At 63.9% G+C, this 54348-nt stretch carries 61 protein-coding genes and 1 pseudogene (1 of these 62 only partly in view); 28 read left to right on the top strand and 34 right to left on the bottom strand.

What is annotated here, in order from left to right; all coding sequences use genetic code 11:
• The 3 genes in view from ACQ4W7_RS27370 to ACQ4W7_RS27360 are tightly spaced (at most 16 nt apart) and all read left to right on the top strand, a layout consistent with a single transcriptional unit that may run on beyond the window.
• Positions 1-393, top strand: partial view of a branched-chain amino acid ABC transporter permease gene (locus ACQ4W7_RS27370; RefSeq protein ID WP_436534810.1) — the 3' portion only. Its footprint begins 576 nt before the window's first position; the window shows 393 of its 969 coding nt (coding positions 577-969); the start codon falls outside the window, past its left edge; it ends in the stop codon at positions 391-393.
• Positions 386-1099 carry an ABC transporter ATP-binding protein gene (locus tag ACQ4W7_RS27365; protein ID WP_436534808.1) on the top strand — a complete coding sequence of 238 codons (714 nt, stop codon included), beginning with the start codon at positions 386-388 and terminating at the stop codon, positions 1097-1099. Before ACQ4W7_RS27370 ends, ACQ4W7_RS27365 begins: the two co-directional genes overlap by 8 nt.
• 16 nt (positions 1100-1115) lie before the next feature.
• Positions 1116-1817, top strand: coding sequence for an ABC transporter ATP-binding protein (locus ACQ4W7_RS27360; protein ID WP_436534838.1), 702 nt, complete (start codon positions 1116-1118; stop codon positions 1815-1817).
• 39 nt (positions 1818-1856) lie between these two features.
• On the opposite strand, the gene ACQ4W7_RS27355 is transcribed toward ACQ4W7_RS27360, so the two are convergent.
• Positions 1857-2855, bottom strand: a complete 999-nt coding sequence (locus ACQ4W7_RS27355) for an HDOD domain-containing protein (protein WP_426073099.1) — start codon at positions 2853-2855, stop codon at positions 1857-1859.
• A 161-nt stretch (positions 2856-3016) separates the two neighbouring features.
• On the opposite strand from ACQ4W7_RS27355, the gene ACQ4W7_RS27350 reads away from it, so the two are divergent.
• Entirely contained in the window at positions 3017-3601 is a 585-nt protein-coding gene (locus tag ACQ4W7_RS27350) for a DinB family protein (RefSeq protein ID WP_436534806.1), read from the top strand.
• Between the two features lie 13 nt (positions 3602-3614).
• Here the strand turns inward: ACQ4W7_RS27350 and ACQ4W7_RS27345 are convergent, their stop codons facing one another.
• Complete coding sequence (locus tag ACQ4W7_RS27345) at positions 3615-4007, bottom strand: VOC family protein (protein WP_436534804.1); 393 nt, start codon at positions 4005-4007, stop codon at positions 3615-3617.
• A gap of 255 nt (positions 4008-4262) precedes the next feature.
• Here ACQ4W7_RS27345 and ACQ4W7_RS27340 point away from each other — a divergent pair, with 255 nt between their 5' ends.
• From ACQ4W7_RS27340 to fghA, 4 genes are all read left to right on the top strand, one after another.
• Positions 4263-5837 carry an oleate hydratase gene (locus tag ACQ4W7_RS27340; protein ID WP_436534802.1) on the top strand — a complete coding sequence of 525 codons (1575 nt, stop codon included), beginning with the start codon at positions 4263-4265 and terminating at the stop codon, positions 5835-5837.
• Between the two features lie 159 nt (positions 5838-5996).
• Positions 5997-6668 (top strand): signal peptidase I, encoded by a 672-nt coding sequence (gene lepB / locus ACQ4W7_RS27335; RefSeq protein ID WP_426073103.1) that lies wholly within the window; start codon positions 5997-5999, stop codon positions 6666-6668.
• A 47-nt stretch (positions 6669-6715) separates the two neighbouring features.
• Positions 6716-7579, top strand: coding sequence for an NAD-dependent protein deacetylase (locus ACQ4W7_RS27330; protein ID WP_436534800.1), 864 nt, complete (start codon positions 6716-6718; stop codon positions 7577-7579).
• Positions 7580-7635: 56 nt separating this feature from the next.
• Positions 7636-8505: an S-formylglutathione hydrolase gene (gene fghA, locus ACQ4W7_RS27325; RefSeq protein ID WP_436534798.1), complete on the top strand. Its 870-nt coding sequence runs from the start codon at positions 7636-7638 to the stop codon at positions 8503-8505.
• An 18-nt stretch (positions 8506-8523) separates the two neighbouring features.
• Here fghA and ACQ4W7_RS27320 read toward each other — a convergent pair whose 3' ends face one another.
• The 4 genes from ACQ4W7_RS27320 to ACQ4W7_RS27305 form a co-directional block, all read right to left on the bottom strand.
• A complete protein-coding gene (locus tag ACQ4W7_RS27320; RefSeq protein ID WP_426073106.1) occupies positions 8524-9189 on the bottom strand; it encodes a dienelactone hydrolase family protein in 666 nt (221 codons plus the stop codon).
• A 177-nt stretch (positions 9190-9366) separates the two neighbouring features.
• The gene (locus ACQ4W7_RS27315) at positions 9367-11688 is read right to left on the bottom strand and encodes a xanthine dehydrogenase family protein molybdopterin-binding subunit (protein ID WP_436534796.1); all 2322 of its coding nucleotides are present in this window, start codon (positions 11686-11688) and stop codon (positions 9367-9369) included.
• On the bottom strand, positions 11681-12148 hold the full coding sequence (locus ACQ4W7_RS27310) for a (2Fe-2S)-binding protein (RefSeq protein ID WP_426073108.1): 468 nt from the start codon (positions 12146-12148) through the stop codon (positions 11681-11683). The genes ACQ4W7_RS27315 and ACQ4W7_RS27310 overlap by 8 nt, the downstream gene beginning before the upstream one ends.
• A gap of 58 nt (positions 12149-12206) precedes the next feature.
• A complete protein-coding gene (locus tag ACQ4W7_RS27305) occupies positions 12207-13505 on the bottom strand; it encodes a cytochrome c (RefSeq protein WP_426073109.1) in 1299 nt (432 codons plus the stop codon).
• A gap of 205 nt (positions 13506-13710) precedes the next feature.
• On the opposite strand from ACQ4W7_RS27305, the gene ACQ4W7_RS27300 reads away from it, so the two are divergent.
• From ACQ4W7_RS27300 to ACQ4W7_RS27270, 7 genes are all read left to right on the top strand, one after another.
• A complete protein-coding gene (locus ACQ4W7_RS27300; RefSeq protein WP_426073110.1) occupies positions 13711-15363 on the top strand; it encodes a Na+/H+ antiporter in 1653 nt (550 codons plus the stop codon).
• 194 nt (positions 15364-15557) lie between these two features.
• Positions 15558-16136, top strand: coding sequence for a regulatory sequestration protein YfiR (gene yfiR, locus ACQ4W7_RS27295; RefSeq protein WP_436534794.1), 579 nt, complete (start codon positions 15558-15560; stop codon positions 16134-16136).
• An 8-nt stretch (positions 16137-16144) separates the two neighbouring features.
• The gene (gene dgcN / locus ACQ4W7_RS27290; RefSeq protein WP_426073112.1) at positions 16145-17404 is read left to right on the top strand and encodes a diguanylate cyclase DgcN/YfiN; all 1260 of its coding nucleotides are present in this window, start codon (positions 16145-16147) and stop codon (positions 17402-17404) included.
• Between the two features lie 17 nt (positions 17405-17421).
• Positions 17422-17925: an outer membrane lipoprotein YfiB gene (gene yfiB / locus ACQ4W7_RS27285; RefSeq protein WP_436509184.1), complete on the top strand. Its 504-nt coding sequence runs from the start codon at positions 17422-17424 to the stop codon at positions 17923-17925.
• Positions 17926-17957: 32 nt separating this feature from the next.
• Positions 17958-18428 carry a gluconokinase gene (locus ACQ4W7_RS27280; protein ID WP_426073148.1) on the top strand — a complete coding sequence of 157 codons (471 nt, stop codon included), beginning with the start codon at positions 17958-17960 and terminating at the stop codon, positions 18426-18428.
• Positions 18429-18495: 67 nt separating this feature from the next.
• Positions 18496-18813 carry a DUF3144 domain-containing protein gene (locus ACQ4W7_RS27275; protein WP_436534792.1) on the top strand — a complete coding sequence of 106 codons (318 nt, stop codon included), beginning with the start codon at positions 18496-18498 and terminating at the stop codon, positions 18811-18813.
• A complete protein-coding gene (locus ACQ4W7_RS27270) occupies positions 18813-19754 on the top strand; it encodes an acyl-CoA desaturase (RefSeq protein WP_436534790.1) in 942 nt (313 codons plus the stop codon). Before ACQ4W7_RS27275 ends, ACQ4W7_RS27270 begins: the two co-directional genes overlap by 1 nt.
• On the opposite strand, the gene ACQ4W7_RS27265 is transcribed toward ACQ4W7_RS27270, so the two are convergent.
• The 5 genes from ACQ4W7_RS27265 to ACQ4W7_RS27245 all read right to left on the bottom strand — a co-directional run bounded on the left by ACQ4W7_RS27265 (position 19727) and on the right by ACQ4W7_RS27245 (position 24436).
• Complete coding sequence (locus ACQ4W7_RS27265; protein ID WP_426073116.1) at positions 19727-20269, bottom strand: gamma carbonic anhydrase family protein; 543 nt, start codon at positions 20267-20269, stop codon at positions 19727-19729. The two genes, ACQ4W7_RS27270 and ACQ4W7_RS27265, sit on opposite strands and share 28 nt — an antisense overlap.
• 37 nt (positions 20270-20306) lie before the next feature.
• The gene (locus ACQ4W7_RS27260) at positions 20307-20522 is read right to left on the bottom strand and encodes a hypothetical protein (protein WP_436534836.1); all 216 of its coding nucleotides are present in this window, start codon (positions 20520-20522) and stop codon (positions 20307-20309) included.
• Positions 20523-20692: 170 nt separating this feature from the next.
• Entirely contained in the window at positions 20693-21871 is a 1179-nt protein-coding gene (locus ACQ4W7_RS27255; protein ID WP_436534834.1) for a benzoate/H(+) symporter BenE family transporter, read from the bottom strand.
• A gap of 124 nt (positions 21872-21995) precedes the next feature.
• On the bottom strand, positions 21996-23471 hold the full coding sequence (pdxR, locus tag ACQ4W7_RS27250; protein ID WP_436534788.1) for a MocR-like pyridoxine biosynthesis transcription factor PdxR: 1476 nt from the start codon (positions 23469-23471) through the stop codon (positions 21996-21998).
• Positions 23468-24436 (bottom strand): hypothetical protein, encoded by a 969-nt coding sequence (locus ACQ4W7_RS27245; RefSeq protein WP_436534786.1) that lies wholly within the window; start codon positions 24434-24436, stop codon positions 23468-23470. Before ACQ4W7_RS27245 ends, pdxR (ACQ4W7_RS27250) begins: the two co-directional genes overlap by 4 nt.
• A 150-nt stretch (positions 24437-24586) precedes the next feature.
• Between ACQ4W7_RS27245 and ACQ4W7_RS27240 the strand changes: the two genes are divergently transcribed.
• Positions 24587-25042: an META domain-containing protein gene (locus ACQ4W7_RS27240; protein ID WP_436534784.1), complete on the top strand. Its 456-nt coding sequence runs from the start codon at positions 24587-24589 to the stop codon at positions 25040-25042.
• Between the two features lie 55 nt (positions 25043-25097).
• Positions 25098-25838 carry an HAD-IA family hydrolase gene (locus ACQ4W7_RS27235; protein ID WP_436534782.1) on the top strand — a complete coding sequence of 247 codons (741 nt, stop codon included), beginning with the start codon at positions 25098-25100 and terminating at the stop codon, positions 25836-25838.
• Here the strand turns inward: ACQ4W7_RS27235 and ACQ4W7_RS27230 are convergent.
• The 5 genes from ACQ4W7_RS27230 to ssuE are packed head-to-tail and all read right to left on the bottom strand — an operon-like array spanning position 25780 to position 30308.
• Positions 25780-26625 carry an ATP-binding cassette domain-containing protein gene (locus ACQ4W7_RS27230; RefSeq protein ID WP_436534780.1) on the bottom strand — a complete coding sequence of 282 codons (846 nt, stop codon included), beginning with the start codon at positions 26623-26625 and terminating at the stop codon, positions 25780-25782. The genes ACQ4W7_RS27235 and ACQ4W7_RS27230 overlap by 59 nt on opposite strands.
• Before the next feature lie 25 nt (positions 26626-26650).
• On the bottom strand, positions 26651-27451 hold the full coding sequence (gene ssuC, locus ACQ4W7_RS27225; protein ID WP_436534778.1) for an aliphatic sulfonate ABC transporter permease SsuC: 801 nt from the start codon (positions 27449-27451) through the stop codon (positions 26651-26653).
• A 1-nt stretch (position 27452) separates the two neighbouring features.
• The gene (gene ssuD, locus ACQ4W7_RS27220; protein WP_436534776.1) at positions 27453-28613 is read right to left on the bottom strand and encodes an FMNH2-dependent alkanesulfonate monooxygenase; all 1161 of its coding nucleotides are present in this window, start codon (positions 28611-28613) and stop codon (positions 27453-27455) included.
• A gap of 33 nt (positions 28614-28646) precedes the next feature.
• Complete coding sequence (locus ACQ4W7_RS27215) at positions 28647-29657, bottom strand: sulfonate ABC transporter substrate-binding protein (RefSeq protein ID WP_436534774.1); 1011 nt, start codon at positions 29655-29657, stop codon at positions 28647-28649.
• Positions 29658-29681: 24 nt separating this feature from the next.
• Positions 29682-30308 carry an NADPH-dependent FMN reductase gene (gene ssuE / locus ACQ4W7_RS27210; protein WP_436534772.1) on the bottom strand — a complete coding sequence of 209 codons (627 nt, stop codon included), beginning with the start codon at positions 30306-30308 and terminating at the stop codon, positions 29682-29684.
• Between the two features lie 262 nt (positions 30309-30570).
• Here ssuE and ACQ4W7_RS27205 point away from each other — a divergent pair, with 262 nt between their 5' ends.
• The 6 genes from ACQ4W7_RS27205 to ACQ4W7_RS27180 all read left to right on the top strand — a co-directional run bounded on the left by ACQ4W7_RS27205 (position 30571) and on the right by ACQ4W7_RS27180 (position 35778).
• Entirely contained in the window at positions 30571-31785 is a 1215-nt protein-coding gene (locus ACQ4W7_RS27205) for an acyl-CoA dehydrogenase family protein (RefSeq protein ID WP_436534770.1), read from the top strand.
• Between the two features lie 21 nt (positions 31786-31806).
• Positions 31807-32646 (top strand): MetQ/NlpA family ABC transporter substrate-binding protein, encoded by an 840-nt coding sequence (locus ACQ4W7_RS27200; RefSeq protein WP_436534768.1) that lies wholly within the window; start codon positions 31807-31809, stop codon positions 32644-32646.
• A 3-nt stretch (positions 32647-32649) separates the two neighbouring features.
• Positions 32650-34047 carry an LLM class flavin-dependent oxidoreductase gene (locus ACQ4W7_RS27195; protein ID WP_436534766.1) on the top strand — a complete coding sequence of 466 codons (1398 nt, stop codon included), beginning with the start codon at positions 32650-32652 and terminating at the stop codon, positions 34045-34047.
• Positions 34048-34112: 65 nt separating this feature from the next.
• On the top strand, positions 34113-34247 hold the full coding sequence (locus tag ACQ4W7_RS27190) for a hypothetical protein (RefSeq protein ID WP_426073129.1): 135 nt from the start codon (positions 34113-34115) through the stop codon (positions 34245-34247).
• A 75-nt stretch (positions 34248-34322) separates the two neighbouring features.
• Positions 34323-35213, top strand: coding sequence for a subclass B3 metallo-beta-lactamase (gene bla / locus ACQ4W7_RS27185; protein WP_436534764.1), 891 nt, complete (start codon positions 34323-34325; stop codon positions 35211-35213).
• 85 nt (positions 35214-35298) lie between these two features.
• On the top strand, positions 35299-35778 hold the full coding sequence (locus ACQ4W7_RS27180; protein ID WP_436534762.1) for an META domain-containing protein: 480 nt from the start codon (positions 35299-35301) through the stop codon (positions 35776-35778).
• An 85-nt stretch (positions 35779-35863) separates the two neighbouring features.
• On the opposite strand, the gene epsC is transcribed toward ACQ4W7_RS27180, so the two are convergent.
• Positions 35864-36802, bottom strand: a complete 939-nt coding sequence (gene epsC / locus ACQ4W7_RS27175) for a serine O-acetyltransferase EpsC (RefSeq protein WP_436534760.1) — start codon at positions 36800-36802, stop codon at positions 35864-35866.
• A gap of 187 nt (positions 36803-36989) precedes the next feature.
• On the opposite strand from epsC, the gene ACQ4W7_RS27170 reads away from it, so the two are divergent.
• Positions 36990-38165 (top strand): multidrug effflux MFS transporter, encoded by a 1176-nt coding sequence (locus tag ACQ4W7_RS27170; RefSeq protein ID WP_436534758.1) that lies wholly within the window; start codon positions 36990-36992, stop codon positions 38163-38165.
• A gap of 54 nt (positions 38166-38219) precedes the next feature.
• Here the strand turns inward: ACQ4W7_RS27170 and ACQ4W7_RS27165 are convergent, their stop codons facing one another.
• Both ACQ4W7_RS27165 and ACQ4W7_RS27160 read right to left on the bottom strand, forming a co-directional pair.
• Entirely contained in the window at positions 38220-38531 is a 312-nt protein-coding gene (locus ACQ4W7_RS27165) for a hypothetical protein (protein WP_426073136.1), read from the bottom strand.
• Positions 38532-38611: 80 nt separating this feature from the next.
• Complete coding sequence (locus ACQ4W7_RS27160) at positions 38612-39052, bottom strand: carboxymuconolactone decarboxylase family protein (RefSeq protein WP_436534756.1); 441 nt, start codon at positions 39050-39052, stop codon at positions 38612-38614.
• Positions 39053-39156: 104 nt separating this feature from the next.
• Between ACQ4W7_RS27160 and pdxR (ACQ4W7_RS27155) the strand changes: the two genes are divergently transcribed.
• Complete coding sequence (gene pdxR / locus ACQ4W7_RS27155; RefSeq protein ID WP_436534754.1) at positions 39157-40641, top strand: MocR-like pyridoxine biosynthesis transcription factor PdxR; 1485 nt, start codon at positions 39157-39159, stop codon at positions 40639-40641.
• On the opposite strand, the gene ACQ4W7_RS27150 is transcribed toward pdxR (ACQ4W7_RS27155), so the two are convergent.
• From ACQ4W7_RS27150 to trxC, 5 genes are all read right to left on the bottom strand, one after another.
• Complete coding sequence (locus tag ACQ4W7_RS27150) at positions 40619-41203, bottom strand: DUF1287 domain-containing protein (protein ID WP_436534752.1); 585 nt, start codon at positions 41201-41203, stop codon at positions 40619-40621. The genes pdxR (ACQ4W7_RS27155) and ACQ4W7_RS27150 overlap by 23 nt on opposite strands.
• A 62-nt stretch (positions 41204-41265) precedes the next feature.
• Complete coding sequence (locus tag ACQ4W7_RS27145; protein ID WP_436534750.1) at positions 41266-41601, bottom strand: DUF6616 family protein; 336 nt, start codon at positions 41599-41601, stop codon at positions 41266-41268.
• 24 nt (positions 41602-41625) lie between these two features.
• Positions 41626-42360 carry a HEAT repeat domain-containing protein gene (locus ACQ4W7_RS27140; protein WP_436534748.1) on the bottom strand — a complete coding sequence of 245 codons (735 nt, stop codon included), beginning with the start codon at positions 42358-42360 and terminating at the stop codon, positions 41626-41628.
• Positions 42361-42368: 8 nt separating this feature from the next.
• Positions 42369-42890, bottom strand: coding sequence for a MarR family winged helix-turn-helix transcriptional regulator (locus ACQ4W7_RS27135; RefSeq protein WP_436534832.1), 522 nt, complete (start codon positions 42888-42890; stop codon positions 42369-42371).
• A 70-nt stretch (positions 42891-42960) separates the two neighbouring features.
• Positions 42961-43413 carry a thioredoxin TrxC gene (trxC, locus tag ACQ4W7_RS27130; RefSeq protein WP_436534746.1) on the bottom strand — a complete coding sequence of 151 codons (453 nt, stop codon included), beginning with the start codon at positions 43411-43413 and terminating at the stop codon, positions 42961-42963.
• 147 nt (positions 43414-43560) lie between these two features.
• Between trxC and ACQ4W7_RS27125 the strand changes: the two genes are divergently transcribed.
• Complete coding sequence (locus tag ACQ4W7_RS27125; RefSeq protein WP_436534744.1) at positions 43561-45003, top strand: coniferyl aldehyde dehydrogenase; 1443 nt, start codon at positions 43561-43563, stop codon at positions 45001-45003.
• Between the two features lie 4 nt (positions 45004-45007).
• Here ACQ4W7_RS27125 and ACQ4W7_RS27120 read toward each other — a convergent pair whose 3' ends face one another.
• Positions 45008-45613, bottom strand: a complete 606-nt coding sequence (locus ACQ4W7_RS27120) for a LysE/ArgO family amino acid transporter (protein WP_426074932.1) — start codon at positions 45611-45613, stop codon at positions 45008-45010.
• Between the two features lie 202 nt (positions 45614-45815).
• Between ACQ4W7_RS27120 and ACQ4W7_RS27115 the strand changes: the two genes are divergently transcribed.
• Positions 45816-46706 carry a LysR family transcriptional regulator ArgP gene (locus ACQ4W7_RS27115; RefSeq protein ID WP_426074931.1) on the top strand — a complete coding sequence of 297 codons (891 nt, stop codon included), beginning with the start codon at positions 45816-45818 and terminating at the stop codon, positions 46704-46706.
• Positions 46707-46811: 105 nt separating this feature from the next.
• Complete coding sequence (locus tag ACQ4W7_RS27110; protein WP_436534741.1) at positions 46812-47846, top strand: alpha/beta hydrolase; 1035 nt, start codon at positions 46812-46814, stop codon at positions 47844-47846.
• A gap of 117 nt (positions 47847-47963) precedes the next feature.
• Here ACQ4W7_RS27110 and ACQ4W7_RS27105 read toward each other — a convergent pair whose 3' ends face one another.
• From ACQ4W7_RS27105 to ACQ4W7_RS27065, 9 genes and pseudogenes are all read right to left on the bottom strand, one after another.
• Positions 47964-48602: a phasin family protein gene (locus tag ACQ4W7_RS27105; protein ID WP_426074929.1), complete on the bottom strand. Its 639-nt coding sequence runs from the start codon at positions 48600-48602 to the stop codon at positions 47964-47966.
• 274 nt (positions 48603-48876) lie between these two features.
• A complete protein-coding gene (locus ACQ4W7_RS27100) occupies positions 48877-49212 on the bottom strand; it encodes a hypothetical protein (RefSeq protein WP_436534739.1) in 336 nt (111 codons plus the stop codon).
• A gap of 27 nt (positions 49213-49239) precedes the next feature.
• Positions 49240-49611: a VOC family protein gene (locus ACQ4W7_RS27095; protein ID WP_436534737.1), complete on the bottom strand. Its 372-nt coding sequence runs from the start codon at positions 49609-49611 to the stop codon at positions 49240-49242.
• Between the two features lie 78 nt (positions 49612-49689).
• The gene (locus ACQ4W7_RS27090; RefSeq protein WP_436534735.1) at positions 49690-50295 is read right to left on the bottom strand and encodes a pyridoxamine 5'-phosphate oxidase family protein; all 606 of its coding nucleotides are present in this window, start codon (positions 50293-50295) and stop codon (positions 49690-49692) included.
• Positions 50296-50306: 11 nt separating this feature from the next.
• Complete coding sequence (locus tag ACQ4W7_RS27085; RefSeq protein WP_436534733.1) at positions 50307-51578, bottom strand: YncE family protein; 1272 nt, start codon at positions 51576-51578, stop codon at positions 50307-50309.
• A gap of 90 nt (positions 51579-51668) precedes the next feature.
• On the bottom strand, positions 51669-52559 hold the full coding sequence (locus ACQ4W7_RS27080) for a creatininase family protein (protein WP_436534830.1): 891 nt from the start codon (positions 52557-52559) through the stop codon (positions 51669-51671).
• A gap of 153 nt (positions 52560-52712) precedes the next feature.
• The gene (locus ACQ4W7_RS27075) at positions 52713-53180 is read right to left on the bottom strand and encodes an SRPBCC family protein (RefSeq protein ID WP_426074924.1); all 468 of its coding nucleotides are present in this window, start codon (positions 53178-53180) and stop codon (positions 52713-52715) included.
• A 157-nt stretch (positions 53181-53337) separates the two neighbouring features.
• Positions 53338-53516, bottom strand: a pseudogene (locus ACQ4W7_RS27070) (IS5/IS1182 family transposase); the annotation flags it as partial.
• A 294-nt stretch (positions 53517-53810) separates the two neighbouring features.
• Entirely contained in the window at positions 53811-54113 is a 303-nt protein-coding gene (locus ACQ4W7_RS27065) for an HNH endonuclease (protein ID WP_436534732.1), read from the bottom strand.
• Positions 54114-54348 lie beyond the last annotated feature (235 nt).

Here is a 54348-nt window from a genome sequence, read left to right as displayed (position 1 = left end):
AGCGAAGACGCCACGCGCGTCGTCGGCGTCAACAGCACCTTGCTGAAAGGCGCGATGCTGCTCGTGTCGGCCTTCATGGCGGGCCTGTTCGGCGCCTTCAACGCCCACTACATCAACTTCCTGGAACCGGACTACGCCTTCAACAGCCTGTGGGTGACCTTGCCCATCGTGGCGGCCATCTTCGGCGGCTACCGCACGATACTCGGCCCCGTGCTGGGCGCCGTGGTGGTCTACCTGGTGGACCAGCTGATCTTCAAGTCGCTGATTCCCACGGGCCACCAACTGGTGCTGGGCGTGCTGCTGGTGGCGATGATCGTCTTCAGTCCGAGCGGCTTGCTGCCGCTGCTGCACAAACTGGTCAAGGGCAAAGCGAAGGAGAAACAACATGCTTGAACTCGATAATGTCTGCGTGCGCTTCGGCGGCCTGACGGCCGTCGATTCCGTCACCCTGCACGTGGGCAGCCACGACGTGCTCGGCCTGGTGGGCGCAAATGGCGCCGGCAAGACTACGCTGTTCAATGCGATTTCCGGCCTGGTGCGCCCCACCAGTGGCCGCATCCGCTTCGAGGGGCGCGACATCATGGCCACGCCCATGTACCAGCGCGCCCGCCTGGGATTGGGACGCACCTTCCAGATTCCGCAGCCCATGCATGAGTTGACGGTGCGCGAAAACCTCATCGTGGCGCAGCGCTTCGGCACCGGCAAGGTGGACCAACGCAAGATCGATGAAATCCTCGATTTCACGAGCTTGGCGGACAAGGCCGGGCGCGACGCGGCCAGCGAACTGGCGCTGACGGAACTGAAAGCGCTGGAAGTGGCCAAGGCGCTGGCCATCAATCCGAAGCTGCTGCTGCTCGATGAAGTGCTGGCTGGCCTGGAAACAAACGGCAAGCGCTGTTTCATGGGCATGCTGAAGGACTTGCATGCTGCCTTCGGCGTGGGCATCGTCATGATCGAGCACGACATCGAGACCATCAGCAATCTGTGCCAGCGCGTGGCCGTGCTCAATTTTGGCCAGCTGATCGCAGACGGCACGCCGGACGCCGTCTTCCGCGATGCGGCCGTCATCGAGAGCTATACGGGAGCCGTTCATGCTTGAAACCATGCCTGAAACGATGCTTAAGATAGAGAATCTGCGCGCCGGCTATGGCGCCATCAATGTGCTGTGGGATGTGTCGCTGTCCATCCAGAAGGGCAAGCTGACCACCATCATCGGCCCGAACGGGGCCGGCAAGACGACCCTGCTGCGCGCCATCATGGGCTTGCTGCCCGTGGGCGCGGGCAGCATCGCGCTCGATGGCGTGGGCATCAATGGCACGCCCACCTGGAAGATGAGCGACGCGAGGGTCACCATGATCCCCGAAGGACGCATGACGTTTCGCGACATGAGCGTGGAAGAAAACCTGATCATGGGCGCCTTCCCGAAAGAGCACCGCAGCCACATGCCGAAGCGCCTGGCCGAAGCTTACGCCATGTTCCCGCGCCTGCACGAACGGCGCAAGCAACTGGCCGGATCGCTGTCTGGCGGCGAGGCGCAGATGCTGGCGATGGCGCGCGGCTTGATGTCCGACCCGTCGCTGCTGATCGTCGACGAGCCTTCGCTGGGTCTGGCGCCAATGGTGGTCAACGAGCTGTTCGAGATCCTCGCGCGCCTGAACGACGGCCGGCGCACCATCATCCTGGTCGAGCAGAACACGGCGCGCGCCGTGGGCGTGGCTGATCACGTCTACCTGATGCAAAGCGGCAAAGTGGCGCTGTCGCAGGCGGCCATTGATGTCGACCTCGAGCACCTGCACGAACTCTATTTTGCGCGCTGAACAATTTGCTCTGCGCGAGGTTTGACCGGCCTGCGGCCGTCAATCCTCGTCGTCGGCCAGTTTGTCAAACGCCAGCAGGGCACTCTTGCCGAGTCCTGCCGTCACGAAAGGATCGTCGGCAGGAAAGCGGCCGGTATCGACCAGCATGCGCAGCTTGCTCAAGCGCTCGCCCAGCGCCAGCGCTTGCGCCTGCGGATCGGCATCGGCATCGGCGTGGGTATCGACGCCGGCATGCTCGATCGCGCGGGTCACGGACGCGGGAAACTCCCATAATTCGGCGATCCGTACCGACAAGATACGCGCTTGCGCAAACACCTGTGCAATGAAGGCGTCCGATTGCGGAAACGCATCGGGCGCATGCATCTGGTCGATCAGCCGGAACGCCACCACCAGACCGACATTGGCCATCAATCCCGCGAGATAGGCATCGAAGGCGTTGGCCTGCATTGCCGGCGCGACCAGGTTGGCCGCCAGCGCGCATTTCTCGGACTGGCGCCAGATCAGCGGCGCCGTGCGCACGGTCAGCCCGCCGCTTTGCATGCTGACGATGGGGCGGAAGGCGACGCGGGCGAGCAGCATGCGCATGCCGTTTTGCCCGAGCAGCATGACGGCGCCTTCCATGTTGTTGATCGACGGGCTGGCGTTGTAGCGCGAATGGTAGCAGGGCCGGTTCGCTTCGCGGTAGACCTCGGCGACCAGCAAGACGTCCTGGGCCAGTTGGCGCGACAGCTCGGCCGCGCTCATATTTTCATTTTGCAAGGTACGCATCAACTGCGGAATGATGGCCGGAATGCGCGGCACCAGCGCGGCGCCAGCGATCGGTTCGCGGGCCAGGCGCGTCAATTCGTCCAGAATCTGCTGTTCGGCCTGCTCGGTAGCCTGCGCCGAACCGGCGGCCGCCAGCCAGCGGTAGTAGATGGCATCGATTTCGGCGATGCTGGCTGGCTGCCGTGTCATCTCGGGCGCTGCCGCTGCCGTGACTGGCGCAGCCTTGTTTTTTTCGTCGCCGCCGTTCAGTAATTTTCCTATCCAACCCATTTTGCTATCCAAACCTTATATGCATCACTATCGCGACATCCGCTGCACAATTTTACTTGATGACAGCAGTACTGGTGCGGCGGGCATGGCCGGCTTGGTCCACCTGCCGCAAAGTGCTACAGTGGCGCTCTCACAGCTTTCCCTGCCTTGCAAGGTACATCATGAACAATCTGCTGGCCCGTTACGTCACCGGCCAGGCGTATAACAACGCCTGGGCCAACCACCGTTTGCTGAAGGCTTGCGGGCAGCTGACCCAGGCCGAGTTCCAGGCCACGCGCGTCAGCTTTTTCCCCACCATCCAGTTCACCCTGAACCACATCCTCACCTGCGACTGGTTTTATCTCGACGCGCTCGAACGCGAGCTGCGCGGCGAAGCGCCCCATCCAGATTGCTACGTCTTTTTTGAACAGGATGAACCATTTACCGACTGCGCCGCGCTGCACGCGGCGCAGCGCGCCTCGGACCTGCGCCTGATCGCCCATTGCCGCAGCCTGTGCGATGCGGACCTGACGCGGCCCGTGACGATCTTGCGCGACACGCCGCAAGTCGACACGCGCCTGCGCCTGCTGGCGCATTTGTTCCAGCACCAGATCCATCACCGGGGGCAAGTGCACGCCATGCTGGCCGGCACGCGCATCGCGCCGCCCCAGCTCGACGAGTTCTATTGTGCCGGCGAAGCGGGCGAGCGGGCACAGGATTTTCTGGAACTGGGCTGGACGGAAGATGACGTAGGGGGACAGCGCTAAGTCATTCTCCGAGTTATTCCTCGGCGTGGCAGCAGACGCACAGTTTGTTGCCGTCGAGGTCGCGGAAGTAGGCGCCATAGTAATGGGCGTGGTAATGGGGGCGCAAGCCGGGCGGCCCTTCACACACAGCGCCCAGCGCCAGCACGGCCTGGTGGCAGCGGTCCACCTGCGCGCGGCTGGCCGCCAGCCAGGCCGTCATCTGCCCATTGCCGGGAGTCGCCGGCAAGCCGTCATGCGGCGCCGTCAGCACGAACAGGGGGCGCGGTGCATCCTTTGCCATCCAGCCCGCCCAGGGTTGGGCCGGATCATGAAATTTCTCGATCAAATCGAGTTCTCCCATCAGGGTCGTGTAGAAAGCGTAGGCGCGGGGAAAGTCGTTGGTGCCGAGGCAAATATGGGACAGCATGCTGCTCCTTCATGAATTCAAGCATGTGCGGCGAAATGCGCCAGCTGATTATAATGGCGCATCGCTTTTCGACACGATCCCATGCCAGACCGTGACCGCCTCGGGGCGGTTTGGCAGCTGACAAAAACCGAACGATCGCTCTATTTATCGGCCACTCCTCCCCGGGCATTGTAAAATAGGCAAATATGACACGGCATCGGCCGTGCCGCTTGCCGGCCTTTCGCGCACGCGAAGGCACTCACACTCGGGAAAAACATGCGCAATACAGACAAAAAAGCCTATCTGGTCGGCGGCGGTATCGGCTCGCTGGCCGCAGCCGCCTTCATGATACGCGACGGCGGCATGCAAGGCAGCAACATCACCATCTTCGAAGCAGCGCCCGTGACCGGGGGCAGCCTCGATGGCGGCGGCAATGCCGAGGATGGCTACACCTTGCGCGGCGGGCGCATGCTGACCACCGATAATTACGAGTGCACCTGGGACTTATTCAAGAGCATCCCTTCGCTCGAGCATGCGGGCCAGAGCGTCTACGATGAAACCATCGCCTTCAACGCACAGCACATTCCCCACTCGCGCGCGCGCCTTGTCGACCGCAACCGCTTCAAGGTCGATGTCAGCAGCATGGGCTTTTCCATGCAGGACAGGCTGGAACTGCTGAAGCTGACGGAAGCGGACGAAGACACGCTGGGCAGCAGCGCCATCACGGACTGGCTCTCGCCCGAATTCTTCGACACCAAGTTCTGGTATATGTGGGCCACCACGTTTGCCTTCCAGCCCTGGCATAGCGCCGTCGAATTCAAGCGCTACCTGCACCGTTTCATGATGGAGTTTTCGCGTATCGAAACCCTGGCGGGCGTCAAGCGCACCGTCTACAACCAGTACGATTCGCTGGTGCGCCCGCTGGTCGCGTGGCTGCAGGAGCAAGGCGTGAACATCATCATGGAGTGCACGGTGACCGATATCGAGGTGCAAGAATCCGAAGGCCGCCTGAGCGCCACCGCCCTGCACTGCCAGCGGCGCGGCCTGGCCGACGTGATCCCCGTGGCGGCCGGCGACCTGGTGTTTTTCCAGAATGCTTCAATGACGGATGCGGCCAGCTATGGCAGCCTGCACAGCGCGCCGGCCAAGCGCACGAAAAACGACAGCCAGGGCTGGCGCCTGTGGGAAAAGCTGGCCGAGGGCCGCCCGGAGCTGGGCCGTCCAGCCGCCTTCAACAGCAGCATCCCCGAATCCTACTGGGCCTCGTACACGGTCACCTTGAAGGACAGCGCCTTCTTCGACAGGATGGAGCAATTCACGGGCAACAGCGCGGGCACGGGCGGCCTCGTCACCTTCAAGGATAGCAACTGGTTCATGTCCATCGTGCTGGCGCACCAGCCCCATTTCGCCGGCCAACCCCAGGGCGTGCAAGTATTCTGGGGCTATTCGCTGCACCCCGACCGCATTGGCAACTTCGTCGCCAAGCCCATGTCCGAATGCAGCGGCGAAGAGATCCTGCGCGAGCTGTGCGGCCACCTGAACTTCGACCTCGACATCATGGCCACGGGCAACTGCATTCCCTGCCGCATGCCCTACATCACCAGTATGTTCATGCCCCGCGCGAAGAGCGACCGCCCCCTGCCCGTGCCGGCCAACTCCGTCAACCTGGCCTTCGTCAGCCAGTTCGTGGAGCTTGCCGACGATGTCGTTTTCACCGTGGAATACTCGGTGCGCGCAGCGCAGACGGCCGTCTATCAGTTGCTCGGCGTGCAGCGTGCAGTGCCGGCCATCCACGCGCACGACAAGTCGCTCAAGGTCAAGCTGGATGCCATCATCAAGGCCTTCAAATAGCCTCGTTGCTGACGCTTGCACGCAACAAAGGCCGCGCTGCCGCTCGTGCAGGCACCTGATTTAAGACTGGCTTCAGCCTCGCCGTGCATCGTGATAGGGCGCCAGCAACACTGGCGCCTCCCTTCACACTCACGGGCACGGCCCAGCGAAAGAGCCAACATGAAAACATGGATGCGCGCCAACAAAGGTTTTTTGATGTTTCTCTTGCTGTTCGGCGTATTCCGCACGGCTGTGGCAGACTGGAATCCGATACCCTCGGCGTCCATGCGCCCCAACTTGCTCGAAGGCGACGTGGTCTTCGTCAACCGCCTCGCCTTCAACCTCAAAGTGCCGCTCACCGATATCGTGCTGCAGCGCCTGGGCGACCCGCAGCGGGGTGACATCGTCACCTTTTCTTCGCCGAAAGATGGCACGCGATTGATCAAGCGCATCATCGCCCTGCCCGGCGACAAGGTGGAAATGCGCAATGAAGAGCTGGTCATCAATGGCCAGCCCGCCCGGTACACGGCGCTCGATACAGCGCCTGAAACCATCGCCCACGTGGGCCAGCTGACGGCGCAGCGCATCAGCGAACGCAACGCGACCGAACAGCACCGCATCCAGGTTTTGCCGCAAATCGCGGGCGCAGCGCGCAGCTTTGCCCCCGTGACGGTACCGGCCGATCACTTCATGATGCTGGGCGATAACCGCGACAACAGCGCCGACTCGCGCTATTTCGGCTTCGTGCCACGCGCATTGTTGATCGGCAAGGCCGAGCGCATCCTCGTCTCGGCCAACATCCAGGAGCATTGGCAGCCGCGACTGCAGCGTTTCGGCATGAAGCTGGAGTAAACATCCCCTTGCAACGGCGCCGTGCTTTTCGGTTAGCATGGCGCATCATGCAAAACTTTCCCTCCGCCAGCCAGCAGAGCGCCAGCGACGATCCCGCCCTGGAGCAGCTGGCGCAGTTCCTGCAGCGCCATCCCGACGTGCTGCTGCTGACGGGCGCCGGCATCAGCACGGCGTCCGGCATTCCCGCTTACCGCGACGCGTACGGCGTGCGGCGTGGCAACGCGCCCGTGCAAGGCCCCGATTTTCGCCGCCAGGAAGCCGTGCGCCGCCGCTATTGGGCGCGCAGCATGGTGGGCTGGCCCAGCCTCGCGCGCGCCACGCCGAATCCCGGTCACCTGGCCATCGCGCATTTGGCGCAACGCCAGCAGATCGGCGGCTTGGTCACGCAAAACGTCGATGGCCTGCATCAGCAGGCAGGCAGCGCGAGCGTCACGGAGTTGCACGGCAGCATACATGGCGTGGTGTGCCTCGATTGCCAGGCCCGCCATACGCGCCGCTTGATCCAGGATCAGCTTGAACGCGACAATCCGCAGATGCTGGGCGCCACGGCCACGCCGGCACCAGATGGCGACGCCTTGCTGGAACCGTCGCAGCTGGCCAGCTTCCACCTGCCCGTCTGTCCCCGCTGCGGCGGCACCCTGCAGCCCGCCGTGGTGTTTTTCGGCGATGGCGTGCCCGCCGCCTGCGCGGCCGAGGCCGAAAGCAAGATGCACGCCGCCAGTGCCCTGCTGGTGGTGGGCTCGTCCGTCATGGTGTATTCCAGCTTTCGCCTGTGCCGCATGGCGGCCGAGACCGGCAAGCCCGTGGCCGCCATCAACTTGGGCAAGACGCGCGCCGACCATTTGCTGGCATTCAAGACCGATACGCCGGCACAGGACATCTTGCCTGCATTAGCGGCCATGCTGGGCTGACCCCGCGTCAGCGGTGCGCCACTCTCGCTATACTGTGGAATTGACAAGGAGAATTCATGCTGGAACTGTTAAGTGAACACGCCTGTTTTGGTGGCGTACAACGCTTTTATCGCCACGACGCGCACGCCATCGGCTTGCCCATGCGTTTCTCGGCCTTCATTCCGGACACGGCGCCAGGCAGCGTGGTCACCACCAAACGCCCCGCCCTGTTTTACCTGGCGGGCCTGACGTGCACGGAAGAAACATTCATGATCAAGGGCGGCGCGCAGCGCGTGGCGGCCGAAGAAGGCTTGATTCTGATCGCGCCCGATACCAGCCCCCGTGGCGCCAACATCGCGGGTGAGACGGATGCCTGGGATTTCGGCGCCGGCGCCGGCTTTTACGTGGATGCCACCGAGGCGCCCTGGCGCAGCCATTACCGCATGTACAGCTACATCCTGGAACTACGCGCCCTGCTGGAACAGGAACTGGTGATCGATGCGCAACGCACGGGGGTTTTCGGCCACTCGATGGGCGGCCATGGCGCGCTGGTGCTGGCCTTGCGCAACCCTGAACTGTTCCGCTGCGTCTCCGCCTTTGCTCCCATTGCCGCACCGAGCCAGTGTCCGTGGGGCAAGAAAGCGTTTACGGGCTACCTGGGCAGCGATGCAGCCAGCTGGCAGCAGTACGACGCCAGCGCGCTGATGCGTGGCCTGCAGGGCCAGCCGGCACTATTTCCCGAAGGCATCTTGATCGACCAGGGCCTGGCCGACAAATTCCTGCCCGAGCAACTGCACCCCGATGTGTTCGAAGCGGCGTGCCGCGACGCCGGCCAGCCATTGCGCTTGCGCCGCCATGCCGGTTATGACCATGGCTATTACTTCATCGCCAGCTTCATGGAAGAGCATGTGCGCTTCCATGCGAAAAACTTGCGCGCCATTGCCTGACGCCCTTGCCTGATTGCGCTATTGCGCCGTGCTGGTATGCCCGTTGAAATGGCGCATATACCAGTCCGTGGCCAGCAGGGCCGCCTGGTGCCGCGTGTCGGGGCCGCCAGGCGCGGCGATCTGTTCCAGTTGCTTGTCGCAGCGCAAGGTGGCGAAGGCCATGCGGTTCAGGCCAGCCACATCGGGGTCGCGCCCGCCTACGATCAGCAAGGATGGCACGCGCACGTTTTCCAGCGCCGCCTTGCCCGCCATTTCCACCTGACCATCGCAGACGGCCAGCGCGGCGATTTCTGCGCTGCGCCAGGCCGCCAATTGCATCACCACCGCCGCGCTGGTGCCATAACCATACAGGCCGCAGGGCAAGCGCCGCGTGGAAGCATCCATTTGCAGCCAGCCCAGGGCCTTTTCCAGCTGACGCGCCAGCAGCACGATATCGCTGCGCACGAAATAGGCATGGCCATTGCTGCCACCGCCAGGCTCGACACCGCCCTGGTCGAAACGCAGGGTGGCGATGCCCGCTCGCAGAAAATCCTGCGAGGTGGCATGGCTGGAGGCGCCCAGATAGTCGCTGTCGGCGCCCGCGCCATGGGCAAACAGGACGATGCCCACCGGTCGCTCGGGCATTTCAAGCACGCCATCCATCTGAATTTCATCGGCCGTGATGCTGACAAATTGTTCTTGCATGGTTGCCTCCGCAATCGAGCTGGGATCAAGCTAAAGCTGAAGTCAAGCAGTGCGCTGATTTTACGCTGATCTTGCCGGGCCGGGCACAAGCTGCATGCTCAGGGCGGCTAAGCTCAGTGTAGCAGCCCGCGGCCATTCCTGCGCAGCCGTTCGCGCATCGCCACCAGCAAGGCAAGACTACACGGCGCCGTGCCGGTCCAGCCCCTTCAGCACGGCTTCCGGGCGGATCGGCAAATGCCGCACGCGCGAGGCCACGGCGGCAAAGATAGCGTTGCCGATGGCGGGCGCCACGGCCGTGGTGGGCGGCTCGCCCATGCCCGTCGCCGCGTGCGTGCTGGCAACAAATTCTATATCGAGCTCGGGCACGTCGGCCATGCGCAGCGGTGTGTAGGTATTCAGGTTGGTATCCTTCACTTCGCCATTCAGGAAAGCCGTGCCTTCATGCAAGGCCATGCTCACGCCCCACAGGGCGCCCCCTTCCGCCTGCGCCAGCGCGCCATCGGGATCGACGATGCTGCCCGCGTCGATCACCATGAACAGCTTTTCGACTTTCACCATGCAAGTGCTGCGGTCTACCTTGACGCGGGCGATGCAGGCCGTCCAGGTGGGCATGTCGCGCTCCTGGCCGAACGTGGCGGCGATGCCCAGGCCCGTGTCGGGCGGCATGGCCGTGCCCCAGCCGGCCTTGTCCGCCACCCGCCGCAGCACGTGGGCCAGGCGCGCGGCGCCGCCGACGGCGTTCGGCGCGCTGCCCGCGTTGCGCCCCATGCCCTGCAGCAGCGCCAAACGAAAAGCCAGCGGATCGACCTTGGCAGCCTGCGCCGCCTCGTCCATGAAACTTTCCACGGCCCAATTCGTCCAGCCCGGCCCCACCGAGCGCAGCCAGCCGGGGCGAAAACTGCTGTTGGCCAGGTCGTTCGACACGGCCCGCACGCGCTGCGCGCCCACCGTGTACCAGTGATCGGCGCCGGCGATGGCGAACGGGTCATACGGATGGCCCTGCTTATCCTTGGCGAGGAAGGCGGGAATCATGACTTGCGTGGGCCAGCCCGCGCTGGCTTCGTGCACCATCGCCGAGACCTTGCCTTCGTCGTCGAACGCCATGCGCACATGTTGCACGGACGGCGAACGTGGCGAATCGAAACGGGCATCGTCGGGCCGCGTGCAAATCATCTTGACGGGCCGCCCCACGGCTTGCGCCGCCAGCGCGGCCGGCACGCAATAATCGCCATTCAGGCGCCGGCCGAAGCCGCCACCGAGCAGATAGGTATGCAGCATGACCTTGTTCTCCGGCACCTTCAACGCCTGCGCCAGCACGGGCAAGATCAGCGATTGCCATTGATTGCCCGCATGAATGTGCCAGACGCCGTCGATTTCCTGCGCCAGCGCATTCACCGGTTCCAGCTGGAAATGCAGCACGGTGCTGGTCGTGTAGTGGCGTTCCAGCTGCAGGCTGGCATCCTTGAAAGCTTGCTCTACGCCATCATCATCGACCACACGGGCGCCCAGGCTGGCATCGGCCAGCTGCTTGCCCGCATAGCTGACGATATCCTGCTCCGCCACGTGGGCGGCCGCACCGGCCCGCCATTTCACTTGCACCAGGTCGGCCGCGCGCATGGCGGCCGCATACGTCTCGGCCACCACCATGACCCAGCCGGGCACCGTGCCGCTGGGATCCTGCAAGGCGACCGAGCGCAAGTACCCCTGCACCTTTTTCGCCGCCGTATCATCGATGGACACGACTTTTGAACCGTAGCGCGTGGGCGGGATCTTCGGGCGCGCATACAGCATGCCATCGACGTGCGCATCGATGCCGTACACGGCCGTGCCATTGATTTTCGCGGGGATGTCGAGCGCCTGCACCTGCTGGCCGATCAGGCTGCGCTGCTGCGGCGTCTTCAGCACGATGGCCTTCAATTGCTCCGGCGTGTACTGGCGCGCCAGCTTGCCACGGCGCACGATTTCGCCATAGCTGATCGACCGCCCCCGGCCATGCACGACGCCCAGTCTGGCGTGGCAGGCGGACACGGGCACGCGCAGCAGGCGTGCGCCCTCCTCGACCAGCGCAAGGCGGCCAGCTGCGCCGGCGCGGCTGAGCGGATCGAAATTTTGCCAGACGGACCAGCTGCCGCCCGTCACCATCAAGCCCCATTGCGGGTCCGTGTCCACGTAATGCAAGCGTACCTTGCGCCAGTCCGCTTCCAGCTCCTCGGCAACGATGCGCGCCAGGGCCGTGCCGATGTGCTGGCCCATTTCCGCCTTGGCAATGTTGACCGTGACGATGCCGTCGCGGCCGATCTGAAACCAGATGCTGGGATCGAACACGGGCGCAGCGGCAGACTTGGCGGGCGGCGCGGGCGCCACCTTGCCGGCGGCCAATGAGCTGTCGGCGCGCAAGAAAGCCAGGGTAAAACCCGTGCCGGCGGCGGCGATCAGGAAACCGCGCCGCCCCAGTGTAGGGGGACGGGCAGCAGAATTTTCTTTCGGCAACTTAAACACCGGGCGCCTCCTGCATGCCGGCCGCCAGCTTGATCGCCTTGCGGATGCGCACATACGCCATGCAGCGACACAGGTTGCCGCTCATCACGGCATCGATATTCGCATCCGTCGGCTGCGGATAGTCGCGCAGCAAGGTGGCCGCCTGCATTATCTGGCCCGACTGGCAATAGCCGCACTGAGGCGCCTGCGTGGCGACCCAGGCCCGCTGCAGGGGATGCGTGCCATCGGGCGAGAGGCCTTCGATGGTGGTAATGGCGCAACCGGTGACGGCGGCAATCGGCGTGATGCACGAGCGCATGGCGCGGCCATCCACATGCACGGTGCAGGCGCCGCACATGCCGATGCCGCAGCCAAACTTCGTGCCTTTCAGCTGGGCTTCGTCGCGCAGCACCCACAGCAGAGGTGTCTCGGCATCGACCTCGGTGCCGAAGGGCTGACCGTTCACAATAATGTTATACATAAGTGTTATACATGAGCGTTACACATAAGAAACTTTCAAGCATTAGAACTTTCAAGCATTACTTGCCGGCGCGCGTGCGTACCACTACCGCTTCCAGATTCGTCCAGGCCGGCTGGTGGCTGCGGCTGCGACGCAGATAGGCCGCCAGCTGGGCCACGTCGTTATCCGTCAGCGAGGCGGCAAAGCCTGGCATCAGCACGCCGGGCATGGCCTCATCCTTGGACAAGCCATGCAGTATCACCTGGATCAGGTTGGCGGGATCGGGCGCGCTGACGGCGCTGTTCAGGCTCAGTTCCGGACGCAGGGCCACGGGCCGGCCATCGCTGTTCGAGTGGCACGACGCGCAGGCGGCCACGTACAGGCTGGCGCCATGGTCGTTGTCGACCAGGCTGACGCGCTGCGAACGGGCGATGCCGGTTTTGATCACTGCATCCGCATCCACCTTGCGCCCGGCCACACCGGCCACGCCGGCAAAATACACGGACAGCGCGCGGATATCGCTATCGGGCGACGCGGCCATGCCTTCGTGCACGACGGCCGACATGGGCCCGGCCGCCACGCCGTGCAAGGCCGTCGCCCCCGTGCGCAGGAAGGTATACAGTTCATCCTGCGTCCACGGCAGCGGTGCCGTGTTGGCGCTGGTCAAGGCTGGCGCGTACCAGCGATCGATGGCCGCGCCCAGATAGGGCGAACCGGCAAGCTCCGCGCCCAGCGCATTGCGCGGCGTATGGCAGGCGGCGCAATGCGCCAGGCCTTCGGCCAGGTAGCGACCCCGGTTCCAGTCCAGCCCTTGCGCGGCATCCAGCTGAACGCTTGCAGGCTTGAAAAACAGCAACTTCCAGCCCGCCTGCAAGGAGCGCAGGTTCAGGGGGAAAGGCACGCTATTGACAGGCGCCACCGCATACACGGGCGGGCGCGTCATGAAATACGCGTACAAGGCTGTCAAGTCAGCGTCCGAGACTAGGTTGAAGTGGGTGTACGGAAAGACGGGATACAGGTGGGCGCCATCGCGGCCCACGCCTTCACGCATGGCCCGCTGGAAGGCGGCCAGCGACCAGCGGCCTATGCCTGTTTGCCTGTCGGGCGTGATATTCGTCGCGTAAATCGTGCCGAACGGCGTGGCCAAGCCGTGGCCGCCCGCGTAATCGGCACCGCCCCTGGCCGTATGGCAGGCGGCGCAATTGCCCATGCCGGCCAAAATGCGGCCCTTCTCCACCACTTGCGGGGAAAACGCCGTGGCGGCAGGCGGCTCGATGGGCGCCAGCGCGGGGCGCCAGTAATACAGATACGCGACCAGGGCCGCCACGATGAGCAATGCCAGCGACAGCAGCAAGCCGGTGAAGATTTTCTTGAACAAAACAGGAACCAGTGAAAAGTAAAGGCCAGGGTGAAAGCAAAGAAATAAGCAAGGCGGCCAGCCGCCGGCTAACGGCGGCGACAACAGAAGCACAGTAACAATCTTACCGCGATTGTGACTTGTTGTATGTACGCAATGACACGCAGGCAACGCCACGGGCGGGCTGCGCCTTATAATCAGCGTTTCAGCACGCCGCCGCTCCTTCATGCATACCGTTACCATCATCCTCATCCTCGTCCTGAGCGTCGTCCTGTGCGGCTTCATCGCCCGCTCGCGCTGGGTCAAGCTGCCGCTACCCCTGATCCAGATCGCCGGCGGCACGGGATTGGCCCTGTTTGGCGTGCAAGTGCCGCTCGATCCCGACATTTTCTTCATGCTCTTCATTCCGCCGCTGCTGTTTCTCGACGGCTGGCGCATTCCCAAGGGCGCCTTCTTTTCCGATGCGCGCTCGATCCTGATGCTGGCCATCGGCCTGGTGCTGTTTACCGTGCTGGGCATGGGTTTCTTCATCGACTGGCTGATCCCCAGCGTGCCGCTGGCCGTGGCCTTCGCGCTGGGCGCCATCCTCTCGCCGACCGACCCCGTGGCCGTGTCGGCCATCGCGGCCGGCAACCCCATCCCGCCGCGCCTGATGCATATCCTCGAAGGCGAGTCCCTGCTGAACGACGCTTCGGGCCTGGTCTGCTTCACGTTTGCCGTGGGCGCCATGATGACGGGCGGCTTTTCCATCGGCGCCGCCTCGCTGAGTTTCCTTCGGGAAGCGGGCGGCGGCATCGTCATCGGTCTGGCCATCTCCTGGGGCGTGGGCCTGGCAAATAAATGGCTGGTGAGCAAGGTTGGCGAAGAACCGGGCCTGCAAATCCTGATCAGTATCCTGATTCCGTTTGCCGCCTACCTGGGCGCCGAGCAAATCCACGGCTCGGGCATCCTGGCCGCCGCCACGGCGGGCGTGTCCATGCATTACGCCGACCTGATCGGCCGTCCTCTGGCCGCCACGCGGACCCAGCGCAAGGCTGTGTGGGATACCGTGCAACTGGTCTTGAATGGCGTGATCTTCGTCATGCTGGGCGCACAACTGCCCACCACCGTGGCCGGCTTGCCCGCCGCGTCCATGGAAGTGGGCGCCGGCAGCGCCTGGAAACTGCCCCTGTTTGTCATCGCCATCACAGTGGGGCTGACCTTCATGCGCTTCATCTGGGTCTTCATTTCCATGAAACTGACCCTGTTCAAGCACCACAAGAAACTGCCGGGCGAATCGAAGGATGCGGCGCTGCTGGCGCGCCCCAGCCTGCGTCTGCTGCTGGTGGCCTCGTTTGCGGGCGTGCGCGGCGCGCTGACGCTGGCCGGCATTTTGACCCTGCCCTTGTTCTTGCCTGACGGAAATCGTTTCCCCGCGCGCGACCTCGTCATCTTCCTGGCCATGGGCGTCATCCTGCTGTCGCTGCTGCTGGCCAGCGTCACCCTGCCTCTGTTGACCAAGGGCCTGGTGTTCGCGCCGCCCGCGCGCCGCTCGACGGAAGAACGCAATGCCCGCGCTGCTGCTGCCGAAGCGGCCATCGCGCGGCTGGAAAAAGTCTGCGAAGGCATCGACAAGAATGATCAGCAGCAAGTCGTCACCGAGGCGGCCAACCGCCTGATCGAAGCCTACCGGCGCCGTCTCGCGTATGGCGAAAGCAGCAATGACGAGGCGATGCGGCTGCAGGAACTGGCCAAGGCCGAACGGGCGCTGCGCCTGGAAGCGCTGAATGCGGAACGGGACGAACTGTTCCGCCGCCGCATCTCGGGCGAACTCGATGACACGATCCACTTGCGCCTGCTGCGCGAAATCGATTTGCTGGAAGCGACACTGGAAGAATAGCAACACTCTGGCACGCCACGGCAGTGTTGATAAGAAATTCTCATGGTAAAGAATGCAAGTTTTAACGTTCGTGTTTATAATGCAAGGTTATGACGTAGCGCCGTGATTTACTTTCAACAGGGACTTCCGTAGAGTCTATGTTGCTGAGTAACTATTTGAATAGCCACCCGACCTGCATAAAGACACACGACGCCGTGCCCTCCTCCCATCGCCACCGGCAGCGCTTCGCGCCGCCTGCCCTGCTCACTGTGCTGCTGGCCTCGCTGCTCGCCTGCAGCGTGCTGGCGCCGTGCGCGGCGTGGGCGCAAACGGGCGCGGCTGCCGACGCCAGGCGACCGGCCGAAGTGGCCCAGGTCCTGTTTGGCATCATCAGTTATGTGCGCTGGCCCGTAGTGCGCCAGGAAGTACGCGTCTGCATGCTCGGTGCGCCCCGCTATGGCGCAGCCATTGTCGACACGCCCGCCTCCAGCCTGGGCCAGCGCATCCGCGTGAAAATTCCGGCGGCGCCAGCCGCTGTCAGCGAATGCGACGTCGTCTACCTGGGCAGCCTACCGGAGGGCGAACGCGAGCATCTGCTGGCGCAAATCATCGGCAAGCCGATTTTATCAGTCGCCGAACCCGGCACGTCCTGCACCGTGGGCACCATGTTCTGCCTACGCCTCTCCGAGGCGCAGATCGGTTTTGACGTCAACCTCGACGCCATCGCCCGCAGCGGCCTGCGCGTCCATCCGAACGCCTTGCAAATTGCACGTCGCAAGGCACCGCCGCCATGAGCGCCCGCATGAGCAATAAGCTTGCCCGCAAGCCCCGCCCCACACTCGACAGCGTGCTGCGGCGCGCCCACCTGAGCGTGTCGTTGATCGCCGTGCTGGCGGCCGGCCTGACCCTGACAGCCGTGGCGCTACTGGCCCTGCGCGTGTATTCGGACCAGAACCTGCGCCTGGTGGCCCGCTCGATGAGCTACACGGTGGAAGGCGCCGTCGTCTTTGGTGACTCCATGGCCGCCAGGGAAGCACTGGCCCTGATCGGCGTCAATGAAGATATTGATCAGGCACAAGTGAGCAACAAGGCCGGCAAAGTGCTGGCCCGCTGGGAACGGGGCCAGCACGGCACGCGCTACTACATCGAACGCGCGCTGACAGGCTGGATGCTGCCCGATTCCCTGACCTTCCCCATCATGCGCAATGACCAGGCCATCGGCAGCATCACGCTGGTGCCGCACAGCCGCAGCCTGCTGCCTTTCCTGCTGAGCGGCCTCTCCTGCCTGCTGGCTTGCCTGGTGCTCAGCCTGGTCGTCGCCGTGCGCCTATCGCGGCGCATGGAAACGGAGATCACGTCACCCCTGCGCCACCTGGCGGAAACGGCGCACCGCGTGCGGCGCGACCGGTCCTTTGAACTGCGCGTGCCACCGGCCAACATCGCCGAACTGAACCAGATCAATGACGACTTCAACGCCCTGCTCGACGAACTGGAAGCGTGGCAAAGTCATCTGCAAAAGGAACATGCCTCGCTGTCGCACCGCGCCAACCACGACAGCCTGACGGGCCTGTCGAACCGCGCCTTCATGGAAGCGGAGCTGGAACGCGCCATCCTCGAAGCGCGGGTCGGCAATGGCAAAGTGGCCGTGCTGTTCCTCGACAGCGACCGTTTCAAATACATCAACGACACCTTCGGTCATGCCTCGGGCGACCGCGTGCTGGTGACGATTGCCGCGCGCATCAAGCAGCAATTGCGCGAGGGCGACCTGGTGGCCCGCCTGGGCGGCGACGAATTTGCCATCCTGCTCAAGCCGCTGCGCAACAGCAGCGATGCCATGCACATTGCCGACAACATCATCGCCGCCATGGCGCAAGCCATTGAACTGCCTACCGGCAACAGCATCGTCAGCTCACTGACCATCGGCGTGGCCGTCTTCCCCGATCACGCCATCGACGCCGCCTCGCTGGTCGGCGCGGCGGACCAAGCCATGTACCGCGCCAAGCAGGCGCAGCGCGGCACGCGCCAGGTGGCGCGCCTGCCGCAACCCCACACTCACCCCTGACCCCAAGGAGCAACACCATGCAATTTATCTACAAACAATTACGCCTCGGCTTCCTCGGTCTGTTCATGCTGGGCCTGCTGGCCGCCTGCCAGAGCACGCCAGAGACTAAGCCAATTTTCAACGCCGAGCAAGTCGCCACCTTGAAGGAACAGGGTTTCAACCAGACCGACGAAGGCTGGGAACTGAGCTTTACCGACAAACTGCTGTTCGAATTCGACGCCGCCAAGCTGACGCCACCGAGCCGCACCGCGATCCAGAAAATCAGCGCCGCCCTGCTGAAAGTGGGCATCACCCACATGCGCGTGGAAGGCCATACGGATAACGAAGGCACGGAAGCGTATAACAACAAGCTGTCGCTGGCGCGCGCCAACGTGGTGGCCGACGCCATGAGTGCATCGGGCATTCCACGCGACAACATCGCCGTCAAGGGCCTGGGCATGAGCAAACCGGTGGCCTCGAACGCCAGCAAGACAGGCAAGGCGGAAAACCGCCGCGTCACCGTCATCGTTTCGGCACCTTGAGCGTGGGCGTGCCCGTCGTGCGCTGGGTCGTGATGGGCGTGTCCGGCTGCGGCAAGAGCGCCGTCGGCAGCCTGCTGGCCGGCGCGCTGGGCGTGCCCTACGTGGAAGGCGACGACGTGCATACCCCGGAAAACGTGGCCAAGATGGCCGCCGGCATCGCGCTCGACGATGCCGACCGGTCCGGTTGGCTGGCCGCCCTGCGCGAACACATCGCCACGGCCCGCGCGAAGGGTCGTGGCCTCGTGGTTTCCTGTTCGGCCCTGAAACGCACTTACCGCGACCTGCTGCGCGAAGGCGACCCGGGCCTGCGCTTTGCCCACCTGGACGGTCCGCGCGCCGTGCTGGAGCGCCGCATGCAGCGGCCCGGCCATTTCATGCCCTCCAGCCTGCTCGATAGCCAGCTGGCCACCCTGCAGCCCCTGCAAGCGGACGAGGCAGGCATCGTGCTCGATATCCGCCAGCCGCTGACCGTGCTGGTCGAACAGATCCTGCAAGCGCCTTGACAGGCGCGCGGCTGGACAGCATGCGGCCCCCTGTGTAGACTGGCGCGCACTTTCATGAGGGATTTTTATGACCACACCAACCACCAAAGCAGCACCGGGCCCGGAATTCTGGGAACGCGCCGACCAGGTCATCGCCCTGGCCAATGAACAATGCATGCACAGCGGCGGCAATGAAGTGGCCACCTCGCTGCTGTACGCGGCCGCCCGCTTCAACGCCTTCCTCGTTGCCAGCAAGAGCAACGACGTGGCCAAGATGCAGGAAGAGAAGGAAGGCGCCGTGGCCTTCTTCACGGAACAGTACAAGCGCATGCTGACCGACAACTTCAACGACTACATCACCAACTTCGACAAGTACACACAACCATCGTCGGCCCCCAAGACCTGATGACGGCGGCCGGCCTGGACAGCCACCGTGCCCGCGCCACGCACGCCGACAGCGTGCTGAACGGCGCAGTGCGCTTTGCGCCGCTGACCTCGCTGTGGCTGATGGCCATGCTGGCCGGCGCCCTTGCCGGCGCCCTGCTCGCCTTCAGCTGGAGCGGCCTGCTGCTGTTTGTGACCGGCACGGCCATCGTCCTGCTGTTCGGCCACTCGCTGGGCAGCCATCGCAAACTGATCCACGATAGCTATCGCTGCCCCCTGTGGCTGGAATACCTGCTGGTCTACCTGGGCGTGCTGGTGGGCCTCAGCGGCCCGCTGGGCCTGCTGCGTCAACACGAACTGCGCGACTATGCCCAGCGCCTGCCCGACTGCCACCCCTATCTGCGCCACGGCGCCCGTTTCTGGCGCGATGCTTGGTGGCAATTACATTGCCGTCTGGACCTCGACCATCCGCCGCACATCGCCATCGAGCCGCGCCTCGCGCACGACCGCTTTTATCGCTTTCTGGAAGCCACGTGGATGCTGCAGCAACTGCCGTGGGCGCTGCTGTTCTTCGCCTGGGGCGGCTGGGGCTTTGTCTGCTGGGGTGTCTGCGCGCGTGTCAGCGCCGGCGTGCTCGGCCATTGGCTGATCGGCTACTTTGCCCACAACCATGGGCAAATGCACTTTGAGGTCCATGGCGCCGCCGTGCAAGGGAGAAATATCCGCCTGGTCTCGCTGCTGACCATGGGCGAATGCTGGCACAACAACCATCACGCGTATCCGGGTTCAGCCAGGCTGGGCTTGCTGCCGGGCGAGTGGGACCCGGGCTGGTGGGTGCTACTGCTGTGGCAGCGCCTGGGCCTGGTGTCCGGCCTGCGCCTGCCGCACGACTTGGCGCCGCGGCCGGAACTGCGCCGCCTCGAGCGCGCTGGCGATCAGGCCTCGTCCTCAGCCGCCAGGTAATTGTTCTTGACGCGCACATAGTGTTCAGCCGAATAGCGCAGGTAGGCGATCTCCGCTTCGGTTAACGCGCGCACCTTGGCGGCGGGCCGGCCCACATACAAATGCCCGCTTTCCAGTACCTTGCCCGGCGACACCAGGCTGCCAGCGCCCAGCATCACGTGTTTTTCCACCACCACGTCATCCATGACAATGCTGCCCATGCCGATCAGACACTCGTCGCCGATGGTGCAGCCGTGCAAGATCACGGAATGGCCGATGGTCACGTACTTGCCGATGGTCAAGGGCGAACCGTCGGGCTTGGCCGCATTCCTGTGCGACACATGCCCCATGGAAAAATCCTGGATATTACTGCCCTCGCCGATGACGATGCGGTTGACGTCGCCGCGCAGCACGCTGTTGCACCAGATGGAACAGTCGTCGCCGATCTGCACGTCGCCAATCACTTGCGCCGTGTCATGCAGGTAGACGCGTTCGCCCACGACGGGACGGGTATTCAGGTAGGAACTGACAGGCATCGCTTTCTCACTCTTCATTAATAGTCAAAGTAAACATTCACACCCAGCCGGCAGCCAGCGCAAAAATGGCCAGGCCATGCGCCAGTGACGCGCCCAGCAAGCCGGCACGGCAATGTACCAGCCCCGCCACCACGCCTTCGATTACGGTGAACACGAGGATGGGAGCGCCCACCTGCGTGACGGTGGTGGCCAGGAAGGCATGGCACAGGCCAAACAGCAAGCCCGACACCAGCGCCGCGCGCCAGGCCGGCAGCCAGGCGCGCGGTGCTGCTGCAGCAAGCCGCGGAACAGCAATTCTTCATTACAGTTGGCTGCCAGCGCAAAGCCCAGCAGCAAGGGTAGCGCGGATGGGGAAGCGGGCACGGGCGCAGCAATTGTATGCGGCGGCTGGCAAAATGGGCAAGCTATCTGGCGATGCCGCTGTCAAGCCGCCTTGCGCCCGCCATGCATCAGCACATGCGCCGCCAGGCCGGCCGCCAGCCCCCACAGGGCGCCGCCCACGCCCAGCAGGGTCACGTTCGCGGCCGTCGCCAGGAAGGTGATCAGCGCCGTTTCGCGCATGCGCACGTCCGCCATCGCCTGCGCCAGGCTGTTGCCGATGGCGCCCAGCAGGGCCAGGCCCGCCAGCGCCGTGATGAAGCTGCGCGGCAAGACCATGAACAGGCTGGCCAGGGTGACGCCGAAGACGCCCACCAGAATGTACAGCACGCCGCAAGCCAGCCCCGCGACATAGCGCTTAGCCGGGTCCGCATGCGCATCCTTGCCCGTGCAGATGGCAGCCGTGATGGCGGCCACGTTGAAGGCGTGCGCGCCGAACGGCGCCATGAGCAGCGAACCGAGCCCCGTCGCCGTCAGGATGGGATTGGCGCTGACGCAGTAGCCATCATTGCGCAGCACCAGCATGCCGGGCATGTACTGCCCCGTCAGGGTGATCAAGAACAAAGGCAGCGCCACGCCCAAGAGCGACTCCACGGAAAAGCGCGGCATCTCGAACACGGGCGCGGCCAGGGCCAGTTCGATGCCGTGCCCATCAATGCGTCCCTGCGCCAGCAGCAGTGCCAGGCCGACCAGCATGATGCCCACCACGGCAAAGCGTGCCGTAAAACGGCGCAGCACGGCGTACGACAATAGCAGCACCACCACCAGCAAGGGGTCGGCGCTGGCGCCGCCGAACGCGTTCACGCCAAACTGCAGCAGGATGCCGGCCAGCAAGCCGGCGGCGATGCCGCCAGGAATCCAGCGCACCAGGCGCTCGAAGGCGCCGGACATGCCCAGCAAAATGAAGGCGATGGCGGACACCATGTAGGCGCCGATCACCTCCGCGTACGGCGTGTGCGGCATGACGGTGGCCAGGAAAGCCACGCCGGGCGTGGACCAGGCCGTGATGATAGGCGCGCGGTAGCGGTAGCTGAGCCAGATGCCCGTGACGCCCACGCCGATGCTCAGCGACCAAACCCAGGACGCCGTCTGCGCCGCGCTGAGCTGGGCCAGCTGGGCTGCCTGGAACACCAGCACGAAGGTGCCGCCGTAGTTGACGAGGACGGAAATGCAGGCGGCCATCGCGGGGGAAGCAAGATCGCGCCAGCGCAGCCGGTCAGCCATAACGGCGCTTGTTGTGCTTGTTGTCATGTATATCCCTTTGGCATTGAAAGGGAGCATCTTAATGGCCACATGGACTGTCCAAGCAAGCCAATTCATCCATGAACAGCAGACCAATTTAGCCAGTTTATCCCAGCGCGCGCGCCAGGCGGACGATGCCGCTCTCGATCTCATACGGCGTGAGCGCCGCAAAGCCCAGCAGCCAGCCGCCGCGCGTCGGCGGCCTCGCATACAGCCGGCTCAGGCCCGGCAGCACGATGCCCGCCTGCGCCGCCAGGCGTATCGTGTCCAGCTCGTCCCTGCCCTCGTGCAGCAGACACGGCAGTTGCAAGCCGCCCGGCGGCAGCTGCGCCCTGACCACGTGCGGCAAGTGCCGCTGCACGGCCAGCGCCATCGCCTCGCGTCGCACGGCGTAGACCTTGCGCATGGCGCGCACATGGGCCGCAAAATGGCCATCGGCGATGAAACGGGCCAGTGTCAGTTGATCCAGTTGCGGCGTATGCCCGTCGAGGATGCTGCGCGCATACGTCATCGGTTTCACCAGTGCGGGCGGCAGCACCATGTAGCCGAGGCGCAAGCCCGGATACAGCGATTTGGCAAAGGTGCCCAGGTAAATCGTGCGCTGCTGCGTGTCCAGCCCCTGCACGCAAGCCGTCGGTAAGCCGGCGTAATGAAACTGGCTGTCGTAATCGTCTTCGATGATCCAGCCCTGGCGCTCGGCGGCCCAGGCGGTCAGCGCGAAGCGGCGCTCGAGCGCCAACGTCGCGCCCGTCGGGTATTGATGCGACGGCGTGACATAAATCGTGTTGGCCCCGCTGCGGTCCGCCCGCAGGTGTTCGATGGACAAGCCATGTGCATCGACAGGCACCGGCACGACCTGCAATTGCGCCATCTCGAACGCCTTGCGGGCGCCAAAATAGCCGGGGTCTTCCATCAATATCGGGCCATGCGCATCTGCCAGCACCTGCGCGCACAGGTACAAAGCCTGGCGCGTGCTGCTCAAGACCAGCACCTGATCCGCCGTGGCCCGCGCGCCCCGCTCCAGGTTCACATAGTCGGCGATGGCTTGCCGCAAAGGCTCAGCCCCTTGCGGGTCGCCGTGCAGCAGGACGCTGGCATGGTGTTCGCTGGCTGCCTGGCGCCGCAAGCGTTCCCACACGCCGAGGGGGAAGGCGCGCGTTTCCGGCAAGCCCGTGGCAAATGCCTTCACGCTCTGCTGGTCGGCCACGCCGCCGCTGGCAAGGATGTGCACACCGCGCGCGCTGAGGGCAACCGGCTGCGCGGATGCGGGTAGCAATGCCGACGACGGCTTGCCTAGCAAGCTCGCTCCTATCGTCGGCGAGACAAAACTGCCCGATCCCGCCTGCCGCTGGATATATCCGTCCAGGCGCAGCTGCGCATATGCCATTTCTAGCGTATCGCGCGACACGCCCAGCGATTGCGCCAGCGCGCGCGTGGCCGGCAAGCGCAAGCCAGGCGCCAGCACGCCATCGAGTATCAACTGGCGCAGCGCGCGCTGCACCCGCACGCGCAAGTCGAGCGCCGCCATTTCAGGCGCGGCGATGCGGATTTTCAGGGTGTCGAGCTCGAACTGCGGCGTCATGTCGCCTTCCGCGCGGCGCCGGCGGCATCCACGGCAGCCATGCTGCTGGCCGGCGAAAAGCCATGCTGCTGCAGCACCGCCACCAGCTGTGCGCCGGCGCAGCCAAGGCGCAGGTTTTCCGCCACCCAGTCCTGCCAGGCGGGGCCTATCTCCGGCATCGGCTCGGGCGCCAACGTGAGACCGAGTATGCATGCGGCCAGCAAGCCGTTGATGCGCCGCGTGTCGATCAAGTGCTGCACCACCGCGTGGCCTGAATAGGGAAACGGGTGCAGGGTGCAGCGGCCAAAGGCGGCCAGGCGCTGCGCGTGCATGGCGTCGAGGTTCACCGATTCGCTGGCGCTGGCGCTGGTACTGCCTACCGCGCTGGCCACGTCCGGCCGGGCCGCGTCCGGCCGCGTGCCGAACACCAGGTGCATCTGCGTATGCTCCGTCGCCCTGGCGCGGCACAGGGCCGCCAGGTCGTAATAGCCGGAGGCTGGCGGGTCTTGCGCCAGCGACTCCATCACGGGCAGCCAGCGCAACTCATGATACAAACGCGCCTGCTGCACGTCGAGGAAAGACAAGGGGCCAAAGGCGACGATCTGCTGCGCATCAAGCAGCAAGCCAAACATGACGGCCGCATACGCGCCCATGGACTGGCCGATGGTAGTGACCTGGCTTGGCGCCATGCGGTTCACCAGCTCGCGCAGGGCCTGCGCCGTTTCATCCACATGGCTGCCCAGGCCCGCGATCTGACGGTGATACCAGGCATTGCCCGAATCACGCACGAGTATTTTGTTCAGAGGCTGGCCGCTGACCTGCTCGAGCTTGCGCAGGCGCCCGTAAAAATCGAAGGCGGGGCGCGTGGTCCACGAGACGAAGCCAAAGGCGATCACCAGCGGCGCACCGGGCACGATGCGGTCGACCAGCACGTCGTCGGCACTGGTGGCGACCAGTCGATTATCCAGCGCTTGCGCTTGCAGCATCGGCCCGGCTCCCCGATAGAGTTGAAACAGCAGAAAGCATGAGTGTAATGCCAAGTCTGGCAAAATGAAAACTATCGCCGCTGCGGTACGCCAGTACGCACGGGAAAACTGCTAGTCTGGCGAGTATTTACCCATGAACAGGAGCCTTCCATGCTGCATCGCCTGAAGTACCTTCCTCTTGCTGCCGCCATCGCCATGGCCGGCGGCTGCGCCGCCACGTCCGACAGCGCCAAGCAAAACGCCAGCCTGGCGCCGCAGGCCAGCCTGACGAATACCTACTGGAAGCTGACGCAGCTCGATAGCGCCCCGGTGGTGATGGCGCCGCAGCAGGAACGCGAAGTGCGCATCACCCTCTCCAACGATGGCAAGGTCACCGGTTTTACGGGCTGCAACCGCGTAATGGGCGGCTACACGTTGACTGGTACGGCCCTGCGCTTCACGCAGCTGGCCGGCACGCGCATGGCCTGCCCGCCGCCCCTGATGCAACTGGAAAGCGCCGTGCTGGCCAACTTGAACAGCGTGACGGGCTACCAGATTGAGGGCGAACAACTGATCCTGCTCAAGGATGGCGCGCCCGTGGCCCGCTTTGAATCGGTCTACCTGTGAAATAAAAATCGACTGCCGTTACAATGGCTTCCAGCCCATCATCTGGAAGGAAGCCATGTCCGCACTGCCCTCGCCGCTGCAGCAGCCACCGTTATCGTCGACGCCGCCCCGGGCCGCAGGCCGCTACCGCGCCCTGCTGTTCGACATGGACGGCACCGTCATCAATTCCATCGCCGCCGCAGAGCGCATCTGGGGCACCTGGGCGCAGCGCCAGGGCCTCGACGTGGCGGCCTTCCTGCCCACCATTCACGGCGCGCGTTCGGTCGACACCATCGCCAAACTGCGCTTGCCCGGCGTCGACGCGCAGCGCGAGTCGCAGGGCATCACGGATGCCGAAATCATCGATGTGGATGGGATTATTGAAATTGCGGGCGCGCTGCGCTTTTTACAGTCGCTGCCGCCCGCGCAATGGGCGATTGTCACCTCGGCGCCGCGCGCGCTGGCCACGGCCCGCCTGATGGCGGCCGGCATGCCCATTCCCGCCATCATGGTGACGGCGGAAGACGTCAAGGCAGGAAAACCCAAACCCGATTGCTACCTGCTGGCGGCGGAAAAACTCGGCGTGGCGCCTGCCGATTGCCTGGTCTTCGAAGACGCGTCCGTCGGCATCGAGGCAGGCGAAGCGGCTGGCGCGAAGGTCATCGTCGTCACCGCCACGCATGCACATCCGCTGGCCACGCGCCACCCGGCCATTGCCAACTACGACAGCATCGCCGCGACGGTCGATGCGGACGGCTTCATCGTGCTGGCTCAGTTGCCTGACCCTGCTGCGGTTGCAGCACCCGCGACAAGATAGCCTGCTCCAGCGCGGCGAAGGCTGCTTGGCCGCGCTGTCGCGGGCGCGGCAAGTCCACTTGCACGTCCATGGTGATCTGCCCCTCCTCGATCAGCAGCACGCGGTCGGCCAGGGCCACGGCTTCGGTCACGTCGTGCGTCACCAGCACGGCCGTAAAACCGCGCGCCAGCCACAGCGACTCGATCAGCTGTTGCATCTCGATGCGCGTCAGCGCGTCGAGCGCGCCCAAAGGCTCGTCTAGCAGCAGCAATTGCGGTTCGTGCACGAGGGCGCGCGCCAGCGCCACGCGCTGCTTCTGCCCGCCCGACAAGGCCGCCGGCCAGTCATCGGCGCGCTCGGCCAGGCCCACCGTCCACAGCGAGGCGGCCGCCGCGCCGACGGAGCGGGGCAAGCCCAGGGCCACGTTGTCGAGCACAGTCTTCCACGGTAGCAGCCGCGATTCCTGGAACATGATGCGGATATCGGGCGCGCCCACGCCGCTGCCGACGGCGATCTTGCCTTCATCAATGCTTTCCAGGCCCGCGATGGAACGCAACAAGGTGCTCTTGCCACAGCCGCTGCGTCCCACGATGGCGACGAATTCCCCCGCTTCCAGCTGCAGGTCGACGTTTTTCAGCACGGGACGTTCGCCATAGGCCTTGCTCAATTGCGTCAGGGCCAGCGGCACGCCACGGCGCGCCAAAGGGGCTTGCGGGGCGACCTTCGCCTGCGGCGGTGCGCCGGCCGGGTCGTATTGCACGAAGTGCGACAAAAAATCCGTTTCGATCTGGATGGGGGCGAGCAGCATGGTTTTTTCTTTCCTCATTTCGTCACTATCGGTAGGCGGGATTCCAGCGCAGGCAGTGGCGTTCCAGGCGGCGCGAGAACAAATCGGCCAGCTTGCCCAGCAAGGCGTACAGCAAGATCCCCACCAGCACCACGTCCGTTTGCAGGAATTCACGCGCATTCATGGTCATGTAGCCGATGCCGGCCTGCGCCGAGATGGTTTCAGCGACGATCAGCAGCACCCATACGAGACCCAGCGAGAAACGCACGCCCACCAGGATCGAGGGCATGGCGGCCGGCAGGATCACGTCGCGGTACAAGGGCCAGCCGGACAAGCCATAGCTTTTCGCCATTTCGATCAAGCCCTGGTCGGCCGAGCGGATGCCGTGGAAGGTGTTCAGGTAGACGGGAAAGAAGACGCCGACGGCCAGCAGAAAGAGTTTGGCCGTCTCGTCGATGCCAAACCACAGTATCACCAGCGGGATCAGCGCCAGTGCAGGGATGTTGCGCACCATTTGCAGGGTCGTGTCGAGCAGGGTTTCCGCATGGCGGAAGCTGCCCGTCAATAGGCCCAGCAGCAAACCCAGTCCCGCGCCAATGACAAAACCGACCGTGGCGCGCCACAAGCTCGTTTTCAGGTGCAGCCACAGTTCGCCCGAGACGGCCAGGTGCCAGAAAGCCTTCGCCACGGCCCACGGTTCGGGCAGGATGCGGCTCGACAGCCAGCCCCACTGCGCCGCCAGCTGCCAGGCCAGCAGCAGCGCCACGGGCAAGACCCACGGCGCCAGCGCATGATGCAGCGAAGGCCACGGCGCGGCGCTTGCCCGTTTTATGGAGCCGGCCGCCATCTCAGGCCGCCTTTTTCTGCGGCGCGGCAGGCACGATATTGCTGGCCATGACTTCGCCGAAGGGTCCCGTCAGTGACTGCTCACCCACGGCCTTGCCCTTGCCCAGCAGCGGGAATACCAGTTCGGCAAAGCGGTACCATTCTTCCAGGTGCGGGTAACCGGAGAAAATGAAGGTATCGATGCCCAGGTCCGCGTATTCCTGCATGCGCGCCACCACCGTGGGCGCGTCTCCTACCAGGGCCGTGCCCGCGCCGCCGCGCACCAGGCCCACGCCGGCCCACAGATTCGGCGACACTTCGAGCTTGTCGCGCCGCCCGCCATGCAGGGCCGCCATGCGCTGCTGTCCCACGGAATCCATCTTGCCGAAGGCCGCCTGCGCCTTGGCGATGATGTCGTCGTCCAGGTGGCTGATCAGTTCATCGGCCGCGCGCCAGGCTGCCTCGTTGGTTTCGCGCACGATCACGTGCAGGCGGATGCCGAAGCGCACCGTGCGGCCCCGCTTTGCCGCGCGCGCGCGGATGTCCGCGATCTTTTCCGCCACGGCGGCGGGCGGCTCGCCCCAGGTCAGGTACACGTCCATCTGCTCGGCCGCCAGTTCATGCGCGGGCTCCGACGAACCGCCGAAATACAGCGGCGGATATGGCTTCTGCACGGGCGGATACAGGGTTTTCGCGCCCTTTACCTGGATATGCTTGCCCTCGAAATCGTAGCCGGCAGCGCCGCCCTCGCCGGCCAGGGTGGCGCGCCACACCTTGATGAATTCATCGGAGATTTCATAGCGCTTGGCATGGTCGGCAAACAGGCCGTCCGCTTCCAGCTCGCCCTGGTCACCGCCCGTGACGACGTTGATCAAGAGGCGCCCGTTCGACAGGCGGTCAAATGTGGACGCCATGCGCACGGCCAGGCCCGGCGTGGACAGGCCGGGACGCACGGCGACCAGGAATTTCAGCTTTTGCGTCACGCTGATCAGGGACGAAGCCACCACCCACGCATCTTCGCAGGAGCGGCCCGTCGGCAGCAGCACGCCGTCGTAGCCGAGCGTATCGGCGGCCACGGCTACCTGGCGCAAATAATCGGCATCGACCGGGCGCGCGCCCTGCGACGTGCCCAGGTAGCGGCTGTCGCCGTGGGTAGGGATGAACCAGAAGACATTCAATGACATGGCGCGCTTTCCTTTGCTTGTTTCTTTGCTTGTTTATTTTGTGCTGGTAGCCAGTTGGCGCGCCGGCAGCAGCGCATCCTTGACAAAGATGGGTTTCGGAATCAGCTTCAGGCTGGAAAAGGCGTCCGCCACCCTTTGCTGGGAAGCGATGACATCGACCGAGACTGGTTTGACGCCATACGCATAGCGCGAGGCGGCCAGCGCCACGACCTCCTTGCTCAAGCCCGTCTGCGCCGACAGAACCGTCGCTACTTCCTCCGGGTTGTTGCGGCCCCAGTCATCGACCTTGGCCACTTCGTCGAGCACGATGCGCAGGATTTCGGGATTTTTCTCCGCATAGGTGCGCGACGCCAGGTAAAACTGGTAGTTCGCCACCAAGCCCTTGCCATCGGCCAGCACGCGGGCGCCCAGCTGCTTTTCGGCGGCCGCCAGGAACGGGTCCCAAATGGCCCACGCGTCCACGCTGCCCCGCTCGAAGGCGGCGCGCGCATCGGCCGGCGGCAGGAACACGGGCTGGATATCGGCGTACGCGACGCCGGCTTTTTCCAGCGCTTTCAATAGCAGGTAATGCACATTCGAGCCCTTGTTCAGGGCGATTTTCTTGCCCTTCAAGTCGGCCAGGGTGCGCAAGCCGGAACCCTTGGGCACGACGATGGCTTCGCTGGCCGGCGACGCCGGCTCATTGCCGACATACACCAGGTTGGCGCCGGCCGCCTGCGCAAAAATCGGCGGCGCCTCGCCCACGGTGCCGAAATCGATGCTGCCCACGTTCAAGCCTTCGAGCAGCACGGGGCCGGCAGGGAACTCCGTCCATTTCACGCCCACCCCCTGTTCGGCCAAGCGTTTTTCCAGCGTGCCGCGCCCTTTGAGCAGGGTCAGGGTGCCGTACTTCTGGTAGCCGATGCGCACCTGCACTTGCAGCTCCCCCTTGGCCTGTGCGAGCGCCGCGGCCGGCATGCCGGCCGCCATCACGCCGGCGGCGGCGGCAAACAGCAGGCCAAGAGTGGTACGGCGCGAGAGTCGTTGTGCGTGGCGGTGTGTCATGGCGGTTCCTTGGTCGATGAATAATCAGGCGGCTTGATAGTGGGGCGCGTAAGGCCGGTCTTGCAGCGAGCGGGCGGGCACGGAAGCATCCGCTGGTGCTGGTGCTGGCGGGCACTGTCCCTGCAGCACGAACAGACCCGTGGAGAGTTCCTCGATGCCGGCTTGCACGCGCGCGGCTATCGGCGCATCCAGGCTCAGGCCCCGTTCTTCGTGCCAGTCCAGCTGCTGCGCATTGGCGTAAATGCTGGTGAACACCTGCTTGGCGCCCAGCGCATGCAGCACGGGACGCAGCGCATAGTCGAGCGCCAGGGTGTGGGCATGGCCGCCGCCCGTGGCCAGCGGCAGCACCAGCTTGCCGGCCAGGCCATCCTGCGGCAGCAAGTCGAGGAAGGCTTTCAGCAACCCTGTATACGCGGCCTTGTAGATGGGCGTGGCGATCACGATGGCGTCGGCATCGGCCACGGCGCGCACGGCGCGGGCTATCGCCACGTCGTCGTAGTCGGCCAACAGCAAGGCGCGCGCCGGCAAGTCGCGCACATGCAGCTTGGCGTAGCTGTGGCCCTGCAGCGCCAGCTGTTCGCCCATATGCAGCAGCAGGCGGCTGGAACTCGAGGGAAGTTGCGGGCTACCGCCCAATAACAAGATGCTCATGTGATGCCCGTGCCTGTAAGTTATCGAAAGTGCGAAAGTGGAGTTGCTCGGATGCTTGCAGCCTATCGCCATCAGCTGTCCGGTAAAACGAATGCTTTCGCGCTTCGATATGCGTTTTTTGACTATCCGGCCCTGACGCCCCGCGAGCGAAGGCGGCGGTCCTCGCGCGGCTTTTTTCGCATATCCATGCGCGGTTTTCTTCGTGTACGGCGCACGTCTGGCGGTGCAATATCGGCTACATCGTCTTTCTGGAATGTCACTCATGTCTAGCGCTTTTCTCCACGCAGCCCGCCCCGTCGCTCCCGCAACCGAGCCCCTGCAAGACGCCATCAGCGTCGCCACCGCGCTGGCCGCGCGCCTGGCCGAAACGGCCAATGCCCGCGACCGGGCCGGCGGCCACGCGGCCCGGGAACGCGAATGGCTGCGCGATTCAGGCTTGCTGACCTTGTCGATTCCCGTGGAATTCGGCGGCCAGGGTGGGTCGTGGCCCCTCGTGTACCAGGTGATCCGTATCCTGGCGCGCGCCGACAGCGCGCTGGCGCATGTTTTCGGCTTCCACCATTTGCAGCTGGCGGGCTTGCAGCTATATGGCAGCGCGCAGCAGCAGCGCCGCCTGCTCACCCTCACCGTCGATGAACGCCTGTTCTGGGGCAATGCCTTGAATCCCCTCGACAAACGGGTCACGGCCGTCGACAGCGACGACGGTTTCATCCTCGACGGCATCAAGAGCTTTTCTTCCGGTTCCGTCGGTTCCGACTGGCTGACCGTCTCGGCCTGGCACGCGCCCACGCAGACGGCGCTGATCGCCGCCCTGCCCACGCGCCAGGATGGCGTGACCGTGCAGGCGGACTGGGATGCCTTCGGCCAGCGTCAGACGGACAGCGGCAATGTGCATTTCCAAGGAGTCGCCCTGCCGCAGGAATTGTTGCTGCAAGCGCCCGCGCAGGCCGCCACGCCGCAAGCCACCGTGCGCTCGCAGATCGCACAGCTGATCATGAGCAACCTCTATCTGGGCATCGCCGAAGGCGCGTTCGAGGCGGCGCGCCGCTACACGGACGAGCAGGCGAAAGCCTGGTTTGCCTCGGGCGTGGCCAAGGCAACGGACGACCCTTTGATCCAGCACCGCTACGGCCAGCTATGGCTACTGCTGCGTCCCGCGCAAGTGCTGGCTGACGGCGCGGCGCAGGACCTGGAAAAGGTGTTCCGCAAGGGCGCGCTGGTGACGGCGCGCGAACGGGGCTTGCTGGCCGTATCCGTGGCCGAGGCCAAGTGCCTGGCGCACAAGGCGGGACTGGAAATCAGCAGCCAGATGTTCGAGCTGACGGGCGCCCGTTCCACCTCGGCCCAGTATGGATTCGACCGCTACTGGCGCAACGTGCGCGTGCATACCCTGCACGACCCCATCGACTACAAGCTGCGCGATCTGGGGCGCTTTGCCTTGACCGGCACGCTGCCCGAACCGACCGCGTACTCATAATTCACCCACCAAGGAGCCACCATGACCATCGCCCGCCGCACCATACTGCTTACCGCCCTGAGCCTCGCCCTGGCCAGCAACCTTGTCCACGCCAAGGACCCGAAAGAGATCACCATCGGCACCAGCGCCGGACCGTACGCGGACCAGATCAAGCTGGGCATCAAGCCTATCCTGGAAAAACAGGGCTACAAGGTCAAGCTGGTGGAGTTCAATGACTACATCCAGCCGAATTTCGCGCTGGCCGAAGGTTCGCTGGACGCCAACGTCTTCCAGCACATCGTCTACCTGAAGAAATTCGCGCTGGAACACAAGCTGGCCCTGACGGACCTGATCACGATACCCACGGCGCCGATTGCCATCTACAGCAAGAAGCACAAGACCCTGGACAACGTGAAGGAAGGCACGACGGTGGGCTTGCCAAACGATCCGACCAACCAGGCGCGCGCGTTGGTGCTGCTCGACCAGCTGGGCTGGATCAAGCTGCGCGCCAGCTTCGACCCCGTGCGCGCATCGGAAAAAGATATCGCCGTCAACACGAAGAAAATCAAGCTGCTGCCGCTGGAGGCGGCGCAGCTGCCACGCTCCCTGGGCGACACCGACTACTCTTTCATCAACGGCAATTACGCGCTGGCGTCTGGACTGAAACTGACGGATGCGCTGGTGACCGAGAAAATCTCGCACAACTACATCAACCTGGTAGCCATCCGCACCGCCGACAAGGACCAGCAGTTCGTGAAAGACCTGGCGGCCGCCTACCGTTCGCGCGAATTCCTCGACATCACGAACAAGCACTTTGCCGGCTATTCGAAACCGGATTACCAGCAAGCGTTGCAGACGGCCGCAAACTCAATAAGCAAATAAGCCATGGCAAAAACGATACGCTTCAACGCCTTCCAGATGAATACCGTGGGCCACCAGTCGCCGGGCCTGTGGACGCACGCGCGCGACCGTAGCCACCGCTATACCGATCCCGAACACTGGACGGAACTGGCGCGTCTGCTGGAAGCGGGCCTGTTCGACGCGGTGTTCCTGGCGGACGTGCTGGGCGTGTATGACGTGTACCGGGGCAGCCTCGATGCGGCCCTGGAACACGGCGTGCAGGTGCCGCTGAACGACCCGCTGGCCCTCGTGCCCATCATGGCGCAGGCCACCACGCACCTGGGTTTCGGTGTCACCTGCGCCCTCACCTATGAGCACCCGTACACGTTCGCGCGGCGCATCTCCACGCTGGACCACCTGACGGGTGGGCGCATCGGCTGGAATATCGTCACCGGTTATCTCGATAGCGCGGCGCGCAACCTGGGCTTGAGCCAGCAATTGGGCCACGACGAACGCTACGACTTGGCCGACGAATACCTGGAAGTCGTCTACAAGCTGTGGGAAAAGAGCTGGGACGACGACGCCGTCGTCAACGACAAGGCGCGCGGCATCTACACCGATCCGGCCCGCGTGCATCCGATCAACCATGCCGGGCGCCACTACCAGGTGCCCGGCATCCATTTGTGCGAACCATCGCCGCAGCGCACGCCGCTGCTATACCAAGCGGGTACCTCTCCGCGCGGCACGCGCTTTGCGGCACGCCACGCGGAAGCCACCTTTGTCAGTGGTCCCAGCAAGACAGTCGTCAAGCGTTACGCCGACGACTTGCGCGCCGCCGTGCGCCTGGCGGGACGCGATGGCGATGCGCTGCTGATCTACGCGCAGGCGCTGGTCATCACGGGCGCCACCGAAGCGGAAGCACGTGCCAAATACGACGATTACCGCAGTCACGTGAATATCGAGGCGGCGCTGGTGCTGTTGTCCGGCTGGACGGGCGTCGATTTCAGCCGCTACCCGCTCGACGCCACCATCGACTACATCGATTCCCCGGCCGGCCGTTCGGCGCTGGCCTCGTTCAGCCAGGCCGACCCGGACCGCACCTGGACGGTGCGCGAGGCAGCCGAATACATCGGCCTCGGTGGGCGCGGTCCCGTGCTGGTGGGCGATGCACGCCAGGTGGCAGACCAGCTGGAAAGCTGGCTCGACGAGACAGGTATCGACGGCTTCAATCTGGCCTTCGCCGTGGCCCACGACAGCATGGCCGACGTGGTGGCCCACATCGTGCCGGAACTGCAGCGGCGCGGCCGCTACCGCACCCGCTACGAGGAAGGCAGCTTGCGCCACAAGGTTTTCGGCCAGGGCCCGCACCTGCCTGTCAACCATGCAGGCCGCCAGGTCAGCATCGCACCCGCGTCCACGCCCGCCTCTGCGCTGGCGGCCTGACGCGGCCAGTGACAAGCATTGTCATTCATGTTAGCGTGCAAGGTTAAAAACAGACCGGCCGCTACGTGCACCCTCCTTTCCTTCCCGTCCTCGTCCTCCTGGCTGCCAGCCACATCGCGGCGCACGCCGGCACGCAGGCGGATACACCTGCCGAAGCGCCGGCCGACGCCATGCGGGACCTGAGCTTGCGCATCGCCTGACGCACCGTAGGCGTTTGCGTCCAGCTCCGTTCCATGTCAGCATACGCCACCTTGGCAACACGGAAAAGGATCGCAATGCCCCTCACAACACCACGCGCGCTACTCCTGGCCTTGCTGCTGGCCAGCCCCGCCGCCAAGGCGCAAGCACCGACGCCGGGCTGCGATGTCTGCGCCACCTGGAATGCTGACCAGGCGCCGTTCCGCATCTTCGGCAATACCTATTACGTGGGCGTGAAAGGCCTCAGTTCCGTGCTGGTGACGTCGCCGCAGGGCCACGTGCTGATCGACGGCGGCTTGCCGGAATCGGCGCCAAAGATCATCGCCAATATCGGCTCGCTGGGCTTTCGCATCGAAGACGTCAAGCTGATCCTCAATTCGCACGGCCATATCGACCATGCGGGCGGCCTGGCCGAACTGCAGCGACGCAGCAATGCGCTGGTGGCCGCCAGCCCGTCGGCCGCGCTGGATCTGGCGTCGGGCGAAGTGGGGCCGGACGACCCGCAATACCACGCACTGCCCAAGTACCCGCCCGTGAAGGACATGCGCCTGGCGCGCGACGGCGGCCAGTTCAATGTCGGCCACGTCAATCTGACGGCGCATGCCACGCCCGGGCACACGCCCGGAGGCCTGAGCTGGACGTGGCAATCTTGCGACGGCCCCCGCTGCCTGAACATGGTGTACGCGGATAGCCTCAACGCCGTCTCGCGCCCCGGCTTCAAGTTCAGTGCCAGCAGCGAATATCCGCACGCGCTGGCAGATTTACGCCACAGCTTCGAGACCCTGGAAAAACTGCCTTGCGACGTGCTCATTTCGGCGCACCCGGAAGCGTCGCAATTGTGGGAGCGGCTGGAATCGAGCGTCATGCGCGGCAGCGATGCCTTTATCGATCCGCAGGCATGCCGCGCCTACGTGGCTACGGCGCGTATCTTGCTTGACGCGCGCCTGGAACAGGAAAAACAACCGTGAATTTGCCAGTGACCTTGCCAACCGTGCACGCTGGCTTGACGCCAATCTGCTACGCTGGCGCCATTCATTTGAAGAAGGAAATGCCATGTTCAACCTCGCCAGACTGATTCCCCTCGCCGCCATCGTCGCCATCACCGCCGGCTGCGCGCAAACGCCCGTACGCAGCGATGCTGCCGCCGCCGCGCCTGGCGCCACCTCGCCCGCCAAGCCGACGCCGAAGCTGGCGGGCACGCAGTGGAAGCTGAAGGAATTGAAGGGCAAGCAAGTGGTGCGCAAGGCGCCTGAACAGCGCGAAGTGACCCTGCTGCTGGCCGAAGGCCGCGCCAGTGGCCACAGCGGCTGCAACCAGATGATGGGCGGCTACACCAGCGATGGCATCAGCACCCTGGCCTTCTCGCAGCTGGCCGGCACCATGATGATGTGTCAGCCGCAGGACATGGAACTGGAGCGCCTGCTCTTGACCACCCTGGGCGAAGTCAATGGCTACCGCTACGCCGACCAGGAATTGCTGCTGCTGAAGGATGGCGTGCCCGTGGCCCGTTATGAAGCGCTGACGGTGAAGTAAAAGCCGCACTACCGCGTTTCAAGAGTGCCTGAAAAACGTTCAAGGCAAGGCGCAGCGCCGCCATGGGCGTTTTCTCGGCCACTCTTCAATCGTTGCGCATCTGCGCCTGCGATACATTGCTCTCTGGCGGCACGCTCTGCGTCAGCCACACATTTCCCCCGATGGTCGATCCTGCGCCGATGGTGATGCGCCCCAGCACGGTTGCGCCCGCGTAAATGACCACGTCGTCCTCGACGATGGGGTGGCGCGGAGTGCCCTTGATCAGCGCACCGGATGCATCGGCAGGAAAGCGCTTGGCGCCCAGGGTGACGGCTTGGTACAGGCGCACGCGCTGGCCGATGATGGCCGTCTCGCCGATCACCACGCCCGTGCCATGGTCGATGAAGAAGGACGCGCCGATGCGCGCGCCGGGGTGGATGTCGATGCCCGTCAGGGTATGCGCGATGTCGGCGATCAGGCGCGCCAGGAACGGCGCGCCCAGCGCATGCAGACGGTGCGCCAGGCGGTGGTACAAGATGGCGATGGTGCCCGGATAGCACAGCATGATCTCGGCCACCGAGGTGGCGGCCGGGTCGCCTGCGTAGGCGGCCTGCACGTCCGACACCAGCAAGGCGCGGATGTCGGGCAGGCTGGCGGCAAAGGCGCGCGTGATGTCGCGCGCCTGCTGCGCCAGCGCCGCATCGTCGCTGGCGGCATCTTGCTCCTCACCGGCCGGCACAGAAAATAGCAGGCCGCGCCGCACTTGTTCGCTGAGGCGATTCAGGGTGGTGTTGAGGGTGTCGCCGACAAAATAGTCGATGCTTTCGTCCGTCAGGTTGGGACGCCCGTAATGCGTAGGGAACAGGGCTGCCGACAGGCCGTTGACGATGGTGGTGAGCGCTTCGCGCGACGGCAATTCGCGCACCCTGCCGTTATGACGGATCTTGTGCTTGTCTTCGCGCGAGCTGCGCAAGGCCTGGATCACGGGCCCCAGATTCCACTGGGCCGTGTCGTCGGCGGGCGCTGCGGGATCAATGCTGTGCATGGCGTATCACTTCCAAAAATGGCGAACAGGCCGGGTCGCCCTAGCTTAGCGGACAGGCACCGCGATTCAAACGAAGAATTTCAAGGTTCCATATGCGAAAATCGCATATGAATGGCAAACAGCACAGCGCCAAACCCGATTGTTGCCACTAGCGTAAAATGACGGACTAACAAAAACACTCTTCAACATGACTAAATTATTAACCTGGATTTTGGCGGGCCTGGCGATGGTCGGACCGCTTGCCATTGACACCTATCTGCCGTCGTTCCCCGCCATCGTCCACGATTTCAATGCCAGCCCCCTGCTGGTGCAGCAAACCCTGAGCTTTTTCCTGTTCACGTTCGCCTTCATGATGCTGTTTTACGGCACCCTGTCCGACTCGTTCGGCCGCCGTCCCGTGATTCTCGTTTCGCTGGTGCTGTATGTGATCGCCTCGGTGGGCGCCGCACTGGCGCCGTCGCTGGGCTGGCTGCTGGCCTGGCGCGTGCTACAGGGTCTCTCGGCCGGCGCCGGCTCCGTAATCGGCCGCGCCATCGTGCAAGACCGCTATTCGGGCGCCGCCGCGCAGAAAATCCTCTCGCACATCATGATGGTGTTCGCGCTGGCGCCGGCCATCGCCCCCGTGCTGGGCGGCTGGCTGCAGGTGGGCCTGGGCTGGCGGGCGATTTTCTGGTTCCTCACGGCGTTTGGCGTGCTGATGTTCATCGTCGTCTGGCGCGCACTGCCGGAAAGCCTGCCTAAGGAACAGCGCCACGCCTTCCACCTGGGCGACATCGCCGTCAATTACTGGAAAGTGCTGTGCCATCGCCAGTTCCTGCTGCTGTCGACGGCCATCGGCGCGGCCTTTGGCGGCTTCGCCCTGTACATCGGCTCGGCCGCCTACTTCATCATCAACATCCTGCACCTGCCGGAGACGGCGTTCGCCTGGCTGTTCATTCCCCTGATCAGCGGCATGGTCTTCGGTTCGGCCCTGTCGGCGAAAATCGCCCACCGCTACAGCCAGCGCCAGATGATCTGGGCCGGCTTCCTATTGATGCTCGTCGCCGCGCTGGCCAACATCGGCTATAACTATGTCTTTGCCGCCGAAGTGCCATGGGCCGTGCTGCCCTTGTTCTTCTACTCGTTCGCCCTGTCGATCGCCATGCCGCCGATGACCCTAATGGCCCTGAACCATTTTCCCAACAACAGCGGCCTGGCGTCGTCGATGCAATCGTTCATCCAGATGTTGCTGTTCGCGCTGGTGTCGGGCCTGGTGGCGCCGCTGCTGTTCGACAGCGCGCTGAACCTGGCGTATGGCGTGATGGCGGGATTGCTGGTGAGTTTGCTGTGCTGGGTGTTTGCACAGGGTAAAGCTGACGCGTAGGTCGGATTAGCGCAAGCGCGTAATCCGACATCACCCGCCAACCACGTTGTCGGATTACGGCCAGGGCGCGGGCGTCACATCCAGGTATTGTGCCCCGCCCTGCTCCGGGGCCGGTTCCGCCGCATCACGCGCGACCGGCTGGTTCAACGGCCCGGCAGGCGAACGCAAACTCAACAGCTCTTTGCGCGCCTCGACGAAGTCGGCGGAACTCAAGGGATGTTGCTGATCGGGCCAATGGCTGACAGCCCATTCCTGCAAGGTTTCAAAGCGTCGCCACAGTTCGGCGATGAATTCGCGGCGCGCTTCTTCCTGTGCTTCCTCCTGCTGCGGCGTCTTCCCGGCGCCTTCCCCGATAGGTACTGGCATGGCTGCTCCCTGGCTGATCAATCATCATGCCAGACTACGCAGGGACCAGCCAGGCGTCTGTTCGCGAACGAACACAGGATTTATTCGGGCATCTTGCGGAAGCCCACGGCCAGGCGGTTCCAGGTATTGATGGAGCCGATGGCCAGGGTCACGTTGACCATTTCCGCCGGCGTCAATTGCTCTGCCAGCGCCGCATAGTCTTCGTCCGACGCATGATTTTGCGGCAGCAGGGTCAGCGCTTCCGTCCAGGCCAGCACGGCCCGCTCGCGCGGCGTGAAGAACGGCGTTTCGCGCCAGACGGACACGGCATACAGGCGGCGCTCCGTTTCGCCCGCCTTGCGCGCGTCGCGCGTGTGCATGTCGACGCAAAAGGCGCAGCCATTGATTTGCGAGGCGCGCAGGCGGATCAGCTCGAGCAGCGAGTGTTCCACGCCCAGCTTGGCGATGGCCGCTTCCAGCGCATACATGGCCTTGACGGCGTCCGGCGAAGCTTGTGTGAAATCGAGTCGTTGCTGTGTCATGATGCATTCCTTGATAGAGTAGAGAGGCACTATTGTAGAAGCGCGAGTAGCGCGCGCGGCAGGCCAATCCTGCCGAAAAACGGCAGACCACCAACAGATACTCCATGGAATTACATATCCTGATCGATGGCACGCGCGACCTGGGCGGCCAGCTGTATCGCCAGCTCAGCGAGGCCATCCGCTCGGGCCGCCTGGCGGACGGCCAGCAATTGCCGCCATCGCGCCTGCTGGCCAGCCAGCTGGGCCTGTCGCGCAAGACGGTCTCCGACGTGTATGAGAAGCTCGCTTATGAAAAGCTGCTGGTAGGAAAGGTCGGCGTGGGCAGCTTCGTGCAGACGCCGCACGCCTCGCCGCAGCGCCGCCACGCCAGCACCGCGCTGGCCAGCGCCGAGCGCATCGCCCGCTGGGAAGCGACACCCACGCCCTTGCGCCAGGCCAGCCAGGAAACGCCCGCGCGCTACGCATTCATCGGCGGGCGCGCCACGCCCGCCCACTTCCCGCAAGATGAATGGCGCGCCTGCATGCTGCACGCGCTGCGCCAGGATGGTCAGGCACGCGGCCGCTATGGCCCTGTCGCCGGCTTGCCGTCCCTGCGCGCGGCGATCGCCGGCCATGCCGCCTTCAGCCGCGGCATCCATTGCACCGAGGAGCAGGTGCTCGTCACCAGCGGCGCGCAGCAGGCTTTGCATCTGCTCGCGCTTACCCTGCTGGAGCCGGGCGACACGGTTGCGGTGGAAGAACCCGGCTACCCCGTGGCGCGCGCCGTATTCGCCAGCCAGGGAGCGCGCGTGGTGGGCGTCGACGTAGACGAGGATGGTCTCGTCGTCGCGCAAATCCCCGACGGCACGCGCTTGATCTATGTCACGCCTGCACATCAATTTCCGCTCGGCATGCCGATGAGCATGGCGCGCCGCCATGCCTTGCTGGAGCGGGCGCAGCAGTTGGGAGCCATCATCATCGAGGACGATTACGACAGCGCCTTTCGCTACGAAGGCCGGCCCGAGGATGCGCTGCAAAGCATGGACCGCTATGGCGTCGTGGCCCATGTGGGCAGCTTTTCCAAGATCATGCTGCCGGAATTGCGGCTCGGTTATGTGGTGCTGCCAGAAACCATCGTGGCCGCCATGCAGACGCTGAAATACCTGAGCGATTGCCATACGGCCAGCCTGGGCCAGCATGCGCTGGCCAAGTTCATCGGCGATGGCCACTTGCTGCGCCATATCCGCCGCTGCCACGACATTTATGCGGGGCGGCGCGAACGGCTGCAACACTGGTTCAACGGGCCGTTGTCGCCGTGGTTCCGCCTGGTGCCGGCCAGCGCCGGCTTCCACGTGGCGGCGCTGGCCCAGACGCCGCTCGATATCGCCGCATTGCTAAGCAGGGCGCGCCGGGCCGACGTCAGCCTGTATGCGCTATCTGGCTTTTACCATGGCCCCGCCCGCCATGAAGGCCTGTTCCTCGGCTATGGCGCCATCGACAGGCTCGATATCGACACGGCGCTGGCCAAGGTACTGGCTATCCTGCAAGAAATCGCTCCCCTCCCCCTCAGCGGGGTTGCCAACCGGGTTACCAACGATAATGCCCCGTAATCGGATAACTGAATAAAATATTTTCCTCGCGCGCGCCCTCGCCAATGTTGTGGATGATGAGCGGCACGCCGCTCCACGACTGCTTGTCGCTGACTATCCCGATGTGCGTGAGGTTGCGCGGCAGGCGCCAGGTGACGATGTCGCCTGCGCGGTAAGCGTTCGCTTCCTTGCTTGGCTTCAGGCTGCTGCCGTGGCGGGCAAAGTACGTACCCAGGTTCGGCACGCGGCGGTGGTCGATATTGCGGTCCGGCCCCTTCATCTGCCAGCGTCCCTGCTGCTGGTACACCTGCCACGCCTTGCGCATGTCTTCGTGCACCAGCACCTGCAAATCCTGCCCCAACTGGCGATAGGCGCGCACGACCACGTCCGTGCACACGCCCCGCTCAAGCGGCACGTCGCCGCCCGGATACGCGAGTCGTTCGTAGCGCGGGTCGTATTGCAGGGTCACGCCCACCTGGCTGCGGGCGGCGGCGACGAGGGCTTGCGCGGTGGTGGCAGGAGCGGCCGAGGCCAGCATGGGCGCGAGGACAAGCGCCAGGAGGGAGAGCAATTTGATTGGCATCAACGTCAGTGGTCGAATGGAAATGCCAACTTTACCGCAGCGGCAGAGAAAACGTCGGACGCTTAGATGGCGGCCAGCTGCGCCAGGTGCGCGGGAAAATCCACGACCGGTCCCGCCGCATTGACGGTCTCAAAATAATCATGCCAGCCCGTGGCGGCGATGCCGGCCAGCAAGGCGTCCAGTGCCGCCTCGTCCGGGAAGCGCCAGACGGCATAAAATTGCTGGGCAGACGCATGCAGCTTGCCGCCATCGATGGCGCCCATGGCCAGCGCTTCGGCGCCGATGCCCGACAAGGCTGCCATGCCGGCGCCCACCGTATCGAAATACGCCCGGCGCGCGGCGCCATCGAGGATCAGCCAGGCGGGTTTCGGGCTGTACAGTTCTAGCAAGTAATGCATGCTTACTCCTTGGGTCAGGTCTCGTCAGGCCAGCGAGCGCTGGGCCCGCTTGCAGATGCGTGCCGTGGCGGCATTGGGACTTTCCTGTAACCATTGCACGCACAGGCTGCGTACCCAGTCCGGCTGGCTCTTGGCCGCATCGTTGAGCCAGTTGGCCACGGAGTCCTGCACGTAGACGGCCGGGTCCACCCGCAGGGGCTGCAGCAGGGGCAAGGCCAGCTGCGGCTCTTCTTTTAGCTGTGCAATATGCGCGCACCACACGCCGCGCGGGCGCAGCGCTTCGCAGGCAAAGCGGCGCACTCTTTCCGACGGGTCCGCCGTCCACGACGCCAGCAGCGCGATGGCGTCAAGCAGATGCGCAGCCAGCCGGGGCCGCAGCGCCAGCCAGGCCCATTCGCGCACGCCGAAGTGGCCATCGTCGGCCAGCGGGCGCATGGCTGCCAGCTGTTGCGGCAAGCTCCATCCCGCCTGGGCGGCGATGGCAAAGCAGGCCCAGCCCCGCACCGTGTCGGATGGGTGCGCTTGCAGCACAGCCAGGTCGGCATTGGCCTCCAGCAGCAATTGCGCCGCCAGCGCCATGCGCTTGGTGATGCCCGCTGCGGCCTGCGCGCGCATCTGTTCCAGCCGGGCGGCGCCGATATCGGGTACGGTCGCAGCCAGCAGCTGGGTGAAATCGATGGCCAGCCCTTCGGTCAGGGTGGCGCTGGCCACGCTGCCCGCGTTCAGCAGGGCCAGGCGCGCGGGAACAATGTCGGCCATGCCACGGCTCATGGCGCGCCCTGCATTTCATTTTTATCCGTCTTGCGCCAGGCTTTTTCCAGCAGCGCACTCAGTAACTGCATGTCGTTTGCCGTGAAATCGGCGAACAGGCTGGCGATCCATTGCGCGTGTTCATCGACCAGGGTCGCTGCAGCCATCGTGCCCTTGGGACTCAGGCGCACCAGCAGCTTGCGCCGGTCGAACTGGTCCGCGTGGCGCATCAGGAAACCGTCGCGCTCCAGGCCGTCGAGCAAGCCCGTGATGGTGCCGCGCGTCACGCCAGCCCGCTCGGCCAGTGTGTGCGGCGAGAGTCCCTCGGGCACGTCGCGCAGCAGGCACAGCAGCACAAACTTACCTTCCGACAAGCCATGGCGGCCCAGGCGCGTGGCACAATCGCCATCGATGGCCGACGCCAGGCCCAGCACTTCAAAGCACAGGCGCAAGCGCACTATGGATGCCGGCATGTCCGGACCGAGCGCGCGGCGCTGCACGTCGCCCAGCAAGGCCGTGTATTTTTGTTCGAGTTTTATCATATGGCGCAATATAATATGGCGCCATACTAAATGTCAAATGGAAAACCATGATGGTTTTCCCGTCGCCTCAAAGGCGGGCTTTATCCCTCGCCCAGGCGATGATGGACTGCGCATCGATGGCGCCCGGCTGGCGCGCCACTTCCACGCCCTTGCGAAACAGGGCCAGGGTGGGAATGCTGCGGATATTGAAACGGCTGCCCAGCTCTGGCGACGCTTGCGTATTCACCTTGACGACGCGAAACGCCGGCTCCAGTGTCTTGGCGGCCTGCACATAGAATGGCGCCATGCTGCGACACGGACCGCACCACGGCGCCCAAAAGTCCACCAGCACAGGGATGTCGCTGCGTTCGATATGCTTGAGGAAACGGGCGCTGGCCAAGTCCACCGGCTGGCCCATGAATAAATCCTTCTGGCACTTGCCGCAAGTAGGCTGCTCGCTGAGGCGGGCGGGCGGCAGGCGGTTGACGGCGTCGCAATGGGGGCACACGATGTGCAGAGAGTCTGGCGTGGTCGAGGTCATGGCATTCCAGGGAAGCGTAGCGTAAAGTTATCGGACATTTTACGGTGTATCGTGCAGACCCGTTGGCACGCTGGCGGCACTTTTGCACATAGTCAACTATAGTGCGCTGGAGCGGCGCGCACATTGCCAAGCCGACCGAGGAAAAAAATGCCTGATGTCGCAGAAAACATGGATCTGAGCACCACCCCCGTCCACGCAAAACTGGATGCCGCCCTGGCCTTGCAGCGGGCCGCCTATCTGGCCCACCCCGTGCCCACGCTTGCCGAGCGCAAACACGACCTGCAAACCTTGCAGCGCTTTATCCGCGACCACAAAGAAGCGCTGTGCGAGGCGATCAGTGCCGACTATGGCAATCGCTCCCGGCACGAAACCTTGCTGGCGGAAATCTTTCCCGCCAGCGACGGCATAAGCCATGTCTTGAAACAGTTGAAAAAATGGATGCGGCCGCAGCGCCGTGGCGTGGACTGGCACACCTTCCCTGGCGCCAGCAACCGCGTGCTTCCCCAGCCGCTGGGCGTGGTGGGTGTCATCGTGCCGTGGAATTTCCCCGTGAACCTGAGCCTGGTGCCGTTGACTTACATCTTCGCCGCCGGCAACCGCGCCATGGTCAAGATGAGCGAAAATTCGCGCCACCTGGCCCGCCTGCTGATCGACAAGATACCCAACTACTTTCCACCGGAAAAATTGCAGTTTTTTGAAGAGACAGGTGGCGTGGGCATAGCTTTTTCACAACTGCCGTTCGACCATCTGCTGTTTACGGGTTCCGGCCAGACGGGCCGCGCCGTCATGGCGGCAGCTGCGCGCAATCTGTGCCCTGTGACCCTGGAACTGGGCGGCAAGGCGCCGGCCATCGTCTGCGCAGACTTTCCCCTGCGCACGGCCGCCGAACGCATCCTGTTCGTCAAATACCTGAACGCGGGGCAAATCTGCACCAGCGTCGACCACGCCTGGCTGCCCGAGGCCAGCATCGCCGCCTTCGTCGCACATGCGCGCCAGATCGTGTCCACGCGCTATCCACGGCTGGACACGCCCGATTACACCTCCATCATCGACGAGGCCGCCTTTGAGCGCCTGCTGCTGGCGCTCGACGAAGCGCGGGAACGGGGCGCACAAGTCATTCCCCTGCTAACGGGGCCAGCGTACGACCGGGCCACGCGCAAGATCGCGCCGCATATCGTGCTCGATGCACCCGAGGACAGCCTGCTGCTGACGCGCGAAATATTCGGCCCCATCCTGCCCCTGCGCGGCTATGTGCATCTGGACAGCGTGATCGACAGCATCAACGCGGGACCGCGCCCGCTGGCCATCTATCCGTTCAGTAAGCAGGCAGACACCGTGCAGCTGCTGATCGACCGGGTGATGTCGGGTGGCGTGTCCGTCAATGACGCCCTGTTCCACGTGGGCCAGCATGATTTGCCTTTCGGCGGCGTGGGCGAGTCCGGCATGGGCCATTACCATGGCGTGGAAGGTTTTCATACCTTCAGCAAGCTGCGCCCGGTGTTTTACCAAGCCCGTTTCAGCGCTTTGACACTGCTGTGGCCGCCCTACGGCAAGCTGGCCAGCCGCGTGCTGGCCTTCCTGACGCGCTAATTGCTTAGAGGAACAGCGAGGCGGCGATGGCCCACATGACGAGGGCGATGATGGCGTCGAGCACGCGCCAGGCCATGGGCTTGGCAAACACGGGCGCCAGGTAGCGGGCACCAAAGCCCAGCAGGAAGAACCACAGGGCCGAAGCCATGATGGCGCCGCCCGCGAAGTAGAAACGTCCCGCGCCTTCATGCTGGCCGCCAATCGAGCCGAGCAGGATAACCGTGTCGAGGAAAGCGTGCGGGTTCAGCAGGCTGAACGCCAATGCCGCGCCGATCACGGCCCAGTAACCTTCGGGCGACTTGGCGGCTGACACCGTCAGGGCCGTTGGACGCCAGGCCGACTTGGCTGCGCGCAAGCCGTACGCGATCAGGAAAGTGGCGCCACCGGCCTTGGCCCACAGCAGGAAATTGGGATTATCGGCAATAAACGTACCCATGCCGGCCACCCCGGCCGTAATCAGGAGGGCGTCGCACAGCAAACATACGAGTATGCAGGTGAGCACATAATGACGCTTCAAGCCCTGTTTGAGCAAGAATGCGTTTTGCGTGCCGATGGCCACGATCAGGCTCGCTCCGAGCCCCATGCCTTTCAAGAAGATTGCGCTGTCCATATTGCATCCTTTATTGCTTTCCATCACGCGCACGGCCGCCCACGCTCTGCCGGCAATGGCAAAGTCATCAGTGGTAGGTGGAGGGTGGTGCGGAACCAGGAGGACCGCGCGGGAGAGTGGAGTTGTTACCCTATTTCAACAGTGTAAAGAAAAAGTAAATATAAGTATAATGAATGATTCTAACTACATATAAGAGAATCTTATGCGCGTCGTCGATTACCGTGGTTTGGCCGCCCTCGACGCCGTGATCGGCCTGGGTAGCTTTGAAAAGGCCGCGCAAGCGCTGGCGATCAGCCAGCCGGCCGTGTCGCAGCGCATCCGTACCCTGGAAAACCTGGAAGGCACCCTGTTGATCATCCGCAGCCATCCGCCCTTACCCACGGAAACGGGCCAGCGCCTGATCGCCCACTACCGGCAAGTCAAGCTGCTCGAAGCGGCGCTCGACGCCCAGCCGGGCCCCACCACGCAATTGCCGGAACTGGCCATTGCCGTCAACGCCGACAGCGCCGCCACCTGGATCCCGGAAGCGCTGGGGCCGCTGCTATCGCCGCCGTCGTGCCTGCTCGATATCCGCCTCGACGACCAGGACCACACCCTGAGCCAGCTGCGCGAAGGACGCGTGTTTGCCTGCGTCACCAGCGCCAACGATCTGGTGGCCGGCACCACGGCCACGCCGCTGGGCGGCATGCGCTACCTGTGCGTGGCGTCGCCTGCGTTTGCGCAGCAATGGTTTCCCCATGGTTTTACGGTGGAGGCCGTCAGCCAGGCGCCCGCCATCACGTTTGGTAGCAAGGATGCCCTGCACGAACGCTATCTGCAGCACCGCCTCGGTTACACGGGCCGTTATCCTCACCATGTGCTCGGTTCGGCGCGCGACTTCGTGCGCTTCATTGAAGCGGGCTATGCTTATGGCATGGTGCCCCTGCTGCAGGCGGAAACGGCGCTGGCCGCCGGCCGGCTGGTCGACGTGGCCGCCGGGCAAGCGCTCGACGTGCCCCTGACCTGGCATGCCTGGGATATCCAGACGCCCCTCACGCGCACCCTGTCGGACGCCGTCATCGCCACGGCGCGCAAATGGCTGTTACAGGATTAATTGACACATGCAATATTTATCTATGCTAGACAGCAACTTCTCCGTATGCGCCCGGCCCTGCCTGGCCTACACTGCAAGCATCACTCTTAACCATCAGGAGCCAGCATGACGATCGTGCGCACGACATTGCTCGGTTTGCTGGCGGCCATCCCGCTCGCGGCCAGCCTGGCCGCCTGCTCGCCCTTGACCGCCATCAATGCCTTGTCGTCCGGCAGCGCCTCGCAGGTGACGAGGGGCCTGGCCTACGGCCCCCTGCCACGGCAAAAACTCGATGTATACGCTCCCAAAATCCGCACGGGGCCCGTGCCCGTGGTGGTGTTCTTTTATGGCGGCAACTGGACGGCGGGCGAGCGCGCCGACTATGCCTTCGTTGGTCACGCGCTTGCTGCGCGCGGCTACCTGGCCGTGATCGCCGACTACCGGCTGTATCCTGACGTGCACTACCCAGAGATTTTGCAGGATGCGGCCCGCGCCGTGGCCTGGGCCGCGATGGAGTCAGGCCGCCATGGCGGCGACCCCGCCCGCCTGTTCGTGATGGGCCATAGCGCCGGCGCCTACAATGCGGCGATGGTGGCGCTCGACGCCAGCCTGCTGGCGCGGCACGGCATGCACCCGCACGACTTGCGCGGCTGGATAGGCTTGGCCGGTCCGTATGATTTCTTGCCCATCGAAAATACCACCACCCGGCCCGTCTTCTTTTACCCGGACACGCCCGCCTCTTCGCAGCCCATCCATCACGTGACTGCCGAAGCCCCGCCCGCCCTGCTGATCGCGCCCCTGCCTGGACGGGACAAACTGGTCAATCCGCAACGCAACACGGGAGGCTTGGCGAATGCCTTGCGGGCACAACACCGACCCGTGACAGAAACGTATGTCGACAAGGTCAGCCATACCACCCTGGTCGCATCGCTGGCCAGCCCCTTGCGCATGCTGGCCCCCACGCTGGACGCCGTGAGCGCCTTTATCGACGCCAACAGCGGCACGGGCAATGCGAGCACGCCGCAAGGCACGCGCATGCAGGAAAGCGGGGCCACGCGGCAACGTCCTGCAACGGAGCAACCTCCTGCGACGGCGCAGAGCGCCGCCGCGCAAGCTGCAGCAACGCGTCCCGCCACCCGCGACAAGACGCCCGCCCCTTAAAGACGGGCGCTCTGCCCGGACCAACTCACACGATGCTGCGCCAGCCAAGCGCATCACAAGGCCCGGTCCTCGTGACGCGGATGCAGCTGCCATGCACCGCCCCCAGCAGCGGCCCGCTTATTCTTTACGGCTGGCGCTGCTGCTTTTGCTTTGTGCGGAGCCCGCTTGCGATGCGCTGCCGCTGGCGGAGCTTTCGCTGCCGGCCGACTGCTGGCTACCCTGCTGGCTGGCGCTTTGCAGGCTTTGGCCGTCACGGCTGTGCGCGCCGCGCTGCTGGTCGCGGTTGGCGCCGTTTTGATGGTTGGCCTGGAATGGTTCGGCGATGCGCTGCATGGCTTCCTGCTGCTTGCGCACGTTTTTCTGCGTTTCTTCCGAAGCCGTGCGGGCCACTTCTTCGGCCAGGGCCTTGGCAGTACGGCTCGTTTCATTCACATGCCGCTCTGCCACATTGGCCAGTTCGACCTGCGTATCGGCTGCCAGGCGCGATACCTGTTCCTGGTACTTGCGCAGTTGCTCGGCGGCTGGCTGGCCCGCTGCGGCAGCCACCTGGAACACATCTTCAGCACGCTCGAGCGTCAGCAGGTTCTGGCTGGTGACAGTGGTTTCTTCCAGCAAGCCTTGCGCCAGCTGCATGTTCAGGTCATTGAAATGCTGCACCGACTGGAACAAGGACTTCGACAGACCATTGAAAAAAGCCAGTTGCGCTTCCAGGTGGTTTTTGACGGCAGGGGTAACACTACGGGAATATGGATACATGGAGTTCCTCATTAAATAGCGGTTGGGTAGACACAAGGCGACACCACCGGCTGTCGAACGGTGAAGCAGACGACCGGGCTACGCCACGAAACGCGAAAAAACATATCCGATTGGTGGAGAGATGCTTTGCAACGCGAGTCCCAAGGCTACGTGAGCACCGCAGGAGAGGGATGATCTGGATCAAAGGTGCGCCAGGCAGCGCAGAAAGTTTTGGCGGGACGGCTAGCCCTTGGCAAGCGTCAGTGACGGGAAGGGAAATCTGTGCCAGGCACGCTCAACGAACAGCGCCCGTGGCAGGCATAACAGGCTTGTAACCATGGCTACGCAGCGAGGCTTCCAGCCAGCGGTTGCCATACCAGCCACGCGCCAGCAGGTAACTGAGCTCCGCGGCGGCCATCAGCAGCATCATCGGGCCGACACGCAGTTCGGTGGCCAGATGGCTGCCAAACCACAGGCATGCATCCATTGCCAGCATGAGCAGCAACAGCCACCAGCGGCGCTTGGCCACGGCCCAGAATGAGCCCAAAAACAGGGCCGGCCAGGAAAAGCCCGCTTTCACGTAGGCATAGCGGCCGGCATCGTCGGCAAACAGGGTGGCGCTAAGCTTCATGCTGCTCTCTTCAAGTAATAAACGGTGTCAGGGCTCGGGAAGGTGACAGACGGCTTCAACATTGTGACCGTCCGGGCCCAGCACGAAGGCGCCGTAGTAATTCGGGTGATACAGGGCGCGGATGCCTGGCGCGCCGTTATCCTTGCCGCCCGCTTCCAGCGCAGCCTGGTAAAACGCGTCCACCTGGGCGCGGTTGTCCGCCGCAAAAGCGAGATGCATGCCGGCATGCGGCGCGCCACCCACGCCGAACCAGAAATCGGGCTTGCCATCCTTGCCCAGGCCGATCCAGCCTTGCTCTTCCATCACCACCGATACGCCCAGGGGCGCCAAGGCGGCCGAAAAGAAAGCCTTGCTGGCCTGTGCGTCGCTGACATTCAAACCGATGTGATCAAGAATCATGGTGGCGCTCCTTGGAGGCTATGAAAATAGGGAAAGAAAGCGCAGTATGCGTCAATATTGCCTTTTTCGCAAGCAAAGCTACAGATCCGGCGCGTAGCGGGCGACCATCTGTTCCTGTGTTTCCTGCGGTCCGCTGCCGCCCATCTGATCCTGGATCATCTGGCCCATCGTCGGCAAGACGCGGCGTTCGACCTGGGCCGTGCTGTCCCACAGGCGCGAACGCATGAGGGCCTTGGCACAATGCAGATACGCCTCTGCCACGCGCAGATGCATGACCAGGCGCGGCGGGTGGCGCTCGCCGGCGAAGTGCGCCAGCAGCGCCGGATCGTCGCTGAGACTGGCCTCGCCATTCACACGCAGGGTTTCATCCACGCCGGGGATCATGAACAGCAGCCCCGCCCTGCCCGTTTCGGCAACATTGCTGAAACTGTCGAGGCGGTTATTGCCCATGGCATCGGGCAGCAGCAAGGTATGGGCATCGAGCACCTGCACGAAACCGGGCGCGCCGCCGCGCGGCGAGGCGTCGAGCTGGCCGCCAGCACCGCCCGTGGCCAGCACGACGAACGGCGACAGGCCGATGAAGGCCATGCAATGCCGGTCGAGACGGTCGAGCTGCTTGCTCAGCGCCCGCCCCTGCGCGGGGGGATAATGCGCGCGCAGTTGCTCTATGGAATCGATGCGCATGGGGCCGGCACCTAGCGCAGGTTGCCCGTATGGCCCAGCGAATAGCGGCCCGGCTGTGGCCACACGGTGAGGCCGTGCGGTTCCTGGCCGACTTTCACTTTCGACACGTCGCCGCTATTCGTATCGATGCGGTAAACCACATCGTCGAAGCGGCCGGACAGCCACAAGTACTTGCCATCGGCGCTAACATTGCCCATGTCGGGGCTTCCGCCACCGGGGATCGGCCACTGCGACACCACTTTTTCGCTGGCGAAATCGATCACGCTAACGCTGCCCTTGCCGTTGCGCTTGCCGTGGATGCGGTGCGTGCCGCGGTTGGCCACATATAACTTTTTACCATCACGACTCGGATACAGGCCGTGCGCGCCCACACCCGTCTGGATGAAGCCAATTTCCTTCAGGGTGGCGCCATCGACGATGTGCACGCCGTCGGCATCCATGTCGGCGATATAGAATTTCTTGCCGTCCGGCGAGATGCGTATATCTTGCGGCATGCCCTTCTTGACGCTGCAGATTTCATTTGCCGGGCCGCCCACGGGGCCGGACTCGGCAAAGCGCTTGGCCGGCATCTGCAATTTCAGGTAACCATCGACCTTGCGCCCCACCAGATCGATCTTGGCGATGGTGCCGTCGAACTCGCAGGTGAACATGGCGTAGCGGCCGTCATTGGAAAAATCGGCATGGTTGATGCCGCCGCACTGGGGCGTGTCGATCGAGTACTGCACCGCCATGGTCTTCGGATCGCGGAAATCGAGGCGGCGGCGCGCTTCAGCCACGACGATGGCCGACTTGCCATCCGGTGTGAAGTACATATTATAGGGATCATCGACGGGCACTTCCTTGCCCGGCTTGCCGCTCAAAGGGTCGACCGGCGTCAGACTGCCCTTGTCCGTGCGTTCGGCATTGTTCGCCACCCACAGGGTGCGCAAGTCCCACGACGGCACGACGTGCTGCGGGCCGCTGCCAACCTTGAACTTGTCGACCACCTTCAGGCTGTCCTGGTCGATTACATAGACGTCGTTCGAGCGCAGGTTGGGCACGTAGACGCGGCGCAAGTGATCCTTGACGACGGGGCTCATATTGCTGCTGGCGATGCTGCCATACACGTTTTTCGGGTCCACCAGCGGCGGCATGCCCGGCAACGGCGAATAGGCGGGCGCCGGCGCTGCGGCGGCAGGGGCCGCCGTGCTGGCGCCGGTGACCTGGCTGGCCACGCCCAGGCCGGCCAGTGCGGCAGCCAGGGCGGACAAGGTGACGATGGTGCGTCGTTGAGATTTTTTCATGTGATTTCGCGTCTTTTCGTTGCAAAAGCCGGAAGTTCAGCACTTCCAGCGGGATGTCGGCTCAGTCCAGTAATCGAGTCAGTCCAATATTTACTTGCGTTGCAGCAGTTGCTTGATGGCGGCCACCGAGGTGTCCACCTGCAACTTGACGCCTACCTGGCCCAGTTCAGCCGTGGCACGCGTGGCGTCGCCGCGCACGCCGTCCGCCACACCGGGCTTGGGTCCATGGGCCATGGCTACGCTGCGCACCAGCGACGGGTCCGTCGCCAGCATGAGCGCTGCGTCTGCCAAGCCCGCATGCAGGCCGATCTCGGCGCTGCTGTAACCGCGCTTCTGCAGCTCAGCAATATATTGCGATTGCGTAATGTCATAGTAGTCGAGCAAGGCATACGCACGCGCTTCCTTGCCAGCGGCAGTTTTACCCCAGGCACGATTGAGCTTGCTGGCCACATTCTGTTCGTTCTTTTGGTAACCGCCGTGATCACCGACGAAAATGATGTCGCGGAAGCCATGCTGGCGCAGGCTGGCGGCCGTCCCTTCCAGCACAGCTTCGAAGGCGGCCGGCGGTATCGAGATCGTGCCGGCAAAGCGCATGTGACCGGCCGGTGGCGTAATACTGCCTTCCGGCACGTAGGAAACGACGGGCGCGACGATGGTGTTGCCCAACTTTTGCGCGATCTGCCGCGCCAGCAGACCGGCGCGCACATTGTGCTTGCCCAGCGCAATATACGGCCCGCTCTGCTCGACGCCGCCTATCGGCACCAGCACGGTCGTGGCGCCATGATCGATACGGCTGCGCAACTCAGTGCTGGTCAGTTCTTCCAGCATGACGCTGCCGCTGGCAGACGTGGCCGCCAGAGCGGACGCAGCAGGAATCAGGCAGAGCAGGGTCAGGGCAAACAGGGAGCCAAATGGCTTGGACAGAATGGAGGGCGCGCGCGGCGCCAGCGGTACATTCGGCAGGGGGAACTGCAGAGTCATAAGCAAACATCTTTCCAAGGTCAAGGCGTGACGCCGTGCCCGGCCTTGCCAGGCAAGCTGGCTGCCACGCAGGAATTGTATTCCATCATGACGGGAAGGGCACGTTAATTTGCTACGGTGCTTTGCAAGGAATTGACGAGGGGAAACTATCTATCAGGCTGTTGTCGCGTTAGCCCTGCCCGCCTCGCCATCATGGAGTGTCTCGTTGCGTTTCTCGGCATAGGCCTTGAGTGAGCGCATCGTTCCGGGCAAGCCTTGCCGCACTTGCCTGGCAACGCCTGGCCCGAACAGAAAGGCAAGGGCTCCAGTGAACCACACGCGGTGCATGACTTCCGATCCGCCATCTACGGCCGCAACCGTGTGCTCGAAATGGATGCGGAACAAAGGAATGTAGCCCTCGACGGTGAACGAGCGGCCTGCGGAGCGCTCGGTAATCAGCATCGGAATACCCATGCCTTTGCTGGGAACTATCCTGCCCTGTGTCCCAGCCGCGAATGGCCCATTGAGCCGGGCTTGCTTTGTATCCGGATCCCACAAGTGCCAACGGTCGACCTCGCTCCAAATTTGGTCGATGACCGTGGGCGGGACTGCAATGTGGATGTTTTCTTCGATATGCCTCAATTGGAGATCTCCCTATGGAAGTGCTGATTGATTCGCTTTCGTAGCGACTTTGGCGCGACAAATGGTCGACTGGCCGAATGCGGCTTTACGATGGTGCTTTCGCACATCATTATGCCTTCTCGGCCAGATGGGCGTTGATCGTCTCGAATATCTGGCCCGCCAGCCCGATTGGGGGACGACCAGCGCCTTCAACCTTCGGATAGAAAGGTTCGATGAGTTTGTACAGCTTGCCCCGCGGCGTTACGGCGTCACGCTGTCGATCTCGATCAGGAAGCGGTCACGCCGCGTGAGTTTCTTCTTGGCGGCGTATTCGAGGGCGGAGAAGCTCTTTGGCATGATGGATCGCTGGCAGTGAACGTAGCGTGATTGTCTCAGGTCGGCCCGCTGCAGGGAACGGTCCCAGATGAAGAAATCAGTGCTTCCCTAGTTCGCCATCGGATCGACGAGCTGGAAGGTACTGCTGCTACGCAACCCAACTGGATGCACTCTTTCGTTTAGTCGATGAGTTCGAGTCACGCCGGCGCAGATAGTTTGGCTCAGTTTTTGGACTACCTATACGTCCGCTTGGGGGCGGAAGCGGACGGAGCCGATTAGCTCTGAATCGCCACCAGTACCCTAAGACCGCAATTTTCAACGCGGAAATTTATACCGTACCAGCAGCGTAGGTCCTTTGCCGCCGGGTGGCGTCAGCAGTATCTCGTCACCCGGCTGCATCTCCTCATACATCACCGTGCAACAGGTCGGCATCGAGTGGCCGCGCGCGGGATAAACGCCAACGTCGGTATGCAGGGTCGCAGCGCGTACGTCCACGCTGGTCTCGCCGGCCTTTCCTGCTTCTTGCAGCAGCTTGCGCAGTGAGGTGACGAAGTCCGCTTTGCTGAGTCTGGCAAGTGCTTGGCTTGCTTGCGGGCGAGCGCTTGCGTCGTTTTTCATGGCAGTTTCTTTCAGTGTATACATTCCCGCCACTATATCATTTGCGCCTGGCCTCTACTCTACTTATCGTGCCCCCTAACAGTGGTTTGCTGTGGTCTAATTGTAAGCGTCGGCCCACCCTTCCGATTACCCACAATTCGCTTGTATACTTTCAACGATTCTGTTAACTTTTTTCACATGAGGAATTTGATCGCAATCAGATGACAACGCGGAGGACGCCAAGCGATTCCGCATC

This window comes from Janthinobacterium algoris, assembly GCF_051380935.1.
In the GTDB taxonomy this organism is placed as follows: domain Bacteria; phylum Pseudomonadota; class Gammaproteobacteria; order Burkholderiales; family Burkholderiaceae_D; genus Janthinobacterium.
The sequence above is the reverse complement of the archived record's forward strand: the minus strand, read 5'-3'. Positions and strand labels throughout refer to the sequence as shown.

Bases quoted from the DNA above. Each gene is read 5' to 3' on its own strand.
- ACQ4W7_RS27365 (WP_436534808.1), top strand. From the start codon at position 386: ATGCTTGAACTCGATAATGTCTGCGTGCGCTTCGGCGGCCTGACGGCC.
- ACQ4W7_RS27360 (WP_436534838.1), top strand. From the start codon at position 1,116: ATGCTTAAGATAGAGAATCTGCGCGCCGGCTATGGCGCCATCAATGTG.
- ACQ4W7_RS27355 (WP_426073099.1), bottom strand. From the start codon at position 2,855: ATGGGTTGGATAGGAAAATTACTGAACGGCGGCGACGAAAAAAACAAG.
- ACQ4W7_RS27350 (WP_436534806.1), top strand. From the start codon at position 3,017: ATGAACAATCTGCTGGCCCGTTACGTCACCGGCCAGGCGTATAACAAC.
- ACQ4W7_RS27345 (WP_436534804.1), bottom strand. From the start codon at position 4,007: ATGCTGTCCCATATTTGCCTCGGCACCAACGACTTTCCCCGCGCCTAC.
- ACQ4W7_RS27340 (WP_436534802.1), top strand. From the start codon at position 4,263: ATGCGCAATACAGACAAAAAAGCCTATCTGGTCGGCGGCGGTATCGGC.
- lepB (WP_426073103.1), top strand. From the start codon at position 5,997: ATGAAAACATGGATGCGCGCCAACAAAGGTTTTTTGATGTTTCTCTTG.
- ACQ4W7_RS27330 (WP_436534800.1), top strand. From the start codon at position 6,716: ATGCAAAACTTTCCCTCCGCCAGCCAGCAGAGCGCCAGCGACGATCCC.
- fghA (WP_436534798.1), top strand. From the start codon at position 7,636: ATGCTGGAACTGTTAAGTGAACACGCCTGTTTTGGTGGCGTACAACGC.
- ACQ4W7_RS27320 (WP_426073106.1), bottom strand. From the start codon at position 9,189: ATGCAAGAACAATTTGTCAGCATCACGGCCGATGAAATTCAGATGGAT.
- ACQ4W7_RS27310 (WP_426073108.1), bottom strand. From the start codon at position 12,148: ATGTATAACATTATTGTGAACGGTCAGCCCTTCGGCACCGAGGTCGAT.
- ACQ4W7_RS27300 (WP_426073110.1), top strand. From the start codon at position 13,711: ATGCATACCGTTACCATCATCCTCATCCTCGTCCTGAGCGTCGTCCTG.
- dgcN (WP_426073112.1), top strand. From the start codon at position 16,145: ATGAGCAATAAGCTTGCCCGCAAGCCCCGCCCCACACTCGACAGCGTG.
- yfiB (WP_436509184.1), top strand. From the start codon at position 17,422: ATGCAATTTATCTACAAACAATTACGCCTCGGCTTCCTCGGTCTGTTC.
- ACQ4W7_RS27280 (WP_426073148.1), top strand. From the start codon at position 17,958: ATGGGCGTGTCCGGCTGCGGCAAGAGCGCCGTCGGCAGCCTGCTGGCC.
- ACQ4W7_RS27275 (WP_436534792.1), top strand. From the start codon at position 18,496: ATGACCACACCAACCACCAAAGCAGCACCGGGCCCGGAATTCTGGGAA.
- ACQ4W7_RS27270 (WP_436534790.1), top strand. From the start codon at position 18,813: ATGACGGCGGCCGGCCTGGACAGCCACCGTGCCCGCGCCACGCACGCC.
- ACQ4W7_RS27265 (WP_426073116.1), bottom strand. From the start codon at position 20,269: ATGCCTGTCAGTTCCTACCTGAATACCCGTCCCGTCGTGGGCGAACGC.
- ACQ4W7_RS27255 (WP_436534834.1), bottom strand. From the start codon at position 21,871: ATGGCTGACCGGCTGCGCTGGCGCGATCTTGCTTCCCCCGCGATGGCC.
- pdxR (WP_436534788.1), bottom strand. From the start codon at position 23,471: ATGACGCCGCAGTTCGAGCTCGACACCCTGAAAATCCGCATCGCCGCG.
- ACQ4W7_RS27245 (WP_436534786.1), bottom strand. From the start codon at position 24,436: ATGCTGCAAGCGCAAGCGCTGGATAATCGACTGGTCGCCACCAGTGCC.
- ACQ4W7_RS27240 (WP_436534784.1), top strand. From the start codon at position 24,587: ATGCTGCATCGCCTGAAGTACCTTCCTCTTGCTGCCGCCATCGCCATG.
- ACQ4W7_RS27235 (WP_436534782.1), top strand. From the start codon at position 25,098: ATGTCCGCACTGCCCTCGCCGCTGCAGCAGCCACCGTTATCGTCGACG.
- ACQ4W7_RS27230 (WP_436534780.1), bottom strand. From the start codon at position 26,625: ATGCTGCTCGCCCCCATCCAGATCGAAACGGATTTTTTGTCGCACTTC.
- ssuC (WP_436534778.1), bottom strand. From the start codon at position 27,451: ATGGCGGCCGGCTCCATAAAACGGGCAAGCGCCGCGCCGTGGCCTTCG.
- ssuD (WP_436534776.1), bottom strand. From the start codon at position 28,613: ATGTCATTGAATGTCTTCTGGTTCATCCCTACCCACGGCGACAGCCGC.
- ACQ4W7_RS27215 (WP_436534774.1), bottom strand. From the start codon at position 29,657: ATGACACACCGCCACGCACAACGACTCTCGCGCCGTACCACTCTTGGC.
- ssuE (WP_436534772.1), bottom strand. From the start codon at position 30,308: ATGAGCATCTTGTTATTGGGCGGTAGCCCGCAACTTCCCTCGAGTTCC.
- ACQ4W7_RS27205 (WP_436534770.1), top strand. From the start codon at position 30,571: ATGTCTAGCGCTTTTCTCCACGCAGCCCGCCCCGTCGCTCCCGCAACC.
- ACQ4W7_RS27200 (WP_436534768.1), top strand. From the start codon at position 31,807: ATGACCATCGCCCGCCGCACCATACTGCTTACCGCCCTGAGCCTCGCC.
- ACQ4W7_RS27195 (WP_436534766.1), top strand. From the start codon at position 32,650: ATGGCAAAAACGATACGCTTCAACGCCTTCCAGATGAATACCGTGGGC.
- bla (WP_436534764.1), top strand. From the start codon at position 34,323: ATGCCCCTCACAACACCACGCGCGCTACTCCTGGCCTTGCTGCTGGCC.
- ACQ4W7_RS27180 (WP_436534762.1), top strand. From the start codon at position 35,299: ATGTTCAACCTCGCCAGACTGATTCCCCTCGCCGCCATCGTCGCCATC.
- epsC (WP_436534760.1), bottom strand. From the start codon at position 36,802: ATGCACAGCATTGATCCCGCAGCGCCCGCCGACGACACGGCCCAGTGG.
- ACQ4W7_RS27170 (WP_436534758.1), top strand. From the start codon at position 36,990: ATGACTAAATTATTAACCTGGATTTTGGCGGGCCTGGCGATGGTCGGA.
- ACQ4W7_RS27165 (WP_426073136.1), bottom strand. From the start codon at position 38,531: ATGCCAGTACCTATCGGGGAAGGCGCCGGGAAGACGCCGCAGCAGGAG.
- ACQ4W7_RS27160 (WP_436534756.1), bottom strand. From the start codon at position 39,052: ATGACACAGCAACGACTCGATTTCACACAAGCTTCGCCGGACGCCGTC.
- pdxR (WP_436534754.1), top strand. From the start codon at position 39,157: ATGGAATTACATATCCTGATCGATGGCACGCGCGACCTGGGCGGCCAG.
- ACQ4W7_RS27150 (WP_436534752.1), bottom strand. From the start codon at position 41,203: ATGCCAATCAAATTGCTCTCCCTCCTGGCGCTTGTCCTCGCGCCCATG.
- ACQ4W7_RS27145 (WP_436534750.1), bottom strand. From the start codon at position 41,601: ATGCATTACTTGCTAGAACTGTACAGCCCGAAACCCGCCTGGCTGATC.
- ACQ4W7_RS27140 (WP_436534748.1), bottom strand. From the start codon at position 42,360: ATGGCCGACATTGTTCCCGCGCGCCTGGCCCTGCTGAACGCGGGCAGC.
- trxC (WP_436534746.1), bottom strand. From the start codon at position 43,413: ATGACCTCGACCACGCCAGACTCTCTGCACATCGTGTGCCCCCATTGC.
- ACQ4W7_RS27125 (WP_436534744.1), top strand. From the start codon at position 43,561: ATGCCTGATGTCGCAGAAAACATGGATCTGAGCACCACCCCCGTCCAC.
- ACQ4W7_RS27120 (WP_426074932.1), bottom strand. From the start codon at position 45,613: ATGGACAGCGCAATCTTCTTGAAAGGCATGGGGCTCGGAGCGAGCCTG.
- ACQ4W7_RS27115 (WP_426074931.1), top strand. From the start codon at position 45,816: ATGCGCGTCGTCGATTACCGTGGTTTGGCCGCCCTCGACGCCGTGATC.
- ACQ4W7_RS27110 (WP_436534741.1), top strand. From the start codon at position 46,812: ATGACGATCGTGCGCACGACATTGCTCGGTTTGCTGGCGGCCATCCCG.
- ACQ4W7_RS27105 (WP_426074929.1), bottom strand. From the start codon at position 48,602: ATGTATCCATATTCCCGTAGTGTTACCCCTGCCGTCAAAAACCACCTG.
- ACQ4W7_RS27100 (WP_436534739.1), bottom strand. From the start codon at position 49,212: ATGAAGCTTAGCGCCACCCTGTTTGCCGACGATGCCGGCCGCTATGCC.
- ACQ4W7_RS27095 (WP_436534737.1), bottom strand. From the start codon at position 49,611: ATGATTCTTGATCACATCGGTTTGAATGTCAGCGACGCACAGGCCAGC.
- ACQ4W7_RS27090 (WP_436534735.1), bottom strand. From the start codon at position 50,295: ATGCGCATCGATTCCATAGAGCAACTGCGCGCGCATTATCCCCCCGCG.
- ACQ4W7_RS27085 (WP_436534733.1), bottom strand. From the start codon at position 51,578: ATGAAAAAATCTCAACGACGCACCATCGTCACCTTGTCCGCCCTGGCT.
- ACQ4W7_RS27080 (WP_436534830.1), bottom strand. From the start codon at position 52,559: ATGACTCTGCAGTTCCCCCTGCCGAATGTACCGCTGGCGCCGCGCGCG.
- ACQ4W7_RS27065 (WP_436534732.1), bottom strand. From the start codon at position 54,113: ATGAAAAACGACGCAAGCGCTCGCCCGCAAGCAAGCCAAGCACTTGCC.